The organism is Streptomyces viridiviolaceus (assembly GCF_014650995.1).
In the GTDB taxonomy this organism is placed as follows: domain Bacteria; phylum Actinomycetota; class Actinomycetes; order Streptomycetales; family Streptomycetaceae; genus Streptomyces; species Streptomyces viridiviolaceus.
Genome location: NZ_BMWA01000011.1, coordinates 1 through 56,171, shown reverse-complemented (window position 1 = coordinate 56,171; position 56,171 = coordinate 1). Strand labels below are relative to the sequence as shown.

The following is a 56,171-nucleotide window of genomic DNA, read 5'->3' as shown; positions in this document are numbered from 1 at the left end:
CCGGCGTCACCTTCCCGGGGTCGCCGTAGCACAGCGCCATGACCCCGCGGACCCGCTGCTCCGCGGTCCACTCCCGGGTCATCCGGGTGAACAGCGACGCCACTCCGGGCAGCGCCAGCAGCCCCGTCGGTACGGCGCTGCGCTGCACGCGGATCTCCGGCAGCGCGGGCGACACGAGCGTCAGCGTCCGCACCAGGTCGGGCCGCGCGGCGGCGACGCGGGTGGCGATGGCGCCGCCGAGCGAGTTTCCGAACAGGTGCACCGGGCCCCGCCCGGACGCGTCGAGATGACGGATGACGGCCCGGGCGTGTCCCGTGACCGAGTAGTTGCCGTCGTCCGGTGGCGGGGAGTCGCCGAAGCCCGGCAGGTCGACGGCCTCGCTGTCGACGACGTCGTCCAGCAGCGGCATCAGCGCCGACCAGTTCTGGGAGGAACCGCCGAGTCCGTGGACGTACAACGCGGGCGGCAGTCCCGCCCGCGCCGGCCGTCTCGACCGCACCGTCAGTGTGATGCCCGGCAGGTGGACCGACCTGAGCCGTTCGCCCTCGGCGACCTTGACGGCTGCCACCTTCGGCAGCACGTTGGCGGGCGGCACGGACGGCAGCTCGGTCGAAGACATGCGGCAATGTTACGAGACGATCACGCGGCGGCTCATGTGTTCGCGGTCACAGGCGCGGGTGCGACCCCGGGTGAGCCGGGTACAGGTGTACGGATCCCCTGACAGCTCTGCGTCACGGACCGCAAGCGGATCGCATGGCGTCCGAATCGGGTGTCTCCTAGGCTCGTGGAGAGGGCACCCGCGTGTGGCCCCTGCATGTCCAGGGACGTTCGTAGGAAGGGAGCCCAACATGGCAGTCGACCCCACCGACCCCGAGACCTTCGAGGACGACGAGGCCCAGCAACCCGCGGAATTCGACGTCGAGGCCCCCGACGCCGACGCCGTCGAGCAGCACGCGGACATCGCGCCGGACCGCGACGACCCGCTGACCGGCGTCGAACCCGACCGCGCCAACGAGGCCGACCTGGTGGAACAGGCCAGGGTCGTCTCCCACGACGAGGACGACTACCGCTGAACCAGGTGGCCGCGACGGCACCCGGAAGGTGCCACCCAGCTGGAGAGAGGCCAATTTTTGCCCGGCCTGAAACCATTTGAAACCTATTGTGCGGCTTTCCACACCGTCCGGTCCGTGAAATTCTGCGCTCGCACCGCGCACACCACGGTTACCGAAAAGTACGATGGCGGCGCGGCGCACACCGCACGTGGACGACTTTGGGAGGCGGCGTGACAGCCATCGAGCAGACAGAGGCGGTACGCCCGCGGGGCACACGCCTTCCCCGCCGTGCCCGACGGAACCAGCTGCTGGGCGCCGCTCAGGAAGTGTTCGTGGCGCAGGGCTACCACGCGGCCGCGATGGACGACATCGCCGAGCGCGCCGGCGTCAGCAAGCCGGTGCTCTACCAGCACTTCCCGGGCAAGCTGGACCTGTACCTCGCGCTGCTGGACCAGCACTGCGAGGCACTGATCCAGTCCGTGCGGAGCGCGCTCGCCTCGACGACCGACAACAAGCAGCGCGTCCGGGCGACGATGGACGCGTACTTCGCGTACGTCGAGGACGACGGCGGTGCCTTCCGCCTCGTCTTCGAGTCCGACCTGACCAACGAGCCCGCCGTGCGCGAGCGCGTGGACAAGGTCACGAACGAGTGCGCCGAGGCCATCTGCGACGTCATCGCCGAGGACACCGGCCTCTCGCGTGCCGAGTCGATGCTGCTGGCCTCCGGTCTGGGCGGGCTCGCCCAGGTGGTGGCCCGCTCCTGGCTGCACAGCGACCGCAGTGTGCCTCGCGACCAGGCGGTCCAGCTGCTCACGTCGCTGGCCTGGCGGGGCATCGCCGGCTTCCCGCTGCACGGCAACGAGCAGCAGCACTGACCTCGGAAACCCCGTTCCCGGCCGTGTTCCCGTCGGCTGTTCGCTCCTGGCGTTCTCCGACGGAGCGTGTACGTCCCCTCACCGGGCTAATGTGTGCTGGGTACGGCGCGGAAGATCGCGCACTTCACTGACCGTCGGAGGGACATAGCCGTGGAGGTCAAGATCGGCGTGCAGCACGCGCCCCGCGAGATCGTTCTGGAGAGCGGTCAGAGTGCCGAGGAGGTCGAGCGCGTGGTCTCCGAGGCACTGGCCGGCAAGTCGCAGCTGCTGAGCCTCGTGGACGAACACGGCCGCAAGATCCTGGTCCCGGCCGACCGCCTCGCGTACGTCGAGATCGGCGAGCCGGCCCCGCGCAAGGTGGGCTTCGGCGCGCTGTAGCCGGACGAAGGACGGCAAGGGCCCGACGGTGACACACCGCCGGGCCCTTCTCGCACCGGTGTCTGTGAAGGCGCCCCACCTTCCGGACTCTCCGCCTTCCGACTCTCCGGCCGGTCGCTTTTCACACCACCGGGCCCTGCGCCTCCGCACCAGACCACCGAGCCCCGTACGCGCAGCCCTCGGTCAGGTCGCTGCTCAGACCACCGGGCCCTGCACTCCCGAACCACCAGGCGCCGCACCGCTCCAAGGAACCGCGCCCCGCGCCCCAGCCCACCGGGGAAGGTCACGTCCCACGGCTCCGGGTCGCGTTGCGGTGCCTCCGTGGCGCGCGGAAGGTCACAGCCGGCCCACAGGGGAGGATTGCATTCCGCAGGTCAGGGGTAGGACGGCTACGACCGTTCCGGGCAGGCCGGCCATGTGGGAGGGACCCCCGACATGCTGTTGGAAGCGCTCAGCGCCGCGATCCTCGGCCTCGCCCTGGCATGGGCCGCCGCCCACCGGCTGCCGCACCGGCTGCCGGCCCGGGTCCTCGTCCTGCCGACGGGTGTCGCCGGGGCCCTCTTCGGAGCGTTCGTCACGCACACCGCGCTGGGCGTCGACAGCCTCCTGCCGAACCTCGTGGGCGCGGCCGCCGTCTCCGTCGCCTCGCTGTCGCTGCTCCTGCGCCCCGCGGGAAGACTCCGGCGCCGGTCGGCGACCGCCTGACCGGCCGCCGACGGCGGCGCCGCCCGGTGAGGCACCGGGACCGCCCGGAGGGGCTGCCCTAGGCGGCCAGCCCCAGCGCTGCCATCCGCTTGGTGTGCGCCTCGGTGATCCGGGAGAACATCCTGCCGACCTCGGCGAGGTCGAAGCCGTCCGCGACACCGCCCACGAGCATCGTCGACAGCGCGTCCCGGTCGGCGACCACACGCTGGGACTGCGACAGGGCCTCGCCCATCAGCCGCCGCGCCCACAGCGCCAGCCGCCCGCCCACCCGCGGGTCCGCGTCGATCGCCGCGCGCACCTTCTCCACGGCGAAGCCGGCGTGGCCCGTGTCGTCGAGCACGGCGAGCACCAGCTCGCGGGTGTCCGAGTCGAGGCGGGCCGCGACCTCGCGGTAGAAGTCACTGGCGATGGAGTCGCCGACGTACGCCTTGACGAGCCCCTCCAGCCAGTCGGAGGGGGCCGTCTGCTTGTGGAAGCCGGCGAAGGCGGCCACGAACGGCTCCATGGCCGCCGTCGGCTCCTCGCCGATCTCGGCGAGCCGGTCGCGCAGCCGCTCGAAGTGGTGGAACTCCGCCGAGGCCATCTTCGCCAGCTCCGCCTTGTCCGCCAGCGTCGGCGCCAGCTTGGCGTCCTCCGCGAGCCGCTCGAACGCCGCCAGCTCGCCGTACGCGAGCGCTCCGAGCAGGTCCACGACCGCGGCGCGGTACTGCGGGTCGGCGGAGGCCGTCGCCCAGTCCCGGGCGGCGACTCCGGTGTGTTCGGCGGGGGCGTCTGCGTCGTTGCCAGGCTTGTCAGAGCTCGTCATGCAGCGCACAATAGCCCGCCCGCCGCCGACCGTAAGGCCCTGGTCAATCAGTGTGACGACGACTACCTGACCAAATCGGCCATCGCGTGTGCGCGAATCCGGGGTATGGTGGTAATGCGCCTGCCGAGTATGTGACGTACGGGTACGTGACATCTTCGTCGGGCCGCACGCATGAGGATGCCCGGTCGGTGGCCCGATCGGCTCCGACCCGACAGCCCTCTCGTCCGTACGGCACAGTGCGTACGGAACCCGGAGGGACACCCTCAGCGGTACGAGCGCTAGAGCGTCGGCAGAGGTCCCGTGTCCTACGGCTCGCCCGTAAGGCAGCCGACGTCCCCGGCACGGTCTGGCACGACCCCCGCGCTCGCCTCGCACCGCGCACACAGAAGAGGCAGCACCCTGACTACGACGTTCCGATCCCTCGGGATCCTCCCCGAGACCGCCGAGGCCCTGGAGGCCGTCGGCATCATCAATCCCTTCCCCATCCAGGAGATGACGCTTCCCGTGGCCCTCTCGGGCACGGACGTCATCGGCCAGGCGAAGACCGGCACCGGCAAGACGCTGGGCTTCGGCCTTCCGCTCCTCGAGCGCGTCACCGTCCCCGCCGACGTCGAGGCCGGCCGCGCCGCCCCCGAGTCCCTGACCGACGCCCCGCAGGCCCTCGTCGTCGTGCCGACGCGCGAGCTGTGCACCCAGGTGACCAACGACCTGCTGACCGCCGGCAAGGTGCGCAACGTGCGCGTCACCGCGATCTACGGCGGCCGGGCGTACGAGCCCCAGGTCGAGGCCCTGAAGATGGGCGTCGACGTGGTCGTCGGCACCCCGGGCCGCCTGCTGGACCTGGCCGGCCAGAAGAAGCTCGACCTGAGGCACGTCAAGTGCCTGGTCCTCGACGAGGCGGACGAGATGCTCGACCTGGGCTTCCTGCCCGACGTCGAGAAGATCATCAACATGCTGCCGGCCCGCCGCCAGACCATGCTGTTCTCGGCGACCATGCCGGGCGCGGTCATCGGACTGGCCCGCCGCTACATGTCGCAGCCCACCCACATCCGCGCCACCGCGCCGGACGACGAGGGCACGACGGTGGCGAACATCAAGCAGTTCGTCTACCGCGCCCACAACATGGACAAGCCCGAGATGGTCGCGCGCATACTGCAGGCCGACGGCCGGGGGCTGGCCATGGTCTTCTGCCGCACCAAGCGCACCGCGGCCGACCTCGCCGACCAGCTCCAGCAGCGTGGTTTCGCCTCCGGCGCCGTCCACGGCGACCTGGGTCAGGGCGCCCGCGAGCAGGCGCTGCGCGCCTTCCGCAACGGCAAGGTGGACGTGCTCGTCTGCACCGACGTCGCCGCCCGCGGCATCGACGTCGAGGGCGTGACGCACGTCATCAACTACCAGTCGCCGGAAGAGGAGAAGACGTACCTGCACCGCATCGGCCGCACCGGCCGCGCGGGTGCGAAGGGTACGGCGATCACTCTGGTCGACTGGGACGACATCCCGCGCTGGCAGCTGATCAACAAGGCGCTGGAGCTGGACTTCAACGACCCGCCGGAGACGTACTCCACCTCCCCGCACCTCTACTCCGACCTCGGTATCCCCGAGGGCACCAAGGGCGTCCTGCCGCGCTCGGCGCGCACCCGCGCCGGACTGGCGGCGGAGGAGCTGGAGGACCTGGGCGAGCCGGGCGGCCGGGCCGGTCGCGGGCGCGGCGGCCGGGGCGGACGCGAGGAGTCCCGTTCCGCCGACCGCGAGCGTCCTTCCCGTACCCCGCGCCGCCGTCGCCGTATGCGCGGCGGGGCGCCGGTGGACGCCGAGGCCACCGGGACCACGGCACCCGAGTCGGTGACCGGCGGCGCGGACAGCGGCACGGAGACGGAGGCCGCCAAGGGTCCCCGCACCCTGCGCCGTAGGCGCCGCACGCGTTCCGGGGCGCCGGCTCAGCAGCCGGTGGCGTCGGCGACCGCCGACTCCGCGGCACCGGAGGCCGCCGTGTCCGCCGTGGCGACGGCGGACGGCGCGGCCCTGGAGGCCCCCGAGACGGGCGAGGCCGCCGAGACCGGGACGGTGGAGACGCCGGCGAAGCCGCGCCGCCGCACCCGTACCCGCAAGTCGGCCGAGACCGCCCCGCAGGAGGCCACCGCGTCGGTCGAGCCGGAGGTCGTGGAGCCGTCGGCGGCCGCCGGGGCCACGGCGCCCGAGGCACCCGCGGACAAGCCCCGCCGTCGCACCCGCAAGGCCACGGCTGCCGGGGAGGCGGCGGTCGACACGGCCGAGGGTGTGACCGAGTCCGCGCCGGAGGCGGCGGAGACGAAGGCGCGCCGCGCGCGGAAGACGGCGGCCGCGGAGGCCACCGAGGAAGCCGCGGAGGCCAAGCCGCGACGCACCCGCAAGGCGGCGGCGACGGCCGAGGCCGCGGTCGACACGGCCGAGGGCACGGAGACCAAGCCGCGCCGCACCCGCAAGACCGCCGCAGCGGCCGAGACCACCGACGGCACCGAGGTCGCCGAGGCCAAGCCCCGACGCACCCGGAAGACCGCCGCCAAGGCCGAGACCGCCGCCGACACGGCCGAGGGCACCGAGGGCGCCGAGGCCAAGCCGCGACGCACCCGGAAGGCCACGGCCAAGGCCGAGACCGCCGCCGACACGGCCGAGGGCACGGAGGCGAAGCCCCGCCGCCGCACCCGCAAGGCCGCCGAGCCCGCCGAGGCCACCGCCGACATCCCGGCGCAGACCGCGCAGGAGCCGGAAGCCGCCGAGGCCAAGCCCCGGCGCACCCGCAAGGCCACGGCCAAGGCCGAAACCGCGGCCGACACGGCCGAGGGCACGGAGACCAAGCCGCGCCGCACCCGCAAGACCGCCGCAGCAGCCGAGACCACCGACGGCACCGAGGTCGCCGAGGCCAAGCCCCGACGCACCCGGAAGACCGCCGCCAAGGCCGAAACCGCCGCCGACACGGCCGAGGGCACGGAGGCGAAGCCCCGCCGCCGCACCCGCAAGGCCGCCGAGCCCGCCGAGGCCACCGCCGACATCCCGGCACAGGCCACGCACGAGCCGGAGGCCGCCCCGCGGCGTCGGACCCGCAAGGCCACGGCGACCACCGAGGCGGGCGGCGAGGCCGTCGAGGCGGAGACCAAGCCGCGCCGCACCCGCAAGACCGCCGCAGCCGCACCGCAGCCCGCGGAGTCCACGGAGGGCTGATCCCGGCCGGTCACGACCGGCGCCCACCGACACGATCGCCGGCCCGGCCCCGCCACGCGCGGGGCCGGGCCGGCGGCGTTGTCGCGCCCCGGCGGCCCGGTGGATCCCGCTCCGCCCGATAACCTCTGCCCGTGAGCCAGAACGCCAGCTTCTCCACACCCCCCGACGCACGCACGTACCGGCTGCGCACCACGCGCGGCGAGTTCGCCGTCGTCGATGCACCCGTGGCCGACGGTGCCGAGCCGAAGGGCGTCGCGCTGCTGCTGCCCGGGTTCACGGGGAGCAAGGAGGACTTCACGCTGCTGCACGAGCCGCTCGCGGCGCGCGGATACCGGACCGTCGCCGTGGACGGTCGGGGGCAGTACGAGTCCGACGGCCCCGAAGCCGACGAATCCGCCTACGCGCAGGCCGAGCTGGCCCGTGACGTGCTCGCGCAGGCGGCGGCCCTGGGAGAGCCCGTGCACCTGCTCGGGCACTCGCTCGGCGGACAGATCGCACGGGCAGCCGTGCTGCTGGACCGCTCCCCCTTCGTCTCCGTCACGCTGATGTCCTCGGGCCCGGCGCAGATCTCCGTCTCCCAGCAGCAGCGTGTGAAGCTGCTGCGGGACGCGCTCGACACCATGACGATGGCGGAGGTCTGGGACGTGATCCAGACCATGGGCCCGCCCGAGGAGGTCGGCGGCCCCGCGCGCGGCCTCGGCGACCAGGCACGGCTGCGGCAGCGCTGGCTCGGCACCAGGCCCGCCCAGCTCCGCGCCACGGGACGCCAGTTGTGCACCGAGCCGGACCGGGTCGCCGAACTCGCCGCCGTGCCGCTGCCGTTCCACGTACTGTCGGGCGCCTATGACGACACCTGGCCCGTGCCGCTCCTGGACGAGATGGCGGTGCGGCTGAACGCGCGCCGGACCGTCGTCACCGGCGCCGAGCACTCCCCCAACACGGACCAGCCCCTGCCGACCGCCCGCGCCCTCGCCGACTTCTGGGACGACGTCACCGGGCAGCCGGACGCCGGCTAGTACTGCGACTGCAGGTGCTCCCAGAAGCCGTCCCGCAAGGCCCTGCGCAGGTCGGCCTGGCCGCGCAGCGAGTACTGCAGCAGCCCCTCGGCCTCCACGAGCAGGTCCTGGTCCACCGAGCCGGGGAGGTAGGGGTGGCCGGGGAGCAGTTCCACCAGCGACTCCCGGCCGCGGGCGGCCAGCCACTTGGCCGCGATCTGCGCGCCCACGAACCGGACGTCCTCGCGGCCCGGCCGGGCCACGCCGGTGGCCTCGTAGGCGTGTGCCGTGCGCCGGGACACGTACGGCTTGAAGAACTCCAGGTCGAAGGTGCGCTGGCTGTCGACCTCCCAGAGCAGCGGGTCGGCCTGGTTGCGGCCCTCGGGTGCCTCGACGCCCCACAGGTGGACGCGGGCGCCGTAGCCCTGGGCGGACTCGACCGCCGAGACCAGGTCCTCGTCGCCGCCGAGCAGCGCCGCGTCGCTGATGGCGCGGTGCCGGGCCAGTGACTCCAGGTCGGACCTGATGAGGGAATCGACGCCCTTCTGCTGGTTGTTGGCGTTGAGGTTGCCGAGGCGGACCTTCACGTCCGGCAGCTCGGCGATGGTCTGCTGCTCGGCGGTGTGGATGCGGCGCCGGGCGCCGTCGTACCAGTAGACGCGCAGCAGCCGGCTGTCCGCGAAGATCGTGCGGGCCTTGTCGATGAGCGCCTCGATCAGTCCCTCGGCGTCCAGGTCGAAGGCGCGGCGGTCCTCGGTCCCGGCGACCAGTCGTCCCGCCGCCGCGTAGAGGTACCCGGCGTCCACGAAGATCGCATGGGTCGAGGGTGTCTTCGCCACCTCGGCGAGCATGCGCTGCAGGAGCTCGTTGACGCGGTCGATGCGGGCGTTCACGGACGCGAGGTCGTCGTTCATCGCCTCCATTGTCCCGGCGGTCACGCTGTGAACACAACCGGTCCCGGTCAGTCCTGTACCGGTCAAGCGACTGGCGACTTACGCGCTAGTAATTAGTTGTTCGAAAAATTTCTTTAGCGTAGGGAATGTTTGAAACACGCATGTCGTTGACTACGCATGGAACACGGGACACCGACGCCCCGTGGCCATCCATCGAGTAGTTCTCCTCAGGAGGATGACCAGACGAAGGGAGAAGCCCATGCGCTTCGAAATCATGCGACTCGACGACGTCGACGGCACGCCCGTGGACACCACCGTCGTGGACGCCGCCTCCGTCAACCGTATCGTTCAGCAGGCCGCCGCCATCGGGCAGCGGCTGTGGATCCGCCCGGCCGACACCTCGGCCTCGTAACGCGGAGCCGTCCGCATACGCTTGAGAGCCCCCGTACGGAACCGGACGAACCGGTCGCCGTGCGGGGGCTCTGCTCATGCGCCCTGGATCACCTGGGTGACGCCGTTGATGATCTGCTGCACCGCGATCGCGGACAGCATCATGCCGGCGAGGCGGGTCACCAGGACCACGCCGCCGTCCTTGATGACGCGGATGATCAGCAGCGAGTACCGCATCACCAGCCACAGCACCACGTGGATGGCGAGGATCGCCGACCACACCGACACCTGCGTGGTCACGCTGTCGGCCTTCTGCACCGCCAGGATGACCGACACGATCGCACCGGGGCCGGCGAGCAGCGGCATGCCCAGCGGGACCAGCGCGACGTTGACGTCCTTGGTCTGCTTCGGCTCGTCGGTCTTGCCGGTGAGCAGGTCGAGCGCGATCAGCAGGAGCAGCAGACCGCCCGCGATCATCAGCGCGGGCACGGAGACGTGCAGGTAGTTCAGGATCTGGTGACCGAGCACACCGAACACGGTGATCACGCCCCCGGCCACACAGACCGCCTGGAAGGCCATGCGCCTCTGCACCTTGGCGGGCCGGCCGGCGGTCAGGGCGAGGAAGATCGGGGTGATCCCAGGGGGATCCATGATGACAAAAAGGGTCAGGAACAGAGAGCCGAAGACGGCGATGTCGAACATGGGTGACGTACTGGCCTTGCGAGGAGATACGGAAGTGGGAGGGCGGCACGGTGCGCCCCGGGCGACCGGGGCGCCTCAGGCTCCGCCGGCCCCCGGCACGGGGAACGCCCCGAACGCCCGCCGCGTGATCTCCCCGTACACCTCGGGGTCCGTCGTGTACTCGCCGAGCACACAGGTCTTCCGGCTGCCGTGGTAGTCGCTGGACCCGGTCACCAGGAGCCCCAGCTCCTTCGCCGTCCCCCGCAGCCGTGCCCGCGTGTCCGCGTCGTGGTCCATGTGGTCGACCTCGATGCCGTCGAGCCCGGCGGCGGCCATCTCGGCGATGGCGGCCTCCGGCACCGTACGGCCCCGCTTGGCGGCGGCCGGGTGCGCGAACACCGCGACCCCGCCGGCGCCCTTGATCAGCCGTATCGCCTCGAAGGGGTCGGTCTCGTGCTTCTCCACGTAGGCCCGGCCGCCGTCGGCCAGCCAGTCCTTGGTGAAGGCGTCGCCCACGGTGGGCACGACCCCGAGTTCGACGAGGGCGGAGGCCACGTGCGGGCGCCCGACCGATCCGTCGCCGGCGATCCGCGCGACCTGCTCCCAGGTGACGGGGACGCCCAGCGCGTTGAGCTTGGCGACCATGCCCTTGGCCCGCGGCACCCGGTCGTCGCGGACCAGCTCGCGCTCGGCGAGCAGGGCCGGCTCCTCCGGGTCGAAGAGATAGGCCAGCATGTGCATGCTGATGCCGTCGATACGGCAGGACAGCTCGGCGCCGGTCACCAGCGTGAGCCCCTCGGGCAGCGCGGCGAGTGCCTCGGCGTGCCCGCGGGTGGTGTCGTGGTCGGTCAGCGCGACGACGTCCAGTCCGGCCGCGGCGGCCTTGCGCACCAGCTGGGCCGGGGTGTCCGTACCGTCGGACGCCGTGGAGTGGGTGTGCAGATCGATGCGCACGACGCTGACTCCAGGCATGTCGGGACGGACGGGGACGCTCAAGGATAACCGGAATTCCTTCCTTCCCTGTCACACCCGCATCGCCCCTGCGCCCCCTACCTCCGCTCGCCCCCCTCGGCGATCAGGCCCCCTACGGCTGGATCAGCCGCGGCGACAGCGCACCGCACGGCACGAGGTCCACCTCGGCCCCCGCGTCCCGCAGGTCGGTCAGCACCAGTTCGTCGTACATCAGCAGGCCCGTCTGCTCGGGCCACACGACGGCCCACAGCCACATCCCGAACGCCTCCCCCGCGAAGACGGCACGGTCGACGGGGGAGCCGGAGACATGCCAGAGCGGGGTCGGCCGGCCGGCGGCGAGCACCTTGGCCTGGGGCGGCTTCTCGACGTTCATGTACGGCCCCGGGTCGGGGGCGTCGATGCCCGCGTACCGCGCGCCGAGGCCGACGCCGAGTTCCTCGGCCACCAGGATCAGCTCACCGACTCCGCCGAGCGGGCCGGGTCCCGAGCACGCCACCGCTGTGGCCCGGCCGCCGCTGCGGTCGTCACCCGCGCAGGCCACGCCGGTGAACAGCCAGCCGACCGGCAGCGGCCACGGCATCCAGACCGGCACCTGCGTCCTGGCCACCACGACGCTGAGGGCCTCGACGCTGGGCGGGATCACGGGCTGCAGCGGATACACGGCGCCGTGCACATCGCACTGCCAGGAATCGGCGAAAAGGCCGGGAGCCCTGACCCGGCCACCACACTTCGGGCAACTGGGTTCGCCCCTCATAGAGCCCCACGGTCCTACCCCCGCTGCGCCACGTCAAGGACGATCACCCATCCGGGCGGAGCGGCTGACCGGCGACAACTAGATGCGTGTTGCATTAATTAGGCCACCTAACTTACTGTGTGCATATACCAACCATCTACTCCCACCTCCGTCGGGATTGGAGACACGCATGGACCCCTTCGACGCGGGGGCAGGCGGCATCCTGCGACAGCCCAAGGCCGTGTGGGCGACCGCCGGCGCGTCCGTGGTCGCCTTCATGGGCATCGGACTCGTCGACCCGATCCTGCCGTCCATCGCCAAGGGCCTGGACGCGAGCGCGAGCCAGGTCTCCCTGCTCTTCACCTCGTACTTCCTCATCACCGCCGTGGCGATGCTGGTCACCGGCTTCGTCTCCAGCCGCATCGGCGGGCGCAAGACCCTGTTGCTCGGCCTCGCGTTCGTCGTGGTCTTCGCGGGCCTGGCGGGCACCTCCGACACGGTCGGCCAGCTCGTCGGCTACCGGGCCGGCTGGGGTCTGGGCAACGCGCTGTTCGTCTCGACGGCGCTGGCGGTCATCGTCGGCGCGGCGGCCGGCGGCAGCGCCGCGGCGATCCTGCTGTACGAGTCCGCGCTCGGCCTCGGCATGGCCTGCGGCCCGCTGCTGGGCGCGCTGCTCGGTGACGCCAGCTGGCGCTACCCCTTCTTCGGCACCGCGTTCCTGATGGCGGTCGGCTTCCTGTGCATCGCGGCGTTCTTGAAGGAGCAGCCGAAGCCGGCCCGGAAGACCTCGCTGCTGGACCCGATCAAGGCCCTCGGCCACGGTGGCCTCGCCTCCGCGGCGGTCTCGGCGTTCTTCTACAACTACACGTTCTTCACCGTGCTGGCCTTCACGCCGTTCGTGCTGAACATGACCCCGTACAAGTCCGGTGCCGTGTTCTTCGCCTGGGGCGTGCTGCTCGCCGTCTTCTCGGTGGTCGTGGCCCCGCGCATGCAGGCCAGGTTCGGCTCGCTGAAGGTGCTCGGCGGCTCACTGGTGCTGCTCGCGGCCGACGTGCTGGTGCTCGGATACGGCGACCACACGACGGCGATCGTCTGCACGATCCTCTCCGGTGCCTTCATCGGCGTGAACAACACCGTCTACACCGAACTGGCGCTCGGGGTCTCCGACGCGCCGCGTCCGGTGGCGAGCGCCGGCTACAACTTCGTGCGCTGGTTCGCGGCGGCGGCCGCTCCCTACTTCGCGCCGAAGATCGAGGAGTGGACCGACATCCACATCCCGTTCGTGGTGGCCGCGGTCACCGCGGTGCTGGGCGCGGCGGTGGTCGCCGTACGGCGCCGCGCCCTCACCCTCCCCCACTCTCGGCTTCGCTCGAGCGGGGGGACCCCCATGGCCGAGGAACTCGAACCGAAGAACGGTGCCGAGGACGGGGTCTCGGCATTCGCCAACTGACCGGCTCCGGCAGGACGTTGGTGAGATCCGTCACTCGGGACCGCCATCCGGCACTCAGTCCAGCGGGACGGATCTGCGGGACGGATCCCGCAGGTCCGTCCCGTGCGTCAGCCAGCGCTCCTGGAGCGCCGGTGCGCCGTGCACCCGCTTCCAGGCGGCCTCGTTCGCCGTCATCGGCAGCAGCGGCAGGAACCGTACGGGGTCCAGCGGCGCGTCGAGTTCCAGATCCTCGACCAGTCCGCCCGGCTCGGCCACCAGGACCGAGGTGAACGGGGCGCCGGGCCACAGCGGTTCGCCCACGTCCAGGGAGGCGCCCGGGGTCACCACCACGCCCTCCACCTGCGGGGACGCGGCGAGCACGGCGAGCGGACGGAGCACCTTGTCGGTGTCGGCGAGGCCGGCCCGCACCGAGAGGACCAGCTCCGCGCGGGGGCCCTTGACCGGGTCGGCCAGCACGGCCGTGGGGTCCGCCATGGGCTGCGCGGACATGCCGAGGGTGGCGTAGCGGACGATGTCGCCCTCCGGGCCGCCGCCGGGGAAGCGCAGCACCTCGATGCGGTCGGTGCCGAGGAAGGTGACCGCCGCGCGCGCGTCCGGTTCGCCCAGCGCGCTGCGCAACCGGGCCTCGACGAGAGGAAGAACATCAGCCATGCCGCGAGCATAGAACTCGTCAGTACCCGGCAAAGGGGCACCTTGACACGCCGGGCGGCTGATACTCTGGGTCGGCGGATCGGGGCAGCACGCAGAAGCGTCTGGATCAAGCCCCGACGCTATGAACACTCCCCTACGGGGAACCCCTGTAAACAGGGGAATGGATCGTCCCTCACGAGGGACCGGCCGGAGGAGGTGGGGCTGTCATGGACCGAAGTCGACCGTGCAGTATTACCCGCTCTTCCGGCCGCTGATGCAGCTGCTCCGGCTCTGCCTGCTGCCGCCTCTCGTCGCCTGCGCCTTCACACGGAAGAGCACTTCGTCTCGTTTTGCCTGATCTGTCTGATCTGCCTTGGTCTGCATCAGCAGCTGAATCAGTAGCGAAGCTCGCCACCGCGAAGGTGCGGTGCTCCCCGCTTTGTGGACGCGCCAGACACGCGTAGCCAGGACGTCCTCATTCCGGGTAGTTCCACCCGTCGCCGGCGCCGTTCGCTGCCCGTCGCGAAGGAGCCTGCCATGTCGATGATCCGTGACCTGCGCGCCGCGGTCCGCCCGTCCCGCGTCTCACTGCGCAAGGACGGTGGCACCTACGACACCACCCGCGACCCGGCGACCACCTCCGCCGTCGTCGACTGCGCCGTCTACCGGGACGGCCGCCGCGTCGAGACCGACGCCCCGCTGAGCCCGCACGAGGCCATGCGTCAGGTGCGCCGCGACGGCGGCTTCGTGTGGATCGGCCTGCACGAGCCCACCGAGGACGAATTCGCCGGTATCGCCCGCGAGTTCGGGCTGCACCCGCTGGCCGTGGAGGACGCCGTCCAGGCCCACCAGCGACCCAAGCTGGAGCGCTACGACGACTCGCTGTTCACTGTCTTCAAGACCGTCCACTACGTCGACCACGCCGAACTCACCGCCAACAGCGAGGTCGTCGAGACCGGCGAGGTCATGTGCTTCACCGGGCGGGACTTCTTCATCACGGTCCGGCACGGCGGGCAGGGCTCCCTGCGCGCACTGCGCCACCGGCTCCAGGACGACCCCGAGCTGCTGCTCAAGGGCCCGTCGGCGGTGCTGCACGCCATCGCCGACCACGTGGTGGACGGCTACATCGCGGTCGCCGACGCCGTGCAGGACGACATCGACGAGGTCGAGACGGAGGTGTTCTCGCCGGGCCGCAAGGGATCCCCGCGGGGCACGGACGCCGGCCGCATCTACCAACTCAAGCGTGAGGTGCTGGAGTTCAAGCGGGCGGTGTCGCCCCTGCTGCGGCCCATGCAGCTGCTCAGCGAGCGGCCGATGCGGCTGATCGACCCGGAGATCCAGAAGTACTTCCGGGACGTCGCCGACCACGTGGCCCGGGTGCAGGAGCAGGTCATCGGCTTCGACGAGCTGCTGAACTCCATCCTCCAGGCCAACCTCGCCCAGGCGTCCGTCGCGCAGAACGAGGACATGCGGAAGATCACCTCATGGGCCGCGATCATCGCCGTACCGACGATGGTGTGCGGGGTGTACGGCATGAACTTCGACCACATGCCCGAGCTGCGCTGGAAGTACGGGTACCCGCTGGTCATCGGCGTCACCGTGGCCATCTGCCTGGGCATCCACCGCACGCTCAAGCGCAACGGCTGGCTGTGAGCCGCGCTGGATAGGCTGGCCGTATGACAAGCGAGCTGCTCGACCAGGCCCTCGTCGAGGAGGCCACCAAGAAGTCCGGCCTCATCTGGGTCAAGGGGCCCGGGGTCCCGGCCCGTGCGCTGTGGCACGTCTGGCACGAGGGCGCGGCGTGCGTCGTCGGCGACGGACCGGGCGAGCAGCCGCTGCCGGGGCTGACCGACGGGGCCACGGCCGAGGTGACGGTGCGCAGCAAGGACAAAGGGGGCCGGCTGGTCTCCTGGACGGCGCGGGTCGTGGAGCTGCCCTCCGGCTCGGAGGCGTGGCAGGCGGCGGTCGCCGACCTCAAGGGCAAGCGTCTGAACGCCCCGGACGGCGAGGCGATGACCGAGCGCTGGGCCCGTGAGTGCCGGGTGCTGCGCCTGGAGCCGACGGGCGCGACGGCGCCGCTGCCCGACGGTTCGCTGGCCGAGGCGCCCCTGCCGACGCCGGCGACGACACGTGAGCCGGTCCCGGCGGGGCTGCCGCGCCTGCTGATGAAGCGCCGGAAGCGCCGCTAGCGGGGCAGGACCCCCGTACCCGCCCCACGACGCCCGGCCGCGCTCGCGCGGGTGGGCGCCCCCTCCGGCGCCGCCCCGCGGCGAACACCCGGGGGACGGCCGGTGCGCGCGTGCGCCCGGGACTCCGGGAGCACGCACCGGACGCCGCGGGGCCCGCTCTCCGGGCGGACGACGGGACTTCGCGGCGCGTCCTAGGACGTCGGCAGCTGCTTGCCGTAGTCCAGGGTGTCGTCCTTCGCCGGCTCCTTGAGCTCGAAGTCCTTGTTCCAGTCGGAGAAGCTCAGCGTGCCCGCACTGCCCGCCCGGACCAGGCGCAGCGGGTACGCCGTGCCCTCCAGGGACACGTCCAGCGAGCCGCCGGAGCCCTTGTCGCCGGTGATGCGGATGGTGCGGACGCCCCCCTGCTCGTGACGGCCGTCGGTCTCCACCGTGCCGTGCAGGGTCAGCAGACCGTCGAGGAGGACGTCCTTGTCCGTGAAGCCGCTGAACTTCTTGTACGCGGGGTCGCCCTCCGGCACCTTCACGTACTTGCCGGCGAGCTTCTCCGCGGCGGCGGCATCGCCGCCGTCGTGGCTCCAGAACCCGGCGTCGGCCTTGAGGAAGAGCTGCTCCCCGACACGGAGCAGCCGGAACGTCGTGCCCTCGGCGGCGACCGACCCGGTGCCGCCCTCCGACTTGAGCTGCATGTCGAGGGTGTAGGTGCTCCCGCCGGCGGCCACGGTGCCGTGCAGACGCACCGCGTCGGCGGCCTCGGCGGCGGTGCGGGCCTTGGCCTGGATCTTGTCCGGCGGGAGTTTCCCGACCCCGTTGGTGCCCGCGTCGGGGTCCTCGCTGCTGCATCCCGTCAGCCCCGTCCCCGCCACGGCCAGGGCGCACACCGCGCCCACCAGAGCGGCCCTGCGGGTTCGGCGCCGGGGAGTCACGGTCACAGGTGGGGCTGCCTTTCTGACAGAGGTCCAAAGCGGCGTACGGCAGCGTACCGGGGCCGTAGGCGGTGAACGGAGCCAGTCCGTCCGGACCGGCCGTCGGAGCGATCCCCTTCGGGACGGGCTAGCCTGAAGGCCGTCCGAGCGGGCAATTCGGAAAAGAGACACAGTACGAAACACGCCTTACGAAAAGGAGCCGCGGCCATGGCAGCGGGCGCCCCCCGGATCTTCGTCTCGCACCTCTCCGGCATCGCCGTCTTCGACCCGGCCGGCGACCAGGTGGGGCGTGTCCGCGATCTGGTCGTCATGCTCCGCGTCGGCAACAAGCCCCCGCGCCTGCTCGGCCTGGTCGTCGAACTCGCCACCCGCCGACGGATCTTCCTGCCCATGACCCGTGTCACCGGCATCGAGTCCGGCCAGGTCATCACGACCGGTGTGCTCAACGTCCGGCGGTTCGAGCAGCGGCCCACCGAGCGCCTCGTCTTCGGTGAGCTGCTCGACCGGCGCGTCACGCTCGTCGAGACCGGCGAGCAGGTGACCGTACTCGACCTGGCCGTCCAGCAGCTGCCGGCCCGCCGGGACTGGGAGATCGACCGGGTGTTCGTGCGCAAGGGCCGCAAGGGCGGTGCCTTCCGCCGCGATGAGAAAGGGCGCGTAGCGCTTCCCTGGAAGGGTGGTGGCGGGCGACGCGGGGGCGAGACACTGACCGTGGAGTGGTCCGGCGTCACCGGCTTCTCCCTGGAGGAGCACGGGCAGGGCGCCGAGAACCTGCTCGCCACCTTCGAACAGCTGCGTCCCGCCGACCTGGCCAACGTCCTGCACCACCTGTCCGCCAAGCGCCGCGCCGAGGTCGCCGCCGCCCTCGACGACGACCGCCTCGCGGACGTGCTGGAGGAGCTGCCGGAGGACGACCAGATCGAGATCTTCGGCAAGCTGGCGGAGGAGCGCGCCGCCGACGTCCTGGAGGCCATGGACCCCGACGACGCGGCCGACCTGCTCGGCGAGCTGCCGGATGCGGACAAGGAGCGGCTGCTCAGCCTGATGAAGCCCGCCGACGCGGCCGACATGCGGCGGCTGATGGCGTACGAGGAGCACACGGCGGGCGGTCTGATGACCACCGAGCCGATCGTGCTGCGGCCCGACGCGACCGTCGCCGACGCGCTCGCCCGCATCCGCAATCCCGACCTCTCGCCGGCGCACGCGGCCCAGATCTACGTCTGCCGCCCGCCGGAGGAGACCCCGACCGGCAAGTACCTGGGCACGGTGCATTTCCAGCGCCTGCTGCGGGACCCCCCGTACACCCTGGTCGGGTCGATCCTCGACGACGCCCTGCAACCTTTGGAGCCGGACGCCGCGCTGCCCGTGGTCGCCGGGTTCTTCGCCACGTACGACATGGTCGCCGCCCCTGTCGTCGACGACTCCGGGTCACTGCTGGGCGCGATCACCGTGGACGACGTCCTGGACCACATGCTGCCCGAGGACTGGCGGGAGACCGAGTACCACCTCGACGAGGCGAACGGGGAGGTGAGCCCCGATGGTGCCTGAGCGCGAGTCGACGGCCCGCGAGCGCGTGCTGTCCGGGGCCACGGCGGCCCCCCGTCCCCGCGGTCCCCGCCTGGACCAGCCCCGCCCGCCGCGCCGCCGGATCCTGCCGGAGTGGGACCCGGAGGCCTTCGGCCGGCTGTCGGAGCGGATCGCCCGCTTCATCGGCACCGGGCGGTTCCTCGTCTGGATGACGGTGGTCATCATCGTGTGGGTGCTGTGGAACGTGTCGGTGCCGAGCAGCCTGCGGTTCGACGAGTACCCGTTCATCTTCCTGACGCTGGCGCTGTCCCTGCAGGCCTCCTACGCGGCCCCGCTGATCCTGCTCGCGCAGAACCGGCAGGACGACCGGGACCGGGTCAACCTGGAGCAGGACCGCAAGCAGAACGAGCGGTCGATCGCCGACACCGAGTACCTGACCCGGGAGATCGCCGCCCTGCGGATCGGGCTCGGGGAGGTCGCGACGAGGGACTGGATCCGCTCCGAACTGCAGGACGTGATCAAGGAGCTGGAGGAGCGGCAGAACGGCCACCGTCCCACCCCCGGCGTATTCCCGGCAGATCGTTCCGGCGGGCGTGACGTACACGACCGCTGACGGGGCTTTCCGAGCCCCGTGGGCGGCGCCGTACCATCGTCTCTATGGCTACGGAAGACGCGGTGCGCGAAGCACTGGCGACGGTGAACGACCCCGAGATCAACCGGCCCATCACCGAGCTCGGGATGGTCAAATCGGTGGAGATCGGCGCGGACGGAGCGGTCGCGGTCACCGTGTACCTGACGGTCTCGGGCTGCCCCATGAGGGACACCATCACGCAGCGCGTGACCGAGGCGGTCTCCCGCGTCGAGGGCGTCACGCGCGTCGACGTCACGCTGGACGTCATGAGCGACGAGCAGCGCCGTGAGCTGGCCTCCGCGCTGCGCGGCGGCCAGGCCGAGCGCGAGGTCCCCTTCGCCAAGCCGGGCAACCTGACCCGGGTCTACGCGGTCGCCTCCGGCAAGGGCGGCGTCGGCAAGTCCTCGGTGACGGTCAACCTGGCGGCGGCGATGGCGGCCGACGGTCTGAAGGTCGGTGTCGTCGACGCCGACATCTACGGCCACTCCGTGCCGCGCATGCTCGGCGCCGACGGGCGTCCCACCCAGGTCGAGAACATGATCATGCCGCCCTCCGCCAACGGGGTGAAGGTCATCTCCATCGGCATGTTCACCCCAGGCAACGCGCCGGTCGTCTGGCGCGGCCCGATGCTGCACCGCGCGCTCCAGCAGTTCCTGGCGGACGTGTACTGGGGCGACCTGGACGTCCTGCTGCTCGACCTGCCGCCCGGCACCGGCGACATCGCCATCTCCGTGGCCCAGCTGGTCCCGAACGCCGAGATCCTGGTCGTGACGACGCCTCAGCAGGCGGCGGCCGAGGTGGCCGAGCGGGCGGGGGCCATCGCCGTCCAGACCCACCAGAAGATCGTCGGCGTCGTCGAGAACATGTCCGGGCTGCCCTGCCCGCACTGCGGCGAGATGGTCGACGTCTTCGGCACGGGCGGCGGCCAGCTGGTCGCCGACGGCCTGACCCGCACGACCGGTGCGACGGTCCCGGTCCTCGGCTCCATCCCGATCGACGTCCGCCTGCGCGAGGGCGGCGACGAGGGCAGGCCGGTGGTGCTGTCCGACCCGGAGTCCCCGGCCGGCGCGGCCCTGCGCTCGATCGCCGGCAAGCTCGGCGGGCGTCAGCGCGGGCTGTCGGGCCTGTCGCTGGGCATCACGCCGCGCAACAAGTTCTGAGCTCCCGCACGGCATCGGGGCGCCGTCCCGGCGGACGGCGCCCCGGTGCCGTGGCATGCCCTACGAGTACGCCTCGATGTCCTTGACCACGGCGAACCCCAGCCCGTACGCGCTCATGCCCCTGCCGTAGGCGCCCAGGTGGACGCCCTGCTCGGTGGAGCCGGCGAGGACCCAGCCGAACTCGGACTCCCGGTAGTGGAAGGACGTCGGCACGCCGTCCACGGGCAGCGAGAGCGTCGACCAGTCCGCTCCGTCGAGGTCGTCGGCGAGCACCCACGCGGTCTCGGTCTGCTGCTCCAGCCAGTCGTCGCGCAGGGAGTGGTCCATCTGGCCGGGCCAGGTGAAGGACAGCAGGCCCACACCGGCGAGCCAGGCCGCCGAGGACACCGACGTCGCCTCCAGCACGCCCGTGCCGTCCGCGCTGCGCCGTACGGGGTTGGCCGCGACGGTCACGACGACCGCGAACTTCTCCTTGGCGTCCTGCTCGTCGCCCGCCACGTGCTCGTTGCGCACGGACGGTTCGTCACCGTGCCCCAACGAGCCGTGTTCCACGGCCTCGTCGGCCGCGGTGCCGACCTGCATCAGCCAGCGCCGCCCCGTGAACGCCTCGTCGAGGCCGTACCACGGGAAGGGCGCACGCAGGTAGCCGTCGACCGTACGCCGGGCGGAGGGGGACGGTTGTCCGCCCTCCGCGGCCGACGCCTGCGCGACTGCCCGACTCGTCGTCTCCATGTGCCCGGACGCCTCCTCGCTCTCGTCGGACCGGAACGGCCCGCCCCCCTTCGGGCGGCGTTGCTGGTTCACGTACGGTCCGCGCAACAACTCGGCAGCATAGCCACCCCGCTCGGGGCAGCATGGAAAGCGCCCGGCGCGTGGGTCGCACCGGAGGCGCCTTCAGGCCGTGTGCGACCGGGCCGGGGTATGAGACGCGTCACGTACGACGCGGGGCGGGCACCCTGCCGTACGGCAGCTCCCGGGCGGGGCTCAGGTGGCGTCCGCGTCGAAGGGCGGACGGTCGCCGCGGTCGGTGTCCTCGGGCTTCTTGGACATGTCGACACGACCGCCGGAGGAGGCCGCGGAACCGGTGGCGCCGGAGGAGGACGACGCCTCGGACTCCCGGCCGTGCACCGCGTCGGTGACCTCGGCCATCTCCTTCTTCAGGTCGAAGCCGTTGCGGATCTCCTTCAACCCGAGCTCGTCGTTGTCCAACTGCTTGCGGATGAAGGTCTTGGGGTTGAGGTCCTCGAACTCGAAGTCCTTGAACTCGGGTCCGAGCTCCTCCCGGATGTCCTGCTTGGCGCTCTCCGAGAACTCCCGGATCTTCCGGATCGTCCGCGTCACGTCCTGGATGACCTTGGGGAGCTTGTCCGGACCGAAGACGAGCACGGCGAGAACGACGAGAGTCACCAGCTCGAGAGGTCCTATGTCATTGAACACCTGAAGCTCCTTGGGATGTCCGGGCCGGATCCACGGTACCCGGCGATCCCGTCCCACCGGTACCGTCCCGTGACCTCCGAATGCGTGTATGCGGCCGCTTTCCGGATTGTTTGCCTTCCTGGTGCCTTGTGGGGGCCTGTGCGTGCCGTTCAGCCGCCGTCGGAGGAGCCCAGCACCAGTGAGACCTTCGTCTCCTTGCCGTCGCGCTCCAGCGTCAGTTCCAGTCGGTCGCCGGGGCGGTGGGCACGGGTCTTGACGATGAGTTCCTCGCCGGAGTGCACACGCTGGCCGTCGACCTCGGTGATCACGTCGCCCGCCTCGATGCCTGCCTCGGCACCGGGACCGCCCGAGGTGACCGGGGGTCCGCCGTCGCTGCCCTTGGTGCCGACGCGGGCGCCGTCGCCGGTGTAGTTCATGTCGAGGGTGATGCCGATCACGGGGTGGGTGGCCTTGCCCGTGTTGATCAGTTCCTCGGCGACGCGCTTGCCCTGGTTGATGGGGATGGCGAAACCGAGACCTATCGAGCCGGCCTGGCCGCCCTCCGACTCGGTACCGCCGCCGTCGGCCGACCGGATCGCGGAGTTGATGCCGATGACCCGGCCCCGGGAGTCCAGGAGGGGCCCGCCGGAGTTGCCGGGGTTGATGGGCGCGTCGGTCTGCAGCGCGTCGACGTAGCTCACGTCGCTGCCGTCGCCCTCCTCGCCGCCCGCCGTGATGGGCCGTTCCTTGGCGCTGATGATGCCGGAGGTGACCGTCCCCGCCAGGTCGAAGGGGGCGCCGATGGCGACGACCGGGTCGCCCACCCGCACGTTGTCGGAGTTGCCGAGGGGCATCGGGGTGAGGCCCCGCACTCCGCTCACCTCGACCACGGCGAGGTCGTAGCCGCTGTCACGCCCGACGACCGTGGCCTTGGCGGTGTCGCCGCTGTTGAAGGTGACGGATATCTCGCCGCCGCTTCCGGCGGGTTCCACCACGTGATTGTTCGTCAGGATGTGGCCCTGGCCGTCGAGTACGAAGCCGGTGCCGGTGCCCGATGCGTCGCTTCCGCTCACGTGGAGTGTCACGACGCTGGGCAGGGCCCGGGCGGCGATCCCGGCCACGCTGTCCGGGGCCCGGTCGGCCGATTCGCTGCCGGCCTGCGGCAGTTCCACGGTCCCCACGCCGCCGTTGCGCTCCAGATACGCCCCGACGGCACCGCCGACGCCCCCGGAGACGAGGGCGATCAGCAGGGCCCCGCCGACGATCACCTTCTTCGCCCGTCTGCGCCGCTGCTCCCGGGTCACGACGGCCGCCCCGTTCTGCTGGAGGGGCTCGGCGGCGGCCGCGGCCGCCCAGGGGTCGTAGCGCCGCCAGGGGTCGGCGGCGGGAGCGGGTACGGGAGGCGGAGCGTCGGCGAGCGAAGGAACGGGCGCGGCGGCGCCGGGCGGGGCGGGCGGCACGGGTGCCCCCGCGGCCTGCGCGGTGGACGCCGGGGGTACGGGGGCGCCGGGCGCCGTCGCCACGGACGCCGGGGTGGCCGCCGCTACGGCCGTGCCGTGCGCCGGGGTGGCCGCCGGGTGCTGGACGGGCGGCGCGGGGGCCCAGGGGCCCGGCTCGCCGTACGGCGGGGTGCCGTACGGGTCGGGGTCGTGCAGGGGGCGGGGGCGCTCGTCGGCCGGGACAGCGGGCGGCGGCACGGGCACCGCGTCGGCGGCACCGGCGGCCTCCTCGGCGCTGGTCGGCCCGTCGGTCCCGCTCGCGTCGTCGGCGCCGGTGTCCGGGCGCGCGGCGGTCTGTGCCGTCGGCCGGTCCAGCTCGTAGTCACCGTCGTGGTCGCCCGCGTCGGCCGTCCGGGGCGGCGTGGGGCGCTCCAGCTCGAAGTCGCCTCCGCCGTCCTCGGCCGGCGCCGGGACACGGTCGGCGCGGGGCCGTTCCAGCTCGAAGTCGCCGTCGGTCGCGCCCGCGCCCGCCGGTGCCGCTGCCCCGTCCGGAACGCCGGTGGACGCCGTCTCCGCCGACGGGCGTGGACGGCCCCACCACTTCGCCTTCGTGGGCTTCCCCTCGTTCATGTTCTCCCCACACCTGACCGCGGCACGGCTCGTCGGCGGTGACCGCAGATCGTCGACTCCAAAGGCTCCGGCGCCAACCGGATTCAATCAGGTTCGCGGGCCGGCGCGCAGATCTCGGTCAGGGTGCCGGACGGGAGGACGCGCCGGAACTCACCGAGGGCGAGGGGGACGACGCCGGGTCGGGGACGGGTGCCGCGAGCAGACCGGGCGGCGCGATCCGGGGCACCGACGACCAGGCGGTGAGGGCGAGCGGCGGGACGGCGTCGAGCGGACGTATCAACGGGGACATGGCGGCGGCGCCCGCCATCATGGGCGTGGTCAGCGCGCGCACGGCCTGCTCCTCGGCCGCGGCGGGAGACGGCAGCCCGGGCAGCAGCGGCGCCGAGACCGCCGTCGGGGCCAGCGGGGTGTCACCGAGCGACCGCTGGCCCTGGGCCTGTCCGAGCAGTGGTCCCGCCGAGCGGCGGCGCTGGCTCTCGGGGACCGTGGCCGCTCCCGTGCCCTGGGGGCGCGTCGGCGTCACGTTGCTCCCGGACCCGGAACCTCCGCGGGCCTCGGTGCTGGTGTCCGGCATGCCGACGGTGACACCGCCCAGCGCGATGGCGGCCAGCGACACCGCTCCGGCGGCGGCGAACGCGAACCGCAGTCCGCGGGAGGCCGACCGCTCGGAGTCGTGCCGGCCCACGTCATGGATCCGGAAGCCCCGGTTCTGCGAAGAGGGCGGCAGGACGGACGCGTGCGTCCGGGCGGGGACGTAGCCGAACTCGAAGCGCTCGCTCCGCTTGGTCCCGAAGGCCCCGGACGCCCCGAACCGGCCCGAGAGGCCGTCGGAGAATCCTCCGCCGCCCAGCGGTGGGCCGCCGTCCGGGTCGCCTCCCCCGGGAAGCCCCTGGAGACGGGCCAGGAAGCTCTCGGAGGGAGCGGGCGGGGCGGCTTCCGCGAAGACGTTCTTCAACCGGCGCTGTGCGTCCACCTCGGCCTTGCACTTCGGACAGGTGGCCACGTGCGCCAGCACGCGCTCGCGCGTGTCATGACCGAGCTCTCCGTCCACCAGGGCGGAGAGTCGGTCTCCCAGATGCTGCTCTGCGAGGTGTCCCTCGGATTTCGGCCGTGACTCGCTCACGCGCTCGCGCCCCCTCCTCTCAGAGCGGGAACACGGGCCGCGAAGGAGCGGCGCTCGGCGCGCGCCTGAGGTGAGCGGTGCGCGAGAGCCTTGCGCAGCTGGGAGCGGCCGCGGTGGATGCGGGAGCGGACCGTGCCGAGCTTGACGCCGAGGGTCGCGGCGATCTCCTCGTAGGAGAGGCCCTCGATGTCGCACAGGACGACGGCGGCGCGGAACTCGGGCGCGAGGGTGTCCAGCGCCTGCTGGACGTCCGCGTCGAAGTGGGCGTCGTGGAAGACCTGCTGCGGGGTGGGCTCCTTGCTGGGCAGCCGCTCGGCCGCGTCCTCGCCGAGCGCGTCGAAGCGGATGCGCTGCTTGCGGCGGACCATGTCCAGGAAGAGGTTGGTCGTGATGCGGTGCAGCCAGCCCTCGAAGGTGCCCGGCGTGTAGGTCGACAGGGAGCGGAAGACGCGGACGAAGACCTCCTGGGTGAGGTCCTCGGCGTCGTGCTGGTTGCCGGTGAGGCGGTAGGCGAGGCGGTAGACCCGGCCGCTGTGGGTGCTGACGATCTCCTCCCAGGTGGGCGGAGTCCACGCCTGCCCGTCCGCGTCGGTGGAGAAGGTCGCGGTCTGGGCGTGGCCGGCGGCGGGGCCGTCGGCGGGGCTGTGGTCAGCAGCGGTGTCGTTCACGGATTTCGGCCTGCCCGCCGATCCGAGGAAGCGCCGGAGCACTCCTCGACGATCCACGGGCGCGGCCGCACCTCCCCTGTCGGCTCTGGTGGTGTCCAGTGGAGCCCCTACCATAGCCACCTCGCCCGTTAGCTCCGGATAAGCGGTTTTACGAGAATTTGATCTGGGGTCGTACGACTGCGTCAGCACTTGCTCGGCGTTCCCGTCCATCCGCTGCCCCCGTCGCCGCCACGACCGCTCCATCGTCTTTCCAAACGACCGGTCCCATCAGCGGGTTCCCGACGCCAACGGATACAGTCACGCCGAGGCAACGACGGGGACAGGAGAGGGTCATTACCGGCAACCGGCAGACGAGCTGGGCGTTCGCCGACGCCTATGTCGCCGAGGACGACGCGCTGCGCTGGGCCCGCGACCGGGCCCGTGAGGCGGGCCTGCGCTCGGTGACGCCCGGCACGGGCTCCGCGCTGGGACTGCTCGCCGCCGCCGTGGACGCCAAGGCGGTCGCGGAGATCGGCACGGGCTGCGGTGTCTCCGGGATCCATCTGCTGCACGGCATGCGCCCGGACGGTGTCCTGACCACGGTCGACCCGGAACCGGAGCACCAGCAGTTCGCCCGCCAGGCCTTCCGGGCCGCGGGCTTCGCCAGCAACCGGGCCCGTTTCATCCCCGGCCGTGCCCTCGACGTCCTGCCCCGGCTCGCGGACGCCGGCTACGACCTCGTCTTCTGCGACGGCGACCGGCTGGAGTATCAGGACTACCTAGCCGAATCGTTGCGCCTGCTGCGCCCCGGAGGGCTGGTCGTCTTCGAGGGCGTCTTCGCCGCCGGCCGGACCGTCGACTCCGGACCGCAGCCCACCGAGGTGCTGCGGCTGCGGGAGTTGCTGCGCACGGTGCGGGAGAGTCAGGAACTGGTGCCGTCGCTGCTTCCGGTGGGCGACGGCCTGTTGTGCGCGGTGAAGCGGTAGCCGGGCTCGGTGAACCGGTGACCGGCGACCGGCGCGCGGTCGAAGGGTGGCCGACCGGCCGGGATCACCCGGCGAACGCTTCGGCGGCGTCCGTGAAAGAACAGTCGCCCCGGCACCGCGTGGGCACCGGGGCGACTGAACGGGTATGGTCGCTTGCGCGTCAGCCGACGACCTTCTTGAGGGCGTCGCCGAGCGCGTCGGCCTCGTCAGGGGTCAGCTCGACGACGAGTCGACCGCCGCCTTCGAGCGGAACGCGCATGACGATGCCCCGCCCCTCCTTGGTCACCTCGAGCGGGCCATCGCCCGTCCGCGGCTTCATGGCCGCCATGCTCGTTCCCCTTCCTGATACCAGCTCACCGTCAAAGCCGACGGCCCTTGAGGGCACGCGCGGTCCGGCATGGACGCACGACACCGGCATCGAACACATTGCTTCCCAGCCATTATCCCGCATCGCAGGACCCGATGACCAACATCGGTCGGCATCGCTTGGGCAACGCGCGCGAGCAAAACCACTCAATTCGGCGAGGGGACTGCGATACTGCGCGCCCACACCCACTTCCGCCGAATGGATACGGACCGGAATTCTTTGACGCAGGTCACACCTCCGGAGCGGTCCGCCGTCGGTGATCTCCGTCATGCTGTCCTGCAGACACGGGACGTACCGAGGGGTACGTCCCCCAGCCGCGACACGGAGGGGATACCCATGGCCGACACCGTGCTCTACGAGGTGAGCGACGGGCTCGCGACGATCACGCTGAACCGCCCCGAGGCGATGAACGCGCTGAACATCGAGACCAAGGTCGCGCTCCGGGACGCGGTGCGGTCCGCGGCGGCGGACGACGCCGTGCGGGCGGTGCTGCTGACCGCCGCCGGGGAGCGGGCGTTCTGCGTCGGCCAGGACCTGAAGGAGCACATCGGGCTGCTGGCCGCCGACCGGGAGACCGGCTCGGACCAGACCATGAGCACGGTGTCCGAGCACTACAACCCGATCGTGCGGGCCCTGGCCGAGGCACCCAAGCCGGTGGTCGCCGCCGTGAACGGGGTGGCGGCGGGGGCGGGCTTCGGGTTCGCGCTCGCGGCGGACTACCGGATCGTCGCGGACACGGCGTCCTTCAACACCTCGTTCGCGGGCGTCGCCCTGACCGCGGACTCGGGCATCTCCTGGACGCTGCCGCGGGTCGTCGGCCCGGGGCGCGCCACCGACCTGCTGCTCTTCCCACGCAGCATCGGCGCGCTGGAGGCGCACGACCTGGGCATCGCCAACCGTGTCGTCCCGGCCGCCGACCTGCGCGGCGAGGCCGAGCAGACGGCGCGGGCGCTGGCCCAGGGGCCGACGGTGGCGTACGCGGCGATCAAGGAGGCCATGGCGTACGGGCTGGCGCACTCCCTCTCCGAGACGCTGGAGAAGGAGGACGAGCTGCAGTCGCGGGCGGGCTCCTCCGCGGACCACGCGATCGCGGTGCAGGCTTTCGTCAACAAGGAGAAGCCCAAGTACCTCGGGCGCTGAGCGCGCCTGGCGCGGCGGGCCGGGCTCCGCTCAGGCCCGCCGCGCCACGCACCCGGCCAGGTGGTCGTCGACCAGGCCGCAGGCCTGCATCAGGGCGTACGCCGTCGTGGGGCCGACGAAGCGCAGGCCGCGCTTCTTGAGGGCTTTCGACAGGGCCGTGGACTCGGGCGTGACGGCCGGGACGTCGGCGAGGGTCTTCGGGACCGGACGTCCGGCCGGGTCCGGTGCGTGGGACCAGATCAGCTCGTCCAGCGCGCCCGGGTCCCACTCGGCGAGCACCCGCGCGTTGGCGAGGGTCGCGTCGATCTTGGCGCGGTTGCGGATGATGCCGGCGTCGGCGAGCAGGCGCTCGCGGTCCTCGTCGGTGAAGACCGCCACCGAGGCGATCTTGAAGTCCGCGAAGGCGGCACGGAAGCCGGGGCGGCGGCGCAGGATGGTGATCCAGGACAGACCGGACTGGAACGCCTCCAGGCTGAGGCGTTCGTACAGGGCGTCGTCGCCGTGGACCGGGCGGCCCCACTCCTCGTCGTGGTACGACACGTAGTCCGTCGTGGACAGGGCCCAGGGGCAGCGGGGCGCGCCGTCCGGGCCGGCCACGGCCTCTCCCGCGCTCACTGCTGCTCCTCCTGCTCGGGCTTCTCCATGGAGACCTGGTGGGCGGCGGAACGTGCGCCCGCCAGCGCGGACTCCAGGTCGGCGATGCGGGCGTCGCGCTCGGCGAGTTCGGCGCCGAGGCGGCCGAGGGCGTCGTCGACGTCCGCCATGCGGTACCCGCGGACGGTGAGCGGGAAGCGGAGGTTCTCCACGTCGGCACGGCCCACCGGGCGGTCGGGGGGCAGGGAGTCCCGCAGTCGCTCGGGGGCGGCCTCGGGCAGCGGGGTGCTGTCACCGCCGCCGACGACGGCGAGGGTCACCGCGGCGACCACGACGGCGAGTGCGACGACGAGGAACAGGAACATGACCATCGCTGGGGCCCCCATGGTCGGAGTCGGGTGTGTCGGTCCGATCGTGCCATGCGAGTCTGACAGTTAGGGTCGCAGGCGCCCGAGGAGCGGGACGTGTGCGGTACGGACGAGGAGAGGTCACAGGGGATGCTCAGGCTGGGCAGGCGCGAATTCGAGGCGCACGAGCCGGTGATCATGGCGATCGTGAACCGGACCCCGGACTCCTTCTACGACCAGGGGGCCACCTTCCGCGACGAACCGGCGCTCGCCCGCGTGGAGCAGGCGGTGGCCGACGGGGCCGCGATCATCGACATCGGCGGCGTGAAGGCCGGGCCGGGCGAGGAGGTGTCGGCCGAGGAGGAGGCGCGGCGGACCGTCGGCTTCGTCGCGGAGGTGCGGCGCAGGTTCCCGGACGTCGTGATCAGCGTGGACACCTGGCGGCACGACGTCGGCGAGGCCGTGTGCGAGGCGGGGGCGGATCTGCTGAACGACGCGTGGGGCGGCGTCGACCCGAAGCTCGCCGAGGTCGCGGGGCGGTACGGGGTGGGGCTGGTGTGCACGCACGCGGGCGGCGCGGAGCCGCGGACGCGGCCGCACCGGGTGACGTACGACGACGTCATGGCCGACATCCTGGACGTGACGCTGGGGCTGGCCGAGCGGGCGGTGGCGGTGGGGGTGCCGCGGGAGTCGGTGCTGATCGATCCCGGGCACGACTTCGGGAAGAACACCCGGCACAGCCTGGAGGCGACGCGGCGGCTCGGGGAGATGGTGGACACCGGGTGGCCGGTGCTGGTGTCGCTGTCCAACAAGGACTTCGTCGGAGAGACGTTGGACAAGCCGGTGAAGGAACGGGTGCTCGGGACGCTGGCCACGACGGCGGTGTCGGCGTGGCTGGGGGCGCAGGTGTACCGCGTGCACGAGGTGGCGGAGACGCGGCAGGTGCTGGACATGGTGGCGTCGATCGCCGGGCACCGGGCGCCGGCGGTGGCGCGCCGGGGGTTGGCCTAGGCCCGGCTGGGGGGCGGGTTCGGCGGCGGCCGTCGGGCGGGCGGGGTTCCTCGCCCCCGCCGCCCCTACCCGTTCGCGTCCCCAGGGGCTTTGCCCCTTCCACCCCACCCGGGGCTCCACCCCGGGCCCCGGCGGGGGTTCCGTCCCCTGCACCCCTCACGGGGCTCCGCCCCGGGCCCCCAAGAGCTCGCCGTACCCGGACCCCTTGCAGGCCGCCACGCCCCCGGGGGGCCTCGGAGGCCATCGCGCCCGGACCCCTCTCGGGCCGTCACACCCGGCGAACCCTGGTGTGCCAGCACGTCCGACACCCTGGCAGTCCATCGCCCCAGGCCCTCGAAGGCCGTCACGCCCAGCCCCCTTGCAGGCCGTCGTGACAGCCCCCTCGCGGAACCTCGGGCAGGTGGGGCGGGCTAGCGGCCCGCCTCCTTCGAGACCAGGGCCACTGCCTCGTCCACGTCGTCCGTGACGTGGAACAGGAGCAGGTCCTTCTCCGCGGCCTTGCCCTGGGCCACCAGGGTCTCGCGGAGCCACTTGATCAGGCCGCCCCAGTAGTCGGTGCCGAACAGGACGATGGGGAAGCGGGTCACCTTCTGGGTCTGCACCAGGGTGAGGGCCTCGAAGAGCTCGTCGAGGGTGCCGAGGCCGCCGGGCAGGACCACGAAGCCCTGTGCGTACTTGACGAACATCATCTTGCGGACGAAGAAGTAACGGAAGTTCAGGCCGATGTCGACGTAGGGGTTCAGCCCTTGCTCGAACGGCAGCTCGATGCCGAGGCCGACCGAGATGCCCTTCGCCTCGCAGGCGCCCTTGTTGGCTGCCTCCATGGCCCCCGGACCACCGCCCGTGATGACGGCGAAGCCCGCCTCCACCAGGCCGCGGCCGAGGCGGACGCCGGCCTCGTACTCCGCCGAGTCCACCGGCGTGCGGGCGGAGCCGAAGACGCTGATGGCGGGCGGGAGTTCGGCGAGCGTGCCGAAGCCCTCGATGAACTCCGACTGGATGCGCAGCACCCGCCAGGGGTCGGTGTGGACCCAGTCCGTGGGAGCGCGCTCGTCCAGCAGGCGCTGGTCCGTGGTGCTCGCCTGGACCTGGCCCCGCCGCCGGAGGACCGGTCCAAGGCGCTGCTCCTCCGGTGGCTGCTTCTTGCCCTCGGGGTTGCCGGTAGGCATGTGCGCTCCCTCCGTCTTGCTGTTCTTCCGCATCAGCGTAGATCTACGCGGGTTACGTACGGGGGACCTCAGCATGTCCGCCATGAAGCGCCGTAAACACGATCAAGCAGGTCAGGCGGCTCAGCCCGTCAGCCAGGAGCGCAGGCGCTCCTCCCCCGCCAGGACCTTGGCCACCTCGACCCGCTCGTCGCGCTTGTGCGCCAAGTGCGGGTTGCCCGGCCCGTAGTTGACCGCCGGGATGCCGAGCGCCGAGAACCGGGACACGTCCGTCCAGCCGTACTTCGGCTGGGGCGTGCCCCCCACCGCCTCGATGAAGGCGGCCGCCGCCGGGTGGGACAGGCCGGGCAGGGCCCCGCCGCTGTGGTCGTCGACGACGAACTCCGTCACCCCGCAGTCCGCGAAGACCTCGCGGACGTGGGCCACGGCCTCCTCCTCGGTGCGGTCCGGGGCGTAGCGGAAGTTGACGGTCACCACGCACTCGTCGGGAATGACGTTGCCGGCCACGCCGCCCGAGATGCCGACCGCGTTCAGGCCCTCCCGGTACTCCAGGCCGTCGATCACCGGGTAGCGAGGTTCGTACGCGGCGAGGCGCGCGAGGATCGGGGCCGCGGCGTGGATCGCGTTGGAGCCCATCCAGCCGCGCGCCGAGTGCGCCCGCTCGCCCGTCGTCTTCAGCAGCACCCGCAGCGTGCCCTGGCAGCCGCCCTCCACCTGGCCGTCCGACGGTTCCAGGAGCACCGCGAAGTCGCCCTCCAGCCACTCGGGGTGGACCTCGGACACGTGCTTGAGACCGTTCAGGTCGGCGGCGACCTCCTCGTTGTCGTAGAAGACGAAGGTCAGGTCGCGGTTGGGGGACGGCACCGTCGCCGCGATGCGCAGCTGCACCGCGACGCCCGCCTTCATGTCGCAGGTGCCGCAGCCCCACAGGACGCCGTCCTCGTCCAGCCGGGAGGGGACGTTGCCGGCGATGGGGACGGTGTCGATGTGGCCGGCCAGGATCACGCGCTCCGCGCGGCCCAGGTTCGTGCGGGCCACGACGTTGTTGCCGTACCGGTCGACCGTGAGGTGCGGCAGCGCGCGCAGCGCGTCCTCGATCGCGTCCGCCAGCGGCTTCTCGGTACCGCTCTCGGAGGGGAAGTCGACGAGCCGGGCGGTGAGCTCCGCGGCGTCCAGCGTGAGGTCAAGCGGGGTATCGGCCATGGATCCGACCCTAACGCCCCGGGCCGTCCGGGCACTGTCCGCACCCGGCGCAGAACCCACAGTGCCCTCCAGTACCTTGTACGCGTGCTTCAGCCGTCCCCACCCCGCAAACGCCGCGGCCGCCTCCTCCGAATCGGGGCGGCCTTCGTGGTCCTGCTCGCGGTCGCCGGTTACCTCGTGGTGCAGTACATCACCGGCGGCACCGGCGCGCCGGGCTGCAAGGTCGTCTCGGACGACGACGACGGCGCGACGTACGAGTTCACCCCGGAGCAGGCGGTGAACGCGGCGACGATCACCGCCGTGGGCACCGGACGCAACCTGCCCGAACGGGCCGTGACGATCGCGCTGGCGACCGCGCTGCAGGAGTCGGCACTGCGCAACATCGACCACGGCGACCGGGACTCGCTCGGGCTGTTCCAGCAGCGGCCCTCGCAGGGCTGGGGGACGCCGAAGGAGATCATGGACCCGGCGTACGCGGCGGGGAAGTTCTACGACCATCTGGTCGAGGTCCCCGGCTACACGCGGCTGCCCCTGACCGTCGCGGCACAGCGCGTGCAGCGCAGCGGTTTCCCGCAGGCGTACGCCAAGCACGAGCCGGACGCCACCCTGCTCGCCGCCGCCCTGACCGGACGGTCCGCGGCCACGCTGACCTGTGCGGGGCGCCCGGGCGCGAGCCGGGCCGAGGGGCCGGACGCGGTGCGCGACGCCCTCGTCCGGGACTTCGGGCGCGATGTGCTCCAGCCGGTGGGCGTGCAGGCGGGCGGCTCGTCGGCGCCCTCGCCGTCGGGCGGCTCCGACGGGCGGACGGTGACGCTGCCCACCGGGACGGGCTCGGACGCGGAGCCGGACCCGGAGCGGCGCGGCTGGCAGCTCGCGCACTGGGCGGTGGCCAACGCCTCCGCGCTGCGCATCGAGCGGGTCTCGTACGCCGGCCGGGAGTGGACCGCCGGGAACACCGACAGCCGGTGGCACCCGACGGGAACGGACGGCGCTCCGGGTGCGGAGCGGGCGGCGGGATCGGTCCGGATCACGACCGCGCGGTAGTGCGACCGTTCACCCGGGCGAGTCATCCGCGCGGCATACGGCCGGCGGGGCGTGCAGGTTTTCGCGCCGTCACCCTCGAATCGGCGCGAGCCCATGGGAACAAAGAGCTGTAAGGATTCGGCAGACTTTGCGACCGTACCCCTTTTGCCCGCTTTTCTGCGCAACCGATAATGCGACGCATTGCCAACTCTTTACGTTGTGCCGCCGCAACCTTCGCGGTCCTCGAGCGGTAGTCACTGCGTCCGAGCCCGGTAGATCAAGAGCCGGGGCGGTCCACCCCATCGTTCACTCCCGTCGAAGGAGCATCATGTCCCTCCCCCTGACCCGCCGGATCGCCCGTGCCGCGCTGCTCGTCGCAGCGGGAGCGGCTGCCGGGGTCGGTGCGGCCGGCTCCGCCAGTGCGGCTCCCGAGCTGCCGGCCACCCCCAACCTCGGCGGCATGACCGCCCTGGACGGGGCGAACGTCGGCAACACCGTCGACAGCGCTGCCCAGAACGTCACCGGGACCGCGGGCGACACCGGCAGCAAGACCGTCAAGAAGGCCGTGCCGGCGGTCGGCAAGACCGGTGGCTCGGTCGTCAAGAAGGCCACGCCCGCCGCGCAGAAGACCGCCGGGGACGCGGCCGGCTCCGCGGGGGACCTCGTCGGCGACACGGCGGGTTCGGCCACGAAGGGCGGGCTGCCCGGGGCCAAGACCCTGCCGGCCAAGACGCTGCCGGCCAAGACGCTGCCGGCGAAGGGGCTGCCGCTCGGCTGACGGTCGGCCTGCCGCCGGCTGTACTGCGACGGGGCCCGGGGTTCGTTCCCCGGGCCCCGTCGTCGTGCGTGCCTGCGTCGGTGCTCCGGGGTCCGTCGACCGGCTCCCGGCACTGTGGGCACGGCAGGCGCCGTTGCGGCCGGGCCGTCAGGCCAGCCTTTGCACCGCCGCGCGGACCCGCTCGTCCGTCGCAGTGAAGGCCACGCGGACGAAGCGGTCGCCCGCCGGGCCGTAGAAGTCGCCGGGTGCGACCAGGATGCCGCGTTCGGCCAGACGGGCCACCGTGTCCCAGCAGGACTCGTCGCGGGTCGCCCACAGGTAGAGGCTGGCCTCGCTGTGCTCGATGCGGAAGCCGTGGCCGAGGAGGGCGTCGCGCAGGGCGGTGCGGCGGGCCGCATAGCGCTCGCGCTGGACGCGGACGTGCTCGTCGTCGCCCAGGGCCGCCACCACGGCCGCCTGCGTCGGCGCGGACGTCATCATGCCGCCGTGCTTGCGGACCTCCAGGAGGGGGCCCAGGACGGCCGGGTCGCCGGCCAGGAAGGCCGCGCGGTAGCCCGCCAGGTTGGAGCGCTTGGAGAGGGAGTGCACGGCGACCAGTCCGTCGTACGAACCGCCGTTGACGTCCGGGTGCAGCACCGAGACCGGGTCGGCCTCCCAGCCCAGTTCCAGGTAGCACTCGTCGGAGACGACCAGGACGCCGTGCTCGCGGGCCCAGCCGACGATCCGGGTCAGCTCGGCCTTCGACAGGACCCTGCCCGTGGGGTTGGACGGGGAGTTCAGCCAGAGGAGCTTCAGGCCCGCCGGGTCCAGCTCGGTCGGGTCGTCGTACGCCTCGTACTCCGCGCGGGCCAGGCGCGCGCCGACCTCGTACGTCGGGTAGGCCAGGCGCGGGAAGGCCACCCGGTCGCCGGGGCCGAGGCCGAGCTGGGTCGGGAGCCAGGCGACGAGTTCCTTGGAGCCGACGATCGGCAGGACGTGGTGGTGGGTGACGTCACGGGCGCCGAGACGGCGCTCGACCCAGCCGGTGATCGCGTCGCGCAGTGCCGGGGTGCCCCAGACGGTCGGGTAGCCCGGGGAGTCCGCCGCGTCGATCAGGGCCTTCTGGATCGGCTCGGGGACCGGGTCGACCGGGGTGCCGACGGACAGGTCGACGATGCCGTCCGGGTGGGCGGCGGCCGTCGCCTTGTACGGCGCCAGCTTGTCCCAGGGGAAGGTGGGGAGTCGGTCGGAGACTGCGGACACGGTTCTGGCTCACTTTCTGCTGCGGACGAGCCCTCGTACAGCCGTCCCACGGCAAACGCCTCGGTCCCGTACGGCGACCGACGCGGGGGTCGATTCAGGCCGTACGGGACCGAGGCGGCACGGGTGCGGGCCGCTTCCGGGCCGCCCGGGTACTTACGCCTGCGGCGGCAGCGCGGCGATGAAGGGGTGGTCGCGCTCGATCAGCCCCAGCTTGCTGGCGCCACCGGGCGAGCCGAGCTCGTCGAAGAACTCGACGTTCGCCTTGTAGTAGTCCTTCCACTCCTCCGGAGTGTCGTCCTCGTAGAAGATCGCCTCGACCGGGCAGACCGGCTCACAGGCACCACAGTCGACGCATTCGTCCGGGTGGATGTACAAGGACCGCTGGCCCTCGTAGATGCAGTCGACCGGGCACTCCTCGATGCACGCCTTGTCCTTCACGTCGACACAAGGCTGCGCGATGACGTAGGTCACGCTGTCGTTCCTCCTCGATAGGGCGCTGGCGGGCCTCCTCAGGCTCCGCCGCCTGGCGCGCGGGAGCGCGGCGTCGTCGATGCCCGCCCCTAGTATCTCCGTTCTTGGGCATGATCCGAACAGGAGGGGTGAACCGACCCGTGGAAATCTCTGCCGCCGGGCGTCTTGAGGTCCGTATCACCGCTGCTGACGTGGGCAAACGAGTCTCCGTACGGCGCTTGAGCCATGCTGGTGTCACGGGTGAGAAGTTCACCGACACGGTCGGTGTTCTCACATCATGGGACGACGGTGTGCTGCTGATCACACGGAAGAGTGGCGAGACCGTCCGTATCGCGGAATCCTCCCTGGTCGCGGGGAAAGTCGTGCCGTCCGCTCCGGCGCGTCGGCGCGGACCCGCCGCCTCGTACGAGGAGCTGGCGCGGGTCGCCTCGCGGGCCTGGCGGCCGGTGGAGAGCGAACGGCTCGGCGACTGGGAGCTGAGGGCGGCCTCCGGGTTCACCCGGCGGGCCAACTCGGTGCTCCCGCTCGGTGATCCCAGCCTGCCGCTCGACGAGGCGCTGGCCGCCGTACGGCGCTGGTACGGCGAGCGGGCACTGCCCGCGTACATCCAGACAGCCACCGGCGCCGAGGGCACGCAGGAGCTGCTGTGCGCCGAGCTGGAGCGGCGGGGCTGGGTCCGGGAGGTGACGGCCGAGCTGTGGATCGGGGCGCTGGCACCGGTCGCCGACCGGGCGGAGGGGACCGGTGTGGTCCTCTCCCGGGAGGCGGACGAGGCGTGGCTCGCGCGGTACCAGCGCAAGGGTGTGAGCGATGTGGCGCTGCGGGTGCTGGGCAGCGGCCCGTCGGTGTGGTTCGCGACGGTGCCCGGCGAGGACGCGCCGGCCGCGATCGGGCGGTGCGTGGTGGACGGGCGATGGGCCTCCTTCGCAGCCGTCGAGGTCGATCCGGCGCAGCGGCGCAGGGGGCTCGCCACCGCCGTGCTGGGCGCGCTGGCCCGGCGGGCGCTCGACGAGGGCGCGTCGGCCGCCTGGCTCCAGGTCGAGACGGACAACGCGGCGGCTCGGGCGCTGTACGCCGGGATGGGCTTCACGGCGCACCACGCGTACCACCACTACCGCGAGCCCGAAACCGCCGGGACGGACCGGTACTGATCGCCTCGAGAGGGCACGAGCCAGCTATGCGTCACCCCCATCCCCCACCGCCCGAACGTTCCGCCGAGCTGCGTCGGCGGTTCGCCGAGGAGGCGCGCTCCGAGCGGCCCGATCTGTCCGCGCTGTGCCTGCTGGTGGGCGCGGAGGCGGACGGCACGCTGGACGAGGCGGGCCTGGACGCCGCGCAGATGGAGCTCGACCGGCTCGCCGGACAGCTGCCGTTCCGGCCGGGCACGCCGCGGGCCTGGGCGGTGGCGCTGCGGGACCTGCTCGGCGAGCGGTACGGGTTCCACGGCGTCGCAGCGGACTACCGGCGCCTGGAGTCGTCGCTGCTGCACGAGGTGCTGCGACGCAGGCGCGGCCTGCCGATCCTGCTGTCGGTGGTGTGGCTGGAGGTGGCCCGGCGGGCGGGGGCCCCGGTGTACGGGGTCGCGCTGCCGGGGCACTTCGTGGTCGGCTTCGGGCCCCAGGAGGGGCAGGTGCTCGCCGATCCGTTCGACGGGGGGCGGGTGCTCACCGGCGGCGATGCGGAGATGCTGGTGGCCGGGGCGACGGGGGCGCCCCTGCATCCGTCGATGCTCGAGCCGGCGGCGCCGCTGGACGTCGTGTCGCGCGTCCTGAACAACATCCGGGCGTGGGCCGCGGCCCGCCCCGAGCGGTCGGACGTGGGGCTGTGGGCCGTCGATCTGGCCCTGCTGCTGCCCTCGCATCCGGCGCGCCTGCGGTACGAGCGGGCACAGCTGCTGGTGCAGCGGGGGGAGTTCGTGGCGGGGGCCGTGGAGCTGGACGCGTACGCGGAGGTGGTGGGGGCCGTGGACGAGGTGGCCGCAGAGCGGGTGCGGGCGGAGGCCCGGGCGGCGCGGGCGATGCTGAACTGAACGTCTGCCGTGCGGGCGGGGCGGACGCCGCTCGGCGCTGCGAGGAGCCTCCCCCGGAGGGGGTTGTGCCCCCAGCGCCCACCCGTGCCGCCCTGGGGGTACCTCCCAGGCCGTCCAGCCACTGGGGGAGGCGCGACTGCCCTCAGGCGGCGGCAGCCGGCGAGGGGCGCCCGGTGTGCGCCGGGTGCCCCTCGTGGACGCGCGTCAGCTGGGGTCGGTGTCGATGACGCCGATGCGGTTGCCCGTGCTCTTCAGCGCCGGGCGCAGGGCGCCGATCACGTCCTGGACGGTGACCGGGGTCTTCTGGCCGGTGGCGCGGGTGATGAGCACGCCGTCGAAGGTGTCGCCGTAGAGCTTCTGCAGCGCGGCCGTGTCGTAGTACTCGACCAGCTTGCCGTTCTGCGCCTTGACGCCGAGGAACTTCCACAGCGACTTCTCGGGGCTGAACGAGACGGTGTGCGCGGCGTCGGTCCGGACCGTGACCAGGCCGGACATCGCCGGCTCGGCGAACTCCTTCATCATCCGGTCGACCTCGGCCCTGGAGACCGTCGGCTGCCGGCCGGTCGTGGGGACGTTCACCGGGGTGGAGGTGCCGGTCTCGACCTGGGTGCGGTACGCCTCCTCCACCGCCTCCGTCGACTTGGCGACGTCGATGCCCTTGCCCGCCTTGCCGTACACGGGAACGGCCTTGCCGGACTTGAACTCGATGGTGCCCTCGGTCACCGATCCCGCGCCGCCGGCCGCGTCCTGGAGGGCGGCGTGCAGCTTCTCCTCGTCGACGGGCATGACCGGGTCGACGACCCGGTGGTTGCCGAAGAGCGAGCCGATCACGGAGACGGGGTTGTAGTCGCTCTGCGCCGCCGTGCCGACCGTGGCCTGCGCGTCGAACTGCAGGCCCGCCTGCTCCGGCTTCAGCGAGACGCTCTCGCCGCCCACCGTGAGCTTCAGCGGCTTGTTCACCCGGGCGGCGAGGGCGTCGTCCAGCTTCTCGACGGCGTCGTCGCGGGTGCCGCCGCCGATGTCGACGCCGAGCACGGTGGTGCCCTTGGGCACGTCGGAGTGGTTCATCAGCAGCCCGGCACCGTACGCGACACCGGCGATGGCGATCACGCCGCCGCCCAGCAGCGCGAGCTTGTTCCGCCCCTTCTTCTTGGGCGGCCTGGCGGAGCCCGCCGGGGGCGGCGAGACCGGCTCGGGCAGCTTCGGCGGCGTGTGCGGCAGCGGCCCGTCGGTGGGCGCTCCACCCTGGAACGGCACGTTCCGGTCGCTGGGTACGACGGGGATGCCGCTGGTGAGGGTGTTCCCGGAGACGTTGTCCGGGTTGCCGAAGCCGAGCGCACCGCCCGGCGGTTCGGGGGCCGGCTTCTGCGGGGTGAGGATCGCGGTGTCGTCGCTCAGCCCACCGCCGGGGCCGCGGCCGGCGCCGGGGCCCGTGCCGGTCATGGCACCGGGGCCGCCCATGGTCCGGGGGCCGCCGGCAGCACCCGGTCCGCCCGGGCCGCCCGGTGTTCCGGGACCGGCCTGGCCGCCGGGGCCGCGCAGGCCCTTGGGCTCGCCGGACAACCCGGGTACGCCGGGTACCGGCGGCACGGCGGGCGCACCGGTCCCGCGGGGCCGTCCGCCACCGGGCTGCGCCGGCAGCGGGCCGTCTCCGGTGACGGGGCCGCCGGTCGGTCCCATGGGGCCCTGACCGTTCCGCCCGCCGGGCGCCTTCCGGTCGTCGCGTCCGTTCTCCGAGAAGTACGGCAGGTCGTCACGGCGCGGCTCGCCGCCGGCGTCGGCCCCCGGGCGCGTTCCATTGCCCAGCGGGCCCGACGCCAGGGCCTCGGTCACGTCGAAGGAGCCGGTGCCGCCGCCGTGACCGGGCGCCACGGGGCCGCCGGTCGCTCCGGGCAGGCCCGCACCGTTGGTGGAGCCGGACCGGGAGCCGCCCGGCACGTTCATGGAGCCGACCACGCCACCGGGGCGTCCGCCGCCGGCACCCGGCCGCGCACCGCCGGGCGCACCGGCACCGGAAGCACCGGCGCCCGTACCCGCGCCCGAGGCACCGGGGTCTCCCGGCGCGCCGGGCGCACCGGAACCGCCCGCCGGCCCGGGGGTCTTGGCGGGGCCGCCGCCCTGACCGCCCTTGCCCGCCGACGACTTGCGGGGCGCGAACCAGTCGCTGGTCGGCTTCTCCTCGGCGGACGGGGGGTGCTCGGCGGGAGACTCGACGGCGGCCGAGGGCGCGGGGACGCTCGGCGTGACGCTGCCCGGCGCGGAGGACTCGGTCGGCTCCGGGTCGCCCTCGCCGCTCTCGGCGTCCGCGACGGGCTTGCGCACGACGACCGGCGGAATCGGCCTCGACCCGGGGATGTTGATCCGGATCCGGGTCGTCAGCGTCGTCTCGGTCTTGCGTTCATCCGGCCGCGTGGCCGAACGGCCCGCGTCCGCACCGTCGCCGGAAGCCGTCGGGGTCCCGTACGGCGGCGTGCCGGAGGGGTATGCGGCTCCGCCGCGCCCGTGGGGCCCGGAGGACGGACTGTCAGTTTCACGACTCAAGGCAGGTTCTCCCGGTTGGCTCCGCCGCCCGTCACGTCACGATTTCTCAAGCGGGCGGCTCGGCGGCGCGCACCACCATACTGGCCGCTTCTCGCGTGTATCCCATGACCGCTGGGGAAACCATCACCGGACTCGCACGCCCACGGTATGGCGAAGTGGTACGTCACTTGCCAAGTCGGGCGGCGTCGCCGTCCGGTTGCCGCACCGGCGCGAGGGTGGCGCACATCACAGCGACGGCGATGCCGCCGAGCAGGAAGAGATAGGAGCCGCTGCCCGCGGCGAACACGAAGTCGCCCTCCGGACGGCTGGTGGTGAGCAGCACCACGGCGAGCGCCCAGCCGACGGCGGGCGCGACGGCCCCGCCCCTGCGGCCGACGGCCCGGCCCGCGCCGACGCACAGGCCGGCCTCGGCGGCCAGGGCGAGCAGCAGGCCGCCGGGGAACCACGCGGACTGCATCAGGGCCCCGGCCGCGCCGACCACGGCGCCCAGGACGAAGAGACCGAGGTAGAGGACGATCCTGCCGGGGGAGGGCGGGCGCAGCGGCTGCGCGAGCATCGAGCCGTCCTTCGCGGGTGCGGTCCGGTCGCTCATGACGCCTCCCCGATTCCGGCGAACAGGTCACTCTCACGCCCGTCGACGACCGCTCGCTCGCCGCGCACCTGTTCGTAGTACTCGGTGGTGAAGACCGGCTGAGCCAGCTCGTTCGAGAGCGCGAAGTACGGTTCGGCCAGCGTGATCTGTGTGGCGTGCGCGCGCATCGCGGCGGCCTTGGCGCCGGCGTACGCCGTCCCGTCGCCGCGGATCTCGGCGGTGATCCGCTCCTCGCCGACGACGCCCGGCACGTCCTCGACGCCGGCCGCCTTGGCGAAGGGCAGGCCGGGCAGGTCGTCGTCGAGGCGGGCGAAGGCCCGCTCGGCGACCGGGCGCGGAACCCGGTTCCAGTAGACCTTGGCGATCGGACAGCCGGCCTCGGCGGCCAGTTCGGCGGCGCGCATGGCGATGCGGTGCGCCTGGATGTGGTCGGGGTGGCCGTATCCGCCGTCGGGGTCGTAGGTGACGAGGACCTGCGGGCGCACCTCACGGATCACCTCGACGAGGAGGGCGGCGGCCCGGTCGACGTCCGCCTGCCAGAGGCAGTCGGGGTCGTCGTTGTCGGACAGGCCCATCATCCCGGAGTCGGTGAACCGGCCCGGTCCGCCGAGCAGCCGGAAGTCCTCGACGCCGAGCGCGCGCATGGCGGCCGTCAGCTCACCCAGGCGGTGCTCGCCCAGGGCGGCCCCCGTCAGATGCGCGAGGCCGGGCGGGATGACCTCGCCCCGCTCGCCGAGGGTGCAGGTCACCAGCGTCACGTGGGCGCCTTCGGCCGCGTACCTGGCCATGGTGACGCCGTTGTTGATCGACTCGTCGTCCGGGTGCGCGTGCACCAGCAGCAGACGCCGGGCGGGCAGTTCCGTCATGGACTCCACCCTACGAGGCGTTCTCCCGTTCCCCTCACCTGGCGCGGTCCCCACCCGCACGGCGAATCGTGACGGCTCCGATACGGAAGGTGGTGGAGCGGTTCGTCGCAGCGCGTACGGCCCGGGCAGCGATCCTCGAACGCGACCCGGCACCTGAACTCAGGGTGGCGGGACGCGAAGAGCATGCGGGCCCGGCTCGCCCTCACGCCGGGCGCCGGGGCGGAGTTCGTCCCCGGCGTACGCGGCCGACCGTCGGGGACGCCCGCTCCGGGCGTCCCCGTCCCGTCAGAAGTTGATGCTGCCGATCATGCCCGCGATGTTCGACGTCAGTTCGCTGATCGTGGGTGCGATGGTCGAGGAGGCGAGGTAGAAGCCGAGGAGCATGCAGACGATCGCATGCCCCGCCTTCAGTCCTGACTTCTTGATCAGCAAGAAGACGATGATCGCCAGCAGCACCACCGCCGAAATCGAGAGTGCCACGGCGGCTCACCTCCAAAGGAACCCAGGGACATGGGGGGTCGGACGCAGTCGGAACCATGGGGGCAGATAAATCCACACAGCGGGCACCTGGTTGATACCCACTATGCGCTAGTGATCATAACTATCCGTACGCGCGCATCGATCGGCGCACAGCCGCACAAGGGGGCGCATGGCCAATATGGTCGGGGCATGACGATCGAGTCCGACTCCTTCCCCAAACGGCACGCCCGCACCCAGCGGTTCACGCTCGGCGCGCCGCGTTCGTTCACCGTGGCACCCGATGGTTCCCGTGTCGCCTTCCTGCGCTCCTCTTCCGGTACGGACCGGGCGAATTCGCTGTGGGTCCTGGACGTTCCGGACGGCGGGGAGCGCGTGGCGGCCGACCCGCGCGCCCTCCTGGGCGGTGCGGAGGAGCACCTGTCACCCGAGGAGCGGGCGCGCCGTGAGCGCAGCCGTGAGGGTGGCGCCGGCATCGTCGGATACGCCACCGACGCGGCCGTCGAGTTGGCGTCTTTCGCCTTGTCAGGACGGCTGTTCGCGGCCGAGCTGCGGGCCGGGACGGCACGGGAGCTGGCCGTTCCCGGCCCCGTGATCGACCCGCGGCCCTCCCCCGACGGACGGCACATCGCGTACGTCGCACAGGGCGCCCTGCGGGTCGTGGGGGCCGAGGGCGGGGACGACCGGGTGCTGGCCGGACCCGACGCGGAGGGGGTCTCGTACGGGCTGGCCGAGTTCATCGCCGCCGAGGAGATGGGGCGGCAGCGGGGCTTCTGGTGGTCCCCCGAGTCGGACCGGCTGCTGGTGGCACGCGTGGACGACACGCCGGTCGAGCGGTGGTGGATCTCCGACCCGGCCCACCCGGAGCGTGATCCACAACACGTGCCGTATCCGGCGGCGGGTACCGCCAACGCGGACGTGCGGCTGTTCGTGATCGGCCTGGACGGGGGGCGCACGGAGGTCGTCTGGGACCGGGCGCGGTACCCGTATCTGGCGCGAGTGCACTGGTCAGCGGCGGGTGCGCCGCTGCTGCTCGTACAGGCGCGCGACCAGCGCAGTCAGTTGTTCCTGGCCGTGGACGCGGAGTCGGGGACGACGCGGATGGTGCACGCCGACGAAGATCCAACTTGGCTGGAACTGTTCCCCGGAGTGCCCTGCTGGAGCCCCTCCGGGCAGCTGGTGCGGATCGCCGACGAGGGCGGCGCGCGGGTCCTGGCGGTCGGTGAACGGCCGCTCACCGGAGCGCAGTTGCATCTGCGGGCGGTACTGGACGTCTCCGACCACGACGTGCTGGTTTCGGCGTCGGCGGGCGAAGAGGCGGCCGATCCGGAGACGGGCGAAGTGCACGTGTACCGGGTGAACGAACTCGGCGTGGAGCGGGTGTCGCAGGAGCCCGGCGTGCATTCGGCGGTGCGCGCCGGGGGCGTGACCGTTCTCGTCTCCGCCACGCCGGCCAGGCCGGGCGCCAGGGCCCAGGTACTGCGGGACGGGAAGCAGCTGGCGGTCGTCGCCTCTTACGCCGAAGATCCCGGTTTGTCCCCGCGCGTGACCCTTACCCAGGGGGGCGCACGCCGTGTCCCGTGCGCCGTGCTTATGCCAACGGACTACCACGGTGACACCTCCCTGCCGGTCCTGCTCGACCCCTACGGCGGTCCGCACGGCCAGCGCGTGGTGGCCGCGCACAACGCGCACCTCACCTCGCAGTGGTTCGCCGACCAGGGTTTCGCGGTGGTCGTCGCCGACGGGCGCGGCACTCCGGGGCGGTCGCCCGCCTGGGAGAAGGCGATCAAGGACGACGTGGCCGCGGTCGTCCTCCAGGACCAGGTGGACGCGCTGCACGCCCTGGCCGCCGACTTCCCGCTCGACCTGAGCCGCGTCGCCATCCGGGGCTGGTCCTTCGGCGGCTATCTGGCGGCCCTGGCCGCACTGCGCCGTCCGGACGTCTTCCACGCGGCGATCGTGGGCGCCCCGGTCACCGACCTGCGGCTGTACGACACCCACTACCAGGAGCGCTACGTCGGCCACCCGGAGGAGCAGCCGGACGTCTACCGCCGCAACTCGGTGATCGACGACGCGGGCCTGGTCGACGCCGCCGAGCCGCACCGTCCCATGATGATCATCCACGGGCTGGCGGACGACAACGTGGTGGTCGCCCACTCCCTGCGCCTGTCCTCGGCCCTGCTGGCGGCCGGCCGCCCGCACGAGGTACTGCCCCTGTCGGGCGTCACGCACATGACCCCGCAGGAGTCGGTCGCCGAGAACCTGCTCCTGCTCCAGGTGGACTTCCTCAAGCGCGCCCTGGCATAGCGGCGCAAACGCGCACGAACTTCGTTAACACGCAGGCAACTTCCCGGAAGCGGCACCGATATACGGACGCGCGATGCTCAGCAGCGTACGGCCGTGCGGGTGCCGTGAGCGGGCCGGAGTGCGCCATGTCACTCCGGCCCGCTGCCGTGCTCGCCGCCTTCCTCGGGCGGCACCGCCCGCCCCGGCGCGGAGCGCCACATCGGCAGGGTCTCGGCGAAGTGGCACGCCGAGTCGTGGGCCGCAGGCCCGGAGGTGTCCCGGAACTCCTCGGGGACCGCGAGCGCCGGCACCTCCAGGGCGCAGCGCTCCCGCGCCTTCCAGCAGCGGGTGCGGAAGCGGCAGCCGGAGGGGATGTCGGTCGGGGACGGGACGTCGCCGGTCAGCATGATCCGCTCACGGTGCTCCCGGGCCTCCGGGTCGGGCACGGGCACGGCGGACAGCAGCGCCTGGGTGTAGGGGTGCGTGGGGTGGTCGTAGATCTCGGCGTCCCGGCCGGTCTCCACGATGCGGCCGAGGTACATCACGCCGACGCGGTCGGAGATGTGCCGGACGATCGACAGGTCGTGGGCGATGAAGATGTAGGAGAGGTCGAACTCGTCCTGGAGCCGTGCCAGCAGGTTGATCACCTGTGCCTGGACGGAGACGTCGAGGGCGGAGACCGGCTCGTCGGCGACGATGATCTCGGGGCGCAGGGCGAGGCCGCGGGCGATGCCGATGCGCTGGCGCTGTCCGCCGGAGAACTGGTGCGGATAGCGGTTGATGTACTCGGGGTTGAGGCCGACGACGTCCAGCAGGTGCTGGACCCGCTTGCGACGTTCGCCCTTGGGAGCCACCTCGGGGTGGATGTCGTACGCCTCCCCGATGATGTCGCCCACCGTCATCCGCGGGTTGAGGGAGGTGTAGGGGTCCTGGAACACCATCTGGATGTTGCGCCGGACCGCCTTCAGGGCCTTGCCGGACAGCCGGGTGATGTCCTCGCCCTTGTAGCGGATCTCCCCCGCCGTCGGCCGCTCCAGATGGACCAGCATCTTGGCGACCGTCGACTTGCCGCAGCCGGACTCGCCGACGATGCCGAGGGTCTCGCCGCGGTCGAGGTGGAAGTCGACGCCGTCGACCGCCTTGACCGCGCCGATCTGCCTCTTGAAGAGGATGCCCCGGGTCAGCGGGTAGTGCTTGACGAGGCCGCGGACCTCGAGGATGGGCTCAGCCATGCAGGCACTCCCTCCAGAAGTGACAGGCGCTCCCGCGTTCCGCGTCCGACTCGGTGACGTCGTAGAGCGGTGGTACGTCGGTGCGGCAGACCTCCTGGGCCATCGGGCAGCGGGGGTGGAAGGCGCAGCCGGGCGGGATGCGGGTGAGGTTGGGCGGCAGGCCCTTGATGGCGTAGAGCTCCCGGCCCTTCTGGTCCAGCCGGGGGATGGAGTCGAGCAGACCGCGGGTGTACGGATGCGCCGGCGCCTTGTAGATGTCGTGTACCGGGGCCGACTCCACGATCCGGCCCGCGTACATCACGGCGATCTTGTCGGCCACGTCCGCGACCACGCCCAGGTCATGGGTGATCAGGATGAGCCCCATGCGGAACTCGCGCTGGAGTTCCGCGAGCAGCTCCATGACCTGCGCCTGGACGGTGACGTCGAGGGCGGTGGTCGGTTCGTCGGCGATGATCAGCTTGGGTTCCAGGGCCATCGCCATGGCGATCATGATGCGCTGGCGCATACCGCCGGAGAACTGGTGCGGGTACTGCCGCACCCGCTCCCGGGCGGCGGGGATCCGTACCCGGTCCATCAGCTCGACGGCCTTGGCGCGGGCGTCCTTCCTGGACATGCCGCGGTGCACGGTGAACATCTCGCCGAGCTGGTCGCCGACGGTGAGCACGGGGTTGAGGGACGACAGCGCGTCCTGGAAGATCATCGCCATCTCGGCGCCACGGACCTTCCGGCGTTCCTCCTCCTTCAGCTTCAGCAGGTCGCGGCCTTCGAAGAGGACCTCGCCCGCGGTGATCCGGCCCGGAGGCATGTCGAGGATGCCCATGACCGCCTGGGCGGTGACGGACTTGCCGGAGCCGGACTCGCCCAGCACGGCGAGGGTCTCGCCCGCCTCCACCGCGTAGCTGACGCCGTTGACGGCCCTCGCGACGCCGTCCCTGGTGTGGAACTCCACGTGCAGGTCACGCACTTCGAGCAGCATGACGGCGGCTCACCTCAGCTTCGGGTCGAGGGCGTCGCGCACCGCGTCGCCGAGCATGATGAACGCGAGCACGGTGACCGCCAGCGCTCCGGAGGGCCACAGCAGGGCGTGCGGGGCGTTGCGGACGTAGGGGGATGCGGCGGAGATGTCGATGCCCCAGGACACGCTGGGCGGCTTCAGCCCGACGCCGAGGTAGGACAGGGTGGCCTCCAGCGCGATGTAGGTGCCGAGCGCGATGGTCGCCACGACGATGACCGGGGCGACGGCGTTGGGCGCGATGTGCCGCAGGAGCAGCCGGGAGTTGGAGGCGCCGAGGGCGCGGGCGGCCTGGACGTAGTCGTTCTGCTTGGCGGTGATGACCGAGCCGCGGGCGATGCGGGAGATCTGCGGCCAGCCCAGCAGCACGATGAAGCCGATGACCGGCCAGACGGTGTTGCTGGTGATGACGGACAGCAGGACCAGACCGCCGAGGACGACGGGGATGGCGAAGAAGACGTCGGTGATCCGGGACAGGATCGAGTCCCCGACGCCGCCGAAGAACCCGGCGAGCCCGCCGAGCACGCTGCCGAGGACAGCGACGCCGAGGGTTGCGAGGACGCCCACCAGCACCGAGGTGCGGGCGCCGTAGACGGTGCGGGTGTAGACGTCGCAGCCCTGCCCGTCGTACCCGAAGGGATGGCCGGGCTGGGACCCCTCCTGAGCCTTGGACAGCTCGCAGTGGAGCGGGTTGCCGGGGGCGATCAGGGACGGCCACACGGAGATGACGACCAGGAAGAGGATCACCAGGCCCGAGATGATGAAGACCGGGTTGCGGCGCAGGTCGTGCCAGGCGTCGGACCACAGGCTGCGCGGCCGGCCGCCGAGGTCGGACGACCCCCCCGGCCCGGATCCCCCGGGTCCGTCCGGGGTCCCTTCCAGGGTCGTCGCCTCGCTCGCGGCGAGGTCCATCTGACCGCCCGTACCGGTGCCGGCGATGGCGCGCTCTGGTTCGTACGGCGGCTGCTCAGGCATAGCGGATCCTCGGGTCGAGTACGGCGTACAGCAGGTCGACGAGGAGGTTGGCGGCCAGGAAGACCAGGACGAGGACGGTGACGAAGCCGACGACGGTCTGCGTGTTCTGCCGGAGGATGCCCTGGTAGAGCTGGTAGCCGACGCCGTGGATGTTGAAGATCCGCTCGGTGACGATGGCGCCGCCCATGAGGGCGCCGATGTCGGTGCCGATGAAGGTGACGACCGGGATGAGGGAGTTGCGCAGCAGGTGCCGGGTGATGACCCGGCGCCGGGGCAGGCCCTTGGCGATGGCGGTGCGGACGTAGTCGGAGCGCCGGTTCTCCGCGATGGAGGTGCGGGTCAGCCGGGTGACGTACGCCAGCGACACCGAGGCCAGGACCAGGCCGGGGACGATCAGCTCGTCGAAGGGGGCCTCGGGGGAGACCGACGGCCTGATCCACTCCCACTTGACGCCGAGCAGCAGCTGGAGCAGCAGGCCGGTGACGAAGGTGGGGACGGAGATGACGACGAGGGTGAGCACCAGCACCGTCGTGTCCACGGGGCGTCCGCGGCGCAGACCGGTGACGACGCCGAGGGTGATGCCGATGACGATCTCGGCGACGATGGCCACGATCGTCAGGCGGATGGTGACCGGGAAGGCCGTCCCCATCAGCTCGGTGACCGGCTGGCCGTTGAAGGCGGTGCCGAAGTCGCCGGTGAAGACGTTGCCCATGTAGGTCAGGTATTGCTGCCACACGGGCTTGTCGAGGCCGAACTCCTTCCTCAGCTGGGCGGCCGTCGCCGGGTCGCACTCCCGTTCACCGCACAGGCCGGCGATGGGGTCGCCCATCACGTTGACCATCAGGAAGATCAGCAGCGTGGCCCCGATGAAGACCGGGATCATCTGGAGCAGCCGCCGGACGACGTACCGTCCCATGACGCCCTCAGCCGACCTTGATCTCGTTGTAGACCGGGACGCTGAACGGGTTGAGCTTCACGTCGGACAGCCGGTCCGAGTAGCCGGCGCTGCCGTTCTGGTACCAGAGCGGGATGGCGGCCATGTCGTCCCGGACGACCTCCTCGGCCTGCTGGAAGGTCCGGACGGCCTTGGCGGTGTCGGTCTCGGCGTTGGCCTGGTCGACGAGGTCGTCGAACTCCTTGTCGGACCACTTGCCGTCGTTGGAGGAGGCGTTGGTGTAGTAGAGCGGCTGGAGGAAGTTCTGGATGAGCGGGTAGTCCATCTGCCAGCCGGCGCGGAACGGGCCGCTCATCTTCCGGCCGGTGATCTGGTTGCGGAAGTCGGCGAAGGTGCCGACCGGGTTGCCGACGCAGGCTCGGTCGTTGCCCAGGGCGTTGTTGATGGAGTTGCAGACCGCGTCGACCCACTGCTTGTGGGAGCCCGAGTCGGCGTTGTAGGTGATCTTGACCTGTCCGCCGGGCAGCCCGCCGCCCTCCTGGATCAGTTTCTTCGCCTCGTCGGGCCGGTACTCGCAGGACTCCCCGCACAGGCCCTCCTTGAAGCCGCCGTCCTCGCCGAGCACGGGTGAGGTCCAGTCGGTGGCGGGGGTGCGGGTCTTCTGGAAGATCGTGTTCGTGATCTGCTCGCGGTCGATCGCCATGGACAGGCCCTTGCGGACCTTCTCCGATCCCTCCTTGCTCCAGTTCTGGTCGTAGTACGGGAAGGCGAGCGTCTGGATGATGCCGGCCGGGGTGTTGATGTAGCGGTCGCCGAGGTCGCTCCGGACGTTCTTCAGCTGAGCGGCCGGGACGTCGTCGGCCAGGTCGAGGTTGCCGGCCAGCAGGTCGGTGTAGGCGGTGTTGCTGTCGGTGTAGACCTTCAGGTCGACGCCGCCGTTGCGGGCCTTGTCCGCGCCGGGGTACTCCTCCCACTTGCGCAGGGACATCTGGGAGCCGCGGGTGTAGTTGTCCACCATGTACGGACCATTGCCGACCGGCTTCTTCAGCCAGGCGTCGTGGTCGTCGAAGAAGGCGCGGGGCAGCGGGGCGAAGGCGGCGTAGCCGAGGGTCTCCGGGAACGACGAGAACTTCTGGTTGAGCTTGACGGTGAAGGTGAGCGGGCCGGTGACCTTCAGTCCGGACAGGGTGTCGGCGCTCTGCTTGCTCCCGTCCGCGGGGTGGACCTTGTCGTAGCCGTCGATGTAGCCGAAGAAGTAGGCGTTGCGCTGGTTGTTCCTCAGGCTGGCGCCGTAGTTCCAGGCGTCGACGAAGGACTGTGCGGTCACCTTCTCGCCGTTGCTGAACGTCCAGCCGTCCTTGACGGTGATCGTGAAGTTCTGCGAGTCGGAGGTCTCGATCTTCTGGGCGAGCATGTCCTGGGCCTCGCCGGTGTCCGGGTCGTACTTCTTCAGCCCCCGGAAGATCATGTCGAGGACCTTGCCGCCCTGCACCTCGTTGGTGTTGGCGGGCTCCAGCGGGTTCTGCGGGTCACCCCACGAGGAACTGAGCACGGCGGCACTGCCGCTGCCGCCTCCCCCACCTCCGCAGGCCGCCGCCGCGAGGGCTACCGCCGCCGTGCATGCGGCCCTTTTGGCGTGCGTGGCTCCGCGCATGGTGCCTCCTCGTGCCCTGACTCGTCCACTGATCCATTACCGGCCAATATCAGCGCAAAAGGTGCCCCTCGCACACGCATACCTCCCTTTGGAGGACCCCTCCACTCGGACGCCGACACCCACGGGCGGAGCAGGCGAATCCGCATACCCCGCCACAAAGGATCTCGAACAGTCGACGCAACGGGTCCTCACGAACCGATGCCGAACCGTTGGATTGCGGACCCGAGGTGTACACATCTCGACGACTTGGCGTCCGCTTATCGAACACGTTGCCCGATTAGCGTAATTGGCCCGACATAAGGCACGGATCGATCACAGCACGCTACCCGCGTAGCTACGAAGTGATCAAGGGAAGGCAAAGAAAGTAAAGAGAAAGCCAAGCCGACCCGGATTTTATTGACCTTGAGCGAATTGCGTTGAAAAAGTCCGGCGTAGCCCGTAGGGGAGTGTGCCCTGCGGAGTCATCAGACCCTCCCTTGGGCCAGGAGCACCATGACCCCCCCAACTCCATCAGCGGCTGCCCCGCTCGAGGTGACCGACGAGAGCGTCGACAGGTCGCCCGCGCCCGCCACCCCCAAGGGCAGCGAGAGCCGCTCTCCCGGCCGCCTGGCCTGGAAGCGCTTCAAGCGAGACCGCACGGGCGTCATATCCGCCTGCATCGTGATCTTCTTCTTCGCGATCGCGCTCGCGGCCCCGCTCATCGCCAAGGTCTACGGCAAGGACCCGTACACCACGTACGCCAGCGAGCGTCCGGAACTGCTCAACGCCTTCGCGTACCCGGCCGGCCCCAACGGCGGCATGAGCTCGGAGTTCTGGTTCGGCATCGAGCCGCAGCTCGGCCGTGACGTCTTCACCTTCCTGCTCTACGGCATCCGCACCTCGCTGGGCATCGCCCTGGCCGCCACCCTGCTGACCTGCGTCGTGGGCGTCGTCGTCGGCGTCACGGCGGGCTACCTCGGCGGCAGGACGGACTACTTCGTCGGCCGGGTCATCGACATCCTCCTGTCGTTCCCGTCGACCCTGTTCTTCATCGCCTTCATGCCGGTCGTCTACGGCCTCTTCGTCGCCGACGACGAGAACATCCCGACCGCGCTACGGGCGGTCTCGCTCATCCTGGTGCTCGCGGTGTTCGGCTGGGCCTCCCTCGCCCGGCTGCTGCGCGGCCAGGTACTCGGCCTGCGGGAGCGGGAGTTCGTCGAGGCGGCCAAGGTCACCGGCGCGTCGCCGTGGCGGATCGTCTTCAAGGAACTGCTGCCCAACCTGTGGACGCCGATCATCATCCAGTCCACGCTGATGCTCCCGGCCTTCGTGACCGCCGAGGCCGGCCTGGCCTTCCTCGGCGTCGGCATCATCGACCCGACCCCGGACTGGGGCGTCATGATCCAGCGCGGCGCCCAGTTCTACACCGAGGACATCACCTTCATGCTCTTCCCGGGCCTGTCGATGGTGATCTTCGTCCTCGCCTTCAATCTGCTCGGCGACTCGGTGCGCGACGCGCTCGACCCGAAGTCCAAGCGCTGAACCGTTCGTTCCATCCGGCTCGTTCAACGCCGTCCGGCCGGCCCAACCGTCCCGTTTGCCCTCTTCTGGCAGGTGTCCCATGTCTTTCTCCCGTAGAAACTTCCTCATCGCCACCGGCGTGGTCGCGGCCTCGTCCTCGGTCCTGACCGCGTGCGGCGGCGAGGGCGGCGGCGGTTCCGCCAAGAACGACGCCCCCAAGGTCAGCGGCAGCAAGACCATGAACATCCCGGTCGGTACCAAGGCCGACTCGACCGGCCCGGCCCCCGAGGTCAAGGGCGCGGTGAAGGGCGGGACGGCGTACTCGCTGGACCAGTTCGACATGGACCACATGGACCCGGCGCAGATCTACGTCTCGACCGAGGCCGCCATCACCGTGCCGATCATGCGCGGTCTGACGGGCTACAAGATCGACGACAAGGGCGGCTGCACCCTCGTCGGCGACGCCGCCACCGACGCCGGCACGATGAAGGACGGCGGCAAGACCTGGTCCTTCACGCTGAAGGACGGCCTGAAGTGGGAAGACGGCTCGGACGTCACCATGGACGACCTCCGTCACACCTTCGAGCGCCTCTTCGCCTCGTTCGTCACCGAGGGGCCGATCTACGTCCAGTCGTGGCTCGAGGGCGGCGACAAGTACAAGGGCCCCTACGAGGGCAAGCACCTCGACTCGATCGAGATCGACGGCAAGACCATCACCTTCCGCCTCAACGAGGCGCACGGTGACTTCAACTACACCCTCGCCATGCGCGGTTACTCCCTGGTGCCGAAGAAGCACGACACCAAGGAGAAGTACGACAAGCGCCCGTTCTCCTGTGGTCCGTACAAGATCGAGAGCCGTCAGGTCGGCAAGTCGATGACCTACGTGCGCAACGAGCACTGGGACCCGAAGACGGACTCGATCCGCAACGCCTACCCGGACAAGTTCGTCTTCCAGTTCGGCTTCCAGCCGCTGGCCTCCACCGACCGCTTCATCGCGGACAAGGGCAACGACCAGTACTCGATGGTGATCTTCAACGAGGTCGCCGCCGAGCGCATCGCCCAGGTGCTCACCAACGCCGAGCTGAAGAAGCGCGTCCTCACCCAGGTCGACACGGTCACCTACTACTGGCCGATCAACACCACCCGCATCAAGGACGTCAAGGTCCGCCAGGCCATCAACTACGCCTGGCCGCACCAGCAGCTGCAGACGATCCGCGGCGGCGCCGCCAGCACCGAGATCGCCACCACCATCCTCAGCCCGGTCACCCCCGGCCACGAGAAGTTCGACCTGTACGGCACGACCAAGAAGCCCGGCGGCGACCCGGCCAAGGCCAAGGCGCTGCTGAAGGAGGCCGGCAAGGTCGGCCAGAAGCTGGTCATCGCGTACCAGCAGTCGGACAACGCCGTGAAGCAGGCCGTCGCGATCAAGAACGCCCTGGAGGCGGCCGGGTTCGAGGTCGTCAACAAGCAGGTCGACAAGTCGACCTTCTACACGCAGATCGGCAAGATCGACAACGAGTACGACCTGTTCGCCGCCGGCTGGAGCCCGGACTGGCCGAACGGCTACTCGGTCTTCTACCCCTGCTGGCACGGCGAGAACATCGGTGACGGCCGCAACAACTACGCCCAGCTCAACGACACGGGCGTGAACAAGGCCATCGAGGCGGCATCCAAGATCACCAACCCGGAGGAGGCCAACAAGGCCTGGGGCGCCATCGACCGCCAGATCATGGAGCTGGCGCCGGTCGTCCCGGACTACCACTCCATCCGCAACTGGATGTACGGATCGAAGATCGGCAACGTCGTGTACGACGCCGGCAACACGTGCATCGCCCTCTGCAAGATGTACGTCAAGAAGTAAGCGCGCACGATCCCTCGGGGCGGCCACCACCCGCACGGCCGCCCCGAGGGGCCCACCCCCCTTCACCCCGGCGACGGCGCCCCGTCCGGAAAGTCACGCCCCATGCTCCGCTTCCTAGTCCGCCGAGTCTCCGGCGCGATGGTCATCCTGCTGATCATCAGCGCCGTCACCTTCTGGCTCTTCTACGCAGTTCCGCGTGACCCCGCGATGATGTCCTGCGGCAAGAACTGCACGCCGGAGGCGCTGGAGCAGATCCGGCAGAACCTGGGCATCGACGAGTCGATCATCATGCAGTACTGGCACTGGCTCGTGGGCGTCTTCGCCGGCCGCGACTACGGCGGGTACGGCTACTGCGACGCGCCCTGCCTCGGCTACTCCTTCGCCAACAGCGAGCCCGTCTTCGGCACGATCATGGACCGGCTGCCGCTGACCCTCTCGCTCGCCTTCGGCTCGGCCGTCGTCTTCCTGATCGTCGGTGTCGGCGCCGGCATGCTCGCCGCCGTCAAGCAGGGCAGGTTCCTGGACAAGTTCGCCAGCTCCGTGTCGCTGCTCGGCTCCTCGCTGCAGATCTACTTCGTCGGCTACATCGCGATGTACTTCCTGGTCGCGCAGCTCGGCATCCTCAGCCAGCCGTCGTACACGCCGCTCACCGAGAACCCGGCCGCATGGTTCTCCGGACTGCTGCTGCCCTGGCTGGTGCTGTCGATCATCTTCACCGCCAACTACACCCGGATGACGCGCTCCCAGTTGGTGGAACAGCTCAACGAGGACTACGTCCGCACCGCCCGGGCCAAGGGCCTGTCCCGGTCGAACGTCTTCTTCCGGTTCGCCTGGCGTGGCGCGATGGGCCCCATCGTCACCATCTTCGGCATCGACCTCGGTGTTCTGATCGGCGGCGCGATCATCACCGAGTCGGTCTTCTCCCTGCAGGGCGTGGGCCGGCTCGCGATCCAGGCCGTTGACCAGAGCGACCTGCCCATGCAGTTGGGTGTGACCGTGCTGGCGGCCGGCGCGATCGTGTTCTTCAACATCATCGTCGACGCCGTCTACGCCCTCATCGACCCGCGAATCCGGCTCGCCTGACCTCCGCCCGCAGCCGCCACTTCCCACCGCCCCACCCGGCGACCCCCCGCATCACCTCCTGGAGCGTCCCCGTGACGAGCACCGATCAGCAGCCCTTCCTCTCCGTCAGGGACCTGAAGGTCCACTTCTCCACCGAGGACGGCATCGTTAAGGCCGTCGACGGGCTCTCCTTCGATCTCGCCAAGGGCAAGACGCTCGGCATCGTGGGCGAATCGGGCTCGGGCAAGTCGGTCACCAACCTGACGATCCTGGGCCTGCACGACCGGGACCGCACGGCCATCGAGGGCGAGATCGTCCTCGACGACAAGGACCTGCTCACCGCCTCCGAGCGGGAGCTGGAGCGGCTGCGCGGCAACAAGATGTCCATGATCTTCCAGGACGCGCTGGCCTCGCTGTCGCCGTACCACACCATCGGCAAGCAGATCGGCGAGACGTACCGCAAGCACACCGGTGCCTCCAAGAAGGAGGCCCGGGAGCGGGCGATCGAGATGCTGCGCCGGGTGGGCATCCCGCAGCCGGACGTGCGGGTGGACGACTACCCGCACCAGTTCTCCGGCGGTATGCGCCAGCGCGCGATGATCGCGATGGCGCTGGTCTGCGACCCCGAGCTGCTGATCGCGGACGAGCCGACCACGGCCCTCGACGTGACGGTCCAGGCGCAGATCATGGACCTGCTCAAGGACCTCCAGCAGGAGTTCGGCACCGCCATCATCTTCATCACCCACGACCTCGGTGTCATCGCCGACATCGCGGACGACGTGCTGGTGATGTACGGCGGCCGGTGTGTGGAGCGCGGCACCAAGCACGAGGTCCTCCGCACTCCGCAGCACCCTTACACCCTGGGCCTGATGAGCTCCATGCCGAGCCTGGACGGACCGGTGGACGTTCCCCTGTCGCCGATCCCGGGCTCGCCGCCCTCGCTGCTCAACCCGCCCTCCGGTTGCCGCTTCCACCCCCGGTGCGCCTTCGTCGAGAAGGTGCCGGGCGGACGCTGCTCCACGGAGCGGCCCCTGCTGGACGTGGTCGACGGCCGGGGCTCGGCCTGTCACCTGCCGCCGGAGCAGCGCAGGGAACTCTTCGCCGACTTCGCCGGCGCTCGGCACAACTGACGTACAAGAGACGGGACTTCACCATCATGAGCAACGCGGAACCGCTCCTGGACGTCAGCGGTCTGACCAAGCACTTCCCGGTCAAGGGCGGCTTCCCGATCCCGCGCACGGTCGGCGCCGTCCAGGCCGTCGACGGGGTCGACTTCCAGGTCGCCGAGGGCGAGAGCCTCGGCCTGGTCGGTGAGTCGGGCTGCGGCAAGTCGACGACCGGCCGGCTGATCACCCGCCTGCTGGAGCCGACGGGCGGGAAGATCCTGTACAAGGGCCAGGACATCTCCCACGCCAAGCG

The 56,171-nt window shown here is 71.5% G+C and carries 55 protein-coding genes (1 of these 55 running past the window's edge); 26 read left to right on the top strand and 29 right to left on the bottom strand.

Annotated elements, in window-relative coordinates; translation table 11 throughout:
* Positions 1-619, bottom strand: partial view of an alpha/beta fold hydrolase gene (locus IE260_RS17450; RefSeq protein WP_229880844.1) — the 5' portion only. It extends 452 nt beyond the left edge of the window; 619 of the gene's 1,071 nt are visible here — the first part of the coding sequence; its start codon is at positions 617-619; the stop codon falls past the left edge of the window.
* A gap of 229 nt (positions 620-848) precedes the next feature.
* Here IE260_RS17450 and IE260_RS17445 point away from each other — a divergent pair, with 229 nt between their 5' ends.
* From IE260_RS17445 to IE260_RS17430, 4 genes are all read left to right on the top strand, one after another.
* A complete protein-coding gene (locus tag IE260_RS17445) occupies positions 849-1,073 on the top strand; it encodes an Rv3202a family protein (protein WP_189872842.1) in 225 nt (74 codons plus the stop codon).
* A gap of 209 nt (positions 1,074-1,282) precedes the next feature.
* On the top strand, positions 1,283-1,927 hold the full coding sequence (locus IE260_RS17440; protein ID WP_189872840.1) for a TetR/AcrR family transcriptional regulator: 645 nt from the start codon (positions 1,283-1,285) through the stop codon (positions 1,925-1,927).
* 150 nt (positions 1,928-2,077) lie between these two features.
* Complete coding sequence (locus tag IE260_RS17435) at positions 2,078-2,305, top strand: DUF3107 domain-containing protein (RefSeq protein WP_106412574.1); 228 nt, start codon at positions 2,078-2,080, stop codon at positions 2,303-2,305.
* Between the two features lie 435 nt (positions 2,306-2,740).
* A complete protein-coding gene (locus IE260_RS17430; protein WP_189872838.1) occupies positions 2,741-3,010 on the top strand; it encodes a hypothetical protein in 270 nt (89 codons plus the stop codon).
* Positions 3,011-3,068: 58 nt separating this feature from the next.
* On the opposite strand, the gene IE260_RS17425 is transcribed toward IE260_RS17430, so the two are convergent.
* Complete coding sequence (locus IE260_RS17425) at positions 3,069-3,815, bottom strand: ferritin-like fold-containing protein (RefSeq protein ID WP_189872836.1); 747 nt, start codon at positions 3,813-3,815, stop codon at positions 3,069-3,071.
* A 492-nt stretch (positions 3,816-4,307) separates the two neighbouring features.
* Between IE260_RS17425 and IE260_RS17420 the strand changes: the two genes are divergently transcribed.
* A complete protein-coding gene (locus tag IE260_RS17420) occupies positions 4,308-7,013 on the top strand; it encodes a DEAD/DEAH box helicase (RefSeq protein WP_189872834.1) in 2,706 nt (901 codons plus the stop codon).
* A gap of 131 nt (positions 7,014-7,144) precedes the next feature.
* A complete protein-coding gene (locus IE260_RS17415) occupies positions 7,145-8,029 on the top strand; it encodes an alpha/beta fold hydrolase (protein ID WP_189872832.1) in 885 nt (294 codons plus the stop codon).
* Here the strand turns inward: IE260_RS17415 and IE260_RS17410 are convergent.
* Positions 8,026-8,931, bottom strand: coding sequence for an NYN domain-containing protein (locus tag IE260_RS17410; RefSeq protein WP_189873260.1), 906 nt, complete (start codon positions 8,929-8,931; stop codon positions 8,026-8,028). The genes IE260_RS17415 and IE260_RS17410 overlap by 4 nt on opposite strands.
* 229 nt (positions 8,932-9,160) lie before the next feature.
* Between IE260_RS17410 and IE260_RS17405 the strand changes: the two genes are divergently transcribed.
* Positions 9,161-9,313 carry a DUF8834 family protein gene (locus IE260_RS17405; RefSeq protein ID WP_129801357.1) on the top strand — a complete coding sequence of 51 codons (153 nt, stop codon included), beginning with the start codon at positions 9,161-9,163 and terminating at the stop codon, positions 9,311-9,313.
* A gap of 74 nt (positions 9,314-9,387) precedes the next feature.
* Here IE260_RS17405 and IE260_RS17400 read toward each other — a convergent pair whose 3' ends face one another.
* From IE260_RS17400 to IE260_RS17390, 3 genes are all read right to left on the bottom strand, one after another.
* Positions 9,388-9,993: a MarC family protein gene (locus IE260_RS17400; RefSeq protein WP_188180274.1), complete on the bottom strand. Its 606-nt coding sequence runs from the start codon at positions 9,991-9,993 to the stop codon at positions 9,388-9,390.
* Between the two features lie 75 nt (positions 9,994-10,068).
* A complete protein-coding gene (locus tag IE260_RS17395) occupies positions 10,069-10,926 on the bottom strand; it encodes a PHP domain-containing protein (RefSeq protein ID WP_189873258.1) in 858 nt (285 codons plus the stop codon).
* 130 nt (positions 10,927-11,056) lie between these two features.
* Positions 11,057-11,698 carry a DUF6758 family protein gene (locus IE260_RS17390; protein ID WP_189872830.1) on the bottom strand — a complete coding sequence of 214 codons (642 nt, stop codon included), beginning with the start codon at positions 11,696-11,698 and terminating at the stop codon, positions 11,057-11,059.
* Positions 11,699-11,867: 169 nt separating this feature from the next.
* On the opposite strand from IE260_RS17390, the gene IE260_RS17385 reads away from it, so the two are divergent.
* The gene (locus tag IE260_RS17385) at positions 11,868-13,127 is read left to right on the top strand and encodes an MFS transporter (protein ID WP_189872828.1); all 1,260 of its coding nucleotides are present in this window, start codon (positions 11,868-11,870) and stop codon (positions 13,125-13,127) included.
* Between the two features lie 54 nt (positions 13,128-13,181).
* Here IE260_RS17385 and IE260_RS17380 read toward each other — a convergent pair whose 3' ends face one another.
* Positions 13,182-13,778 carry a suppressor of fused domain protein gene (locus tag IE260_RS17380; protein ID WP_189872827.1) on the bottom strand — a complete coding sequence of 199 codons (597 nt, stop codon included), beginning with the start codon at positions 13,776-13,778 and terminating at the stop codon, positions 13,182-13,184.
* 516 nt (positions 13,779-14,294) lie between these two features.
* Here IE260_RS17380 and IE260_RS17375 point away from each other — a divergent pair.
* Both IE260_RS17375 and IE260_RS17370 read left to right on the top strand, forming a co-directional pair.
* Positions 14,295-15,410, top strand: coding sequence for a magnesium and cobalt transport protein CorA (locus IE260_RS17375; RefSeq protein ID WP_189872825.1), 1,116 nt, complete (start codon positions 14,295-14,297; stop codon positions 15,408-15,410).
* 23 nt (positions 15,411-15,433) lie between these two features.
* The gene (locus tag IE260_RS17370) at positions 15,434-15,946 is read left to right on the top strand and encodes a hypothetical protein (RefSeq protein ID WP_189872823.1); all 513 of its coding nucleotides are present in this window, start codon (positions 15,434-15,436) and stop codon (positions 15,944-15,946) included.
* A 191-nt stretch (positions 15,947-16,137) separates the two neighbouring features.
* Here the strand turns inward: IE260_RS17370 and IE260_RS17365 are convergent, their stop codons facing one another.
* The gene (locus IE260_RS17365; protein WP_189872821.1) at positions 16,138-16,875 is read right to left on the bottom strand and encodes a hypothetical protein; all 738 of its coding nucleotides are present in this window, start codon (positions 16,873-16,875) and stop codon (positions 16,138-16,140) included.
* Positions 16,876-17,076: 201 nt separating this feature from the next.
* Here IE260_RS17365 and IE260_RS17360 point away from each other — a divergent pair, with 201 nt between their 5' ends.
* The 3 genes from IE260_RS17360 to IE260_RS17350 are packed head-to-tail and all read left to right on the top strand — an operon-like array spanning position 17,077 to position 20,187.
* On the top strand, positions 17,077-18,417 hold the full coding sequence (locus IE260_RS17360; RefSeq protein ID WP_189872819.1) for a magnesium transporter MgtE N-terminal domain-containing protein: 1,341 nt from the start codon (positions 17,077-17,079) through the stop codon (positions 18,415-18,417).
* Positions 18,407-19,009: a DUF1003 domain-containing protein gene (locus IE260_RS17355; protein ID WP_189872816.1), complete on the top strand. Its 603-nt coding sequence runs from the start codon at positions 18,407-18,409 to the stop codon at positions 19,007-19,009. Before IE260_RS17360 ends, IE260_RS17355 begins: the two co-directional genes overlap by 11 nt.
* 44 nt (positions 19,010-19,053) lie before the next feature.
* Positions 19,054-20,187 carry an Mrp/NBP35 family ATP-binding protein gene (locus tag IE260_RS17350; RefSeq protein ID WP_189872814.1) on the top strand — a complete coding sequence of 378 codons (1,134 nt, stop codon included), beginning with the start codon at positions 19,054-19,056 and terminating at the stop codon, positions 20,185-20,187.
* Positions 20,188-20,247: 60 nt separating this feature from the next.
* Here the strand turns inward: IE260_RS17350 and IE260_RS17345 are convergent, their stop codons facing one another.
* From IE260_RS17345 to sigE, 5 genes are all read right to left on the bottom strand, one after another.
* Positions 20,248-20,919 (bottom strand): hypothetical protein, encoded by a 672-nt coding sequence (locus IE260_RS17345; protein ID WP_189872812.1) that lies wholly within the window; start codon positions 20,917-20,919, stop codon positions 20,248-20,250.
* Positions 20,920-21,171: 252 nt separating this feature from the next.
* Positions 21,172-21,624: a sec-independent translocase gene (locus IE260_RS17340; protein ID WP_189872810.1), complete on the bottom strand. Its 453-nt coding sequence runs from the start codon at positions 21,622-21,624 to the stop codon at positions 21,172-21,174.
* A 149-nt stretch (positions 21,625-21,773) separates the two neighbouring features.
* A complete protein-coding gene (locus IE260_RS17335; protein ID WP_189872808.1) occupies positions 21,774-23,672 on the bottom strand; it encodes a trypsin-like peptidase domain-containing protein in 1,899 nt (632 codons plus the stop codon).
* A 118-nt stretch (positions 23,673-23,790) separates the two neighbouring features.
* Entirely contained in the window at positions 23,791-24,795 is a 1,005-nt protein-coding gene (locus IE260_RS17330; RefSeq protein ID WP_189872806.1) for an anti-sigma factor family protein, read from the bottom strand.
* Positions 24,792-25,463, bottom strand: a complete 672-nt coding sequence (sigE, locus tag IE260_RS17325) for an RNA polymerase sigma factor SigE (protein ID WP_189872804.1) — start codon at positions 25,461-25,463, stop codon at positions 24,792-24,794. Before sigE ends, IE260_RS17330 begins: the two co-directional genes overlap by 4 nt.
* A gap of 266 nt (positions 25,464-25,729) precedes the next feature.
* Between sigE and IE260_RS17320 the strand changes: the two genes are divergently transcribed.
* The gene (locus tag IE260_RS17320) at positions 25,730-26,428 is read left to right on the top strand and encodes an O-methyltransferase (RefSeq protein ID WP_308434672.1); all 699 of its coding nucleotides are present in this window, start codon (positions 25,730-25,732) and stop codon (positions 26,426-26,428) included.
* Between the two features lie 160 nt (positions 26,429-26,588).
* On the opposite strand, the gene IE260_RS17315 is transcribed toward IE260_RS17320, so the two are convergent.
* Complete coding sequence (locus tag IE260_RS17315) at positions 26,589-26,756, bottom strand: DUF3117 domain-containing protein (RefSeq protein ID WP_003966491.1); 168 nt, start codon at positions 26,754-26,756, stop codon at positions 26,589-26,591.
* 369 nt (positions 26,757-27,125) lie between these two features.
* Between IE260_RS17315 and chcB the strand changes: the two genes are divergently transcribed.
* Positions 27,126-27,935 carry a 2-cyclohexenylcarbonyl CoA isomerase gene (gene chcB / locus IE260_RS17310; protein ID WP_465270556.1) on the top strand — a complete coding sequence of 270 codons (810 nt, stop codon included), beginning with the start codon at positions 27,126-27,128 and terminating at the stop codon, positions 27,933-27,935.
* Between the two features lie 30 nt (positions 27,936-27,965).
* On the opposite strand, the gene IE260_RS17305 is transcribed toward chcB, so the two are convergent.
* Complete coding sequence (locus IE260_RS17305) at positions 27,966-28,550, bottom strand: DNA-3-methyladenine glycosylase I (protein ID WP_189872800.1); 585 nt, start codon at positions 28,548-28,550, stop codon at positions 27,966-27,968.
* Positions 28,547-28,900: a DivIVA domain-containing protein gene (locus IE260_RS17300; protein ID WP_189873254.1), complete on the bottom strand. Its 354-nt coding sequence runs from the start codon at positions 28,898-28,900 to the stop codon at positions 28,547-28,549. The genes IE260_RS17305 and IE260_RS17300 overlap by 4 nt, the downstream gene beginning before the upstream one ends.
* Positions 28,901-29,026: 126 nt before the next feature.
* On the opposite strand from IE260_RS17300, the gene folP reads away from it, so the two are divergent.
* Entirely contained in the window at positions 29,027-29,887 is an 861-nt protein-coding gene (gene folP / locus IE260_RS17295; RefSeq protein ID WP_189873252.1) for a dihydropteroate synthase, read from the top strand.
* A 410-nt stretch (positions 29,888-30,297) separates the two neighbouring features.
* On the opposite strand, the gene IE260_RS17290 is transcribed toward folP, so the two are convergent.
* Together IE260_RS17290 and dapE are read right to left on the bottom strand one after the other, a co-directional pair.
* Positions 30,298-31,056, bottom strand: a complete 759-nt coding sequence (locus tag IE260_RS17290; protein WP_189872798.1) for an LOG family protein — start codon at positions 31,054-31,056, stop codon at positions 30,298-30,300.
* Positions 31,057-31,176: 120 nt separating this feature from the next.
* Positions 31,177-32,256, bottom strand: a complete 1,080-nt coding sequence (dapE, locus tag IE260_RS17285) for a succinyl-diaminopimelate desuccinylase (protein WP_189872796.1) — start codon at positions 32,254-32,256, stop codon at positions 31,177-31,179.
* Between the two features lie 84 nt (positions 32,257-32,340).
* Between dapE and IE260_RS17280 the strand changes: the two genes are divergently transcribed.
* Entirely contained in the window at positions 32,341-33,300 is a 960-nt protein-coding gene (locus IE260_RS17280; protein ID WP_189872794.1) for a VldE C-terminal domain-containing protein, read from the top strand.
* A 307-nt stretch (positions 33,301-33,607) separates the two neighbouring features.
* Complete coding sequence (locus IE260_RS17275) at positions 33,608-34,057, top strand: ATP-binding protein (RefSeq protein ID WP_189872793.1); 450 nt, start codon at positions 33,608-33,610, stop codon at positions 34,055-34,057.
* Positions 34,058-34,204: 147 nt separating this feature from the next.
* Here the strand turns inward: IE260_RS17275 and IE260_RS17270 are convergent, their stop codons facing one another.
* Both IE260_RS17270 and fdxA read right to left on the bottom strand, forming a co-directional pair.
* Positions 34,205-35,299: a bifunctional succinyldiaminopimelate transaminase/glutamate-prephenate aminotransferase gene (locus IE260_RS17270; protein ID WP_189872791.1), complete on the bottom strand. Its 1,095-nt coding sequence runs from the start codon at positions 35,297-35,299 to the stop codon at positions 34,205-34,207.
* 153 nt (positions 35,300-35,452) lie between these two features.
* Positions 35,453-35,770 carry a ferredoxin gene (gene fdxA / locus IE260_RS17265; protein WP_004926152.1) on the bottom strand — a complete coding sequence of 106 codons (318 nt, stop codon included), beginning with the start codon at positions 35,768-35,770 and terminating at the stop codon, positions 35,453-35,455.
* Positions 35,771-35,910: 140 nt separating this feature from the next.
* On the opposite strand from fdxA, the gene IE260_RS17260 reads away from it, so the two are divergent.
* Both IE260_RS17260 and IE260_RS17255 read left to right on the top strand, forming a co-directional pair.
* The gene (locus tag IE260_RS17260) at positions 35,911-36,921 is read left to right on the top strand and encodes a GNAT family N-acetyltransferase (protein ID WP_189872789.1); all 1,011 of its coding nucleotides are present in this window, start codon (positions 35,911-35,913) and stop codon (positions 36,919-36,921) included.
* A gap of 26 nt (positions 36,922-36,947) precedes the next feature.
* Positions 36,948-37,799, top strand: coding sequence for a transglutaminase-like and tetratricopeptide repeat-containing protein (locus IE260_RS17255; protein ID WP_189872787.1), 852 nt, complete (start codon positions 36,948-36,950; stop codon positions 37,797-37,799).
* Between the two features lie 204 nt (positions 37,800-38,003).
* Here the strand turns inward: IE260_RS17255 and IE260_RS17250 are convergent, their stop codons facing one another.
* From IE260_RS17250 to IE260_RS17235, 4 genes are all read right to left on the bottom strand, one after another.
* The gene (locus tag IE260_RS17250; protein ID WP_189872785.1) at positions 38,004-40,340 is read right to left on the bottom strand and encodes a hypothetical protein; all 2,337 of its coding nucleotides are present in this window, start codon (positions 40,338-40,340) and stop codon (positions 38,004-38,006) included.
* Positions 40,341-40,503: 163 nt separating this feature from the next.
* Positions 40,504-40,932, bottom strand: a complete 429-nt coding sequence (locus IE260_RS17245) for a DUF6113 family protein (RefSeq protein ID WP_189872783.1) — start codon at positions 40,930-40,932, stop codon at positions 40,504-40,506.
* Positions 40,929-41,798: an N-acetyl-1-D-myo-inositol-2-amino-2-deoxy-alpha-D-glucopyranoside deacetylase gene (gene mshB / locus IE260_RS17240; RefSeq protein ID WP_189872781.1), complete on the bottom strand. Its 870-nt coding sequence runs from the start codon at positions 41,796-41,798 to the stop codon at positions 40,929-40,931. Before mshB ends, IE260_RS17245 begins: the two co-directional genes overlap by 4 nt.
* A 285-nt stretch (positions 41,799-42,083) precedes the next feature.
* Positions 42,084-42,278, bottom strand: a complete 195-nt coding sequence (locus IE260_RS17235) for a hypothetical protein (RefSeq protein WP_189872779.1) — start codon at positions 42,276-42,278, stop codon at positions 42,084-42,086.
* Between the two features lie 189 nt (positions 42,279-42,467).
* Here IE260_RS17235 and IE260_RS17230 point away from each other — a divergent pair, with 189 nt between their 5' ends.
* Positions 42,468-44,582, top strand: coding sequence for a S9 family peptidase (locus IE260_RS17230; protein ID WP_189872777.1), 2,115 nt, complete (start codon positions 42,468-42,470; stop codon positions 44,580-44,582).
* A 128-nt stretch (positions 44,583-44,710) separates the two neighbouring features.
* On the opposite strand, the gene IE260_RS17225 is transcribed toward IE260_RS17230, so the two are convergent.
* From IE260_RS17225 to IE260_RS17205, 5 genes are read right to left on the bottom strand one after another with little or no spacing between them, the layout of a single operon-like run.
* Positions 44,711-45,793: an ABC transporter ATP-binding protein gene (locus IE260_RS17225; protein ID WP_189872775.1), complete on the bottom strand. Its 1,083-nt coding sequence runs from the start codon at positions 45,791-45,793 to the stop codon at positions 44,711-44,713.
* Positions 45,786-46,769, bottom strand: coding sequence for an ABC transporter ATP-binding protein (locus IE260_RS17220; RefSeq protein ID WP_189872773.1), 984 nt, complete (start codon positions 46,767-46,769; stop codon positions 45,786-45,788). Before IE260_RS17220 ends, IE260_RS17225 begins: the two co-directional genes overlap by 8 nt.
* 9 nt (positions 46,770-46,778) lie before the next feature.
* Entirely contained in the window at positions 46,779-47,780 is a 1,002-nt protein-coding gene (locus IE260_RS17215) for an ABC transporter permease (RefSeq protein ID WP_189872771.1), read from the bottom strand.
* A complete protein-coding gene (locus tag IE260_RS17210) occupies positions 47,773-48,696 on the bottom strand; it encodes an ABC transporter permease (RefSeq protein WP_189872769.1) in 924 nt (307 codons plus the stop codon). Before IE260_RS17210 ends, IE260_RS17215 begins: the two co-directional genes overlap by 8 nt.
* Positions 48,697-48,703: 7 nt before the next feature.
* On the bottom strand, positions 48,704-50,329 hold the full coding sequence (locus IE260_RS17205; protein WP_189872767.1) for a peptide ABC transporter substrate-binding protein: 1,626 nt from the start codon (positions 50,327-50,329) through the stop codon (positions 48,704-48,706).
* Between the two features lie 492 nt (positions 50,330-50,821).
* Between IE260_RS17205 and IE260_RS17200 the strand changes: the two genes are divergently transcribed.
* The 5 genes from IE260_RS17200 to IE260_RS17180 form a co-directional block, all read left to right on the top strand.
* Complete coding sequence (locus tag IE260_RS17200; protein WP_229880843.1) at positions 50,822-51,850, top strand: ABC transporter permease; 1,029 nt, start codon at positions 50,822-50,824, stop codon at positions 51,848-51,850.
* 79 nt (positions 51,851-51,929) lie between these two features.
* Positions 51,930-53,690, top strand: coding sequence for an ABC transporter substrate-binding protein (locus IE260_RS17195; RefSeq protein WP_189872765.1), 1,761 nt, complete (start codon positions 51,930-51,932; stop codon positions 53,688-53,690).
* Positions 53,691-53,792: 102 nt separating this feature from the next.
* Positions 53,793-54,773 carry an ABC transporter permease gene (locus tag IE260_RS17190; protein WP_189872763.1) on the top strand — a complete coding sequence of 327 codons (981 nt, stop codon included), beginning with the start codon at positions 53,793-53,795 and terminating at the stop codon, positions 54,771-54,773.
* A 71-nt stretch (positions 54,774-54,844) separates the two neighbouring features.
* Positions 54,845-55,882 carry an ABC transporter ATP-binding protein gene (locus IE260_RS17185; RefSeq protein ID WP_189872761.1) on the top strand — a complete coding sequence of 346 codons (1,038 nt, stop codon included), beginning with the start codon at positions 54,845-54,847 and terminating at the stop codon, positions 55,880-55,882.
* Positions 55,883-55,908: 26 nt separating this feature from the next.
* Positions 55,909-56,171 (top strand): ATP-binding cassette domain-containing protein (locus IE260_RS17180; protein ID WP_189872759.1); only part of this gene is annotated, 263 nt, incomplete at its 3' end.

What these genes read in the sequence shown, in the direction of transcription:
- IE260_RS17210 (WP_189872769.1), bottom strand. Translation starts at nt 48,696, where the DNA reads ATGGGACGGTACGTCGTCCGGCGGCTGCTCCAGATGATCCCGGTCTTC.
- IE260_RS17195 (WP_189872765.1), top strand. Translation starts at nt 51,930, where the DNA reads ATGTCTTTCTCCCGTAGAAACTTCCTCATCGCCACCGGCGTGGTCGCG.
- IE260_RS17275 (WP_189872793.1), top strand. Translation starts at nt 33,608, where the DNA reads ATGTCCCTCCCCCTGACCCGCCGGATCGCCCGTGCCGCGCTGCTCGTC.
- IE260_RS17230 (WP_189872777.1), top strand. Translation starts at nt 42,468, where the DNA reads ATGACGATCGAGTCCGACTCCTTCCCCAAACGGCACGCCCGCACCCAG.
- IE260_RS17245 (WP_189872783.1), bottom strand. Translation starts at nt 40,932, where the DNA reads ATGAGCGACCGGACCGCACCCGCGAAGGACGGCTCGATGCTCGCGCAG.
- IE260_RS17380 (WP_189872827.1), bottom strand. Translation starts at nt 13,778, where the DNA reads ATGGCTGATGTTCTTCCTCTCGTCGAGGCCCGGTTGCGCAGCGCGCTG.
- IE260_RS17430 (WP_189872838.1), top strand. Translation starts at nt 2,741, where the DNA reads ATGCTGTTGGAAGCGCTCAGCGCCGCGATCCTCGGCCTCGCCCTGGCA.
- IE260_RS17370 (WP_189872823.1), top strand. Translation starts at nt 15,434, where the DNA reads ATGACAAGCGAGCTGCTCGACCAGGCCCTCGTCGAGGAGGCCACCAAG.
- IE260_RS17315 (WP_003966491.1), bottom strand. Translation starts at nt 26,756, where the DNA reads ATGGCGGCCATGAAGCCGCGGACGGGCGATGGCCCGCTCGAGGTGACC.
- IE260_RS17425 (WP_189872836.1), bottom strand. Translation starts at nt 3,815, where the DNA reads ATGACGAGCTCTGACAAGCCTGGCAACGACGCAGACGCCCCCGCCGAA.
- IE260_RS17200 (WP_229880843.1), top strand. Translation starts at nt 50,822, where the DNA reads ATGACCCCCCCAACTCCATCAGCGGCTGCCCCGCTCGAGGTGACCGAC.
- IE260_RS17400 (WP_188180274.1), bottom strand. Translation starts at nt 9,993, where the DNA reads ATGTTCGACATCGCCGTCTTCGGCTCTCTGTTCCTGACCCTTTTTGTC.
- IE260_RS17335 (WP_189872808.1), bottom strand. Translation starts at nt 23,672, where the DNA reads ATGAACGAGGGGAAGCCCACGAAGGCGAAGTGGTGGGGCCGTCCACGC.
- IE260_RS17190 (WP_189872763.1), top strand. Translation starts at nt 53,793, where the DNA reads ATGCTCCGCTTCCTAGTCCGCCGAGTCTCCGGCGCGATGGTCATCCTG.
- IE260_RS17360 (WP_189872819.1), top strand. Translation starts at nt 17,077, where the DNA reads ATGGCAGCGGGCGCCCCCCGGATCTTCGTCTCGCACCTCTCCGGCATC.
- mshB (WP_189872781.1), bottom strand. Translation starts at nt 41,798, where the DNA reads ATGACGGAACTGCCCGCCCGGCGTCTGCTGCTGGTGCACGCGCACCCG.
- IE260_RS17445 (WP_189872842.1), top strand. Translation starts at nt 849, where the DNA reads ATGGCAGTCGACCCCACCGACCCCGAGACCTTCGAGGACGACGAGGCC.
- IE260_RS17420 (WP_189872834.1), top strand. Translation starts at nt 4,308, where the DNA reads ATGACGCTTCCCGTGGCCCTCTCGGGCACGGACGTCATCGGCCAGGCG.
- IE260_RS17290 (WP_189872798.1), bottom strand. Translation starts at nt 31,056, where the DNA reads ATGCCTACCGGCAACCCCGAGGGCAAGAAGCAGCCACCGGAGGAGCAG.
- IE260_RS17410 (WP_189873260.1), bottom strand. Translation starts at nt 8,931, where the DNA reads ATGGAGGCGATGAACGACGACCTCGCGTCCGTGAACGCCCGCATCGAC.
- IE260_RS17350 (WP_189872814.1), top strand. Translation starts at nt 19,054, where the DNA reads ATGGCTACGGAAGACGCGGTGCGCGAAGCACTGGCGACGGTGAACGAC.
- dapE (WP_189872796.1), bottom strand. Translation starts at nt 32,256, where the DNA reads ATGGCCGATACCCCGCTTGACCTCACGCTGGACGCCGCGGAGCTCACC.
- folP (WP_189873252.1), top strand. Translation starts at nt 29,027, where the DNA reads ATGCTCAGGCTGGGCAGGCGCGAATTCGAGGCGCACGAGCCGGTGATC.
- IE260_RS17345 (WP_189872812.1), bottom strand. Translation starts at nt 20,919, where the DNA reads ATGGAGACGACGAGTCGGGCAGTCGCGCAGGCGTCGGCCGCGGAGGGC.
- IE260_RS17255 (WP_189872787.1), top strand. Translation starts at nt 36,948, where the DNA reads ATGCGTCACCCCCATCCCCCACCGCCCGAACGTTCCGCCGAGCTGCGT.
- IE260_RS17355 (WP_189872816.1), top strand. Translation starts at nt 18,407, where the DNA reads ATGGTGCCTGAGCGCGAGTCGACGGCCCGCGAGCGCGTGCTGTCCGGG.
- IE260_RS17225 (WP_189872775.1), bottom strand. Translation starts at nt 45,793, where the DNA reads ATGGCTGAGCCCATCCTCGAGGTCCGCGGCCTCGTCAAGCACTACCCG.
- IE260_RS17405 (WP_129801357.1), top strand. Translation starts at nt 9,161, where the DNA reads ATGCGCTTCGAAATCATGCGACTCGACGACGTCGACGGCACGCCCGTG.
- IE260_RS17375 (WP_189872825.1), top strand. Translation starts at nt 14,295, where the DNA reads ATGTCGATGATCCGTGACCTGCGCGCCGCGGTCCGCCCGTCCCGCGTC.
- IE260_RS17390 (WP_189872830.1), bottom strand. Translation starts at nt 11,698, where the DNA reads ATGAGGGGCGAACCCAGTTGCCCGAAGTGTGGTGGCCGGGTCAGGGCT.
- IE260_RS17205 (WP_189872767.1), bottom strand. Translation starts at nt 50,329, where the DNA reads ATGCGCGGAGCCACGCACGCCAAAAGGGCCGCATGCACGGCGGCGGTA.
- IE260_RS17215 (WP_189872771.1), bottom strand. Translation starts at nt 47,780, where the DNA reads ATGCCTGAGCAGCCGCCGTACGAACCAGAGCGCGCCATCGCCGGCACC.
- IE260_RS17220 (WP_189872773.1), bottom strand. Translation starts at nt 46,769, where the DNA reads ATGCTGCTCGAAGTGCGTGACCTGCACGTGGAGTTCCACACCAGGGAC.
- IE260_RS17300 (WP_189873254.1), bottom strand. Translation starts at nt 28,900, where the DNA reads ATGGTCATGTTCCTGTTCCTCGTCGTCGCACTCGCCGTCGTGGTCGCC.
- IE260_RS17385 (WP_189872828.1), top strand. Translation starts at nt 11,868, where the DNA reads ATGGACCCCTTCGACGCGGGGGCAGGCGGCATCCTGCGACAGCCCAAG.